General features: G+C 54.3%; 57 protein-coding genes and 2 pseudogenes (2 of these 59 only partly in view). 33 read left to right on the top strand and 26 right to left on the bottom strand.

Annotated features, from left to right (window positions below):
* Positions 1-26: the end of a peptidylprolyl isomerase gene (locus CRO08_RS05955; RefSeq protein WP_097035426.1), read on the top strand. The gene continues 574 nt to the left of window position 1, outside the view; the window shows 26 of its 600 coding nt (coding positions 575-600); its start codon lies off the left edge, out of view; its stop codon occupies positions 24-26.
* On the opposite strand, the gene CRO08_RS05950 is transcribed toward CRO08_RS05955, so the two are convergent.
* The 7 genes from CRO08_RS05950 to CRO08_RS05920 are packed head-to-tail and all read right to left on the bottom strand — an operon-like array spanning position 23 to position 6574.
* Complete coding sequence (locus tag CRO08_RS05950) at positions 23-940, bottom strand: hypothetical protein (RefSeq protein ID WP_141398257.1); 918 nt, start codon at positions 938-940, stop codon at positions 23-25. The genes CRO08_RS05955 and CRO08_RS05950 overlap by 4 nt on opposite strands.
* Positions 941-973: 33 nt before the next feature.
* The gene (locus tag CRO08_RS05945) at positions 974-2152 is read right to left on the bottom strand and encodes a TonB family protein (protein WP_097035424.1); all 1179 of its coding nucleotides are present in this window, start codon (positions 2150-2152) and stop codon (positions 974-976) included.
* 45 nt (positions 2153-2197) lie between these two features.
* Positions 2198-2992: a glycosyltransferase family 2 protein gene (locus CRO08_RS05940; protein ID WP_097035423.1), complete on the bottom strand. Its 795-nt coding sequence runs from the start codon at positions 2990-2992 to the stop codon at positions 2198-2200.
* A 9-nt stretch (positions 2993-3001) separates the two neighbouring features.
* Positions 3002-4195 carry an NAD-dependent epimerase/dehydratase family protein gene (locus tag CRO08_RS17305; protein ID WP_255252252.1) on the bottom strand — a complete coding sequence of 398 codons (1194 nt, stop codon included), beginning with the start codon at positions 4193-4195 and terminating at the stop codon, positions 3002-3004.
* Complete coding sequence (locus CRO08_RS05930; protein ID WP_097035422.1) at positions 4195-4623, bottom strand: hypothetical protein; 429 nt, start codon at positions 4621-4623, stop codon at positions 4195-4197. The genes CRO08_RS17305 and CRO08_RS05930 overlap by 1 nt, the downstream gene beginning before the upstream one ends.
* A gap of 43 nt (positions 4624-4666) precedes the next feature.
* Complete coding sequence (locus tag CRO08_RS05925; RefSeq protein WP_097035421.1) at positions 4667-5212, bottom strand: DJ-1 family glyoxalase III; 546 nt, start codon at positions 5210-5212, stop codon at positions 4667-4669.
* A gap of 48 nt (positions 5213-5260) precedes the next feature.
* Positions 5261-6574 (bottom strand): radical SAM protein, encoded by a 1314-nt coding sequence (locus CRO08_RS05920; protein WP_097035736.1) that lies wholly within the window; start codon positions 6572-6574, stop codon positions 5261-5263.
* Positions 6575-6681: 107 nt separating this feature from the next.
* Here CRO08_RS05920 and CRO08_RS05915 point away from each other — a divergent pair, with 107 nt between their 5' ends.
* Both CRO08_RS05915 and thrH read left to right on the top strand, forming a co-directional pair.
* A complete protein-coding gene (locus CRO08_RS05915; RefSeq protein WP_097035420.1) occupies positions 6682-7557 on the top strand; it encodes an Hsp33 family molecular chaperone HslO in 876 nt (291 codons plus the stop codon).
* Positions 7558-7624: 67 nt separating this feature from the next.
* On the top strand, positions 7625-8242 hold the full coding sequence (gene thrH / locus CRO08_RS05910) for a bifunctional phosphoserine phosphatase/homoserine phosphotransferase ThrH (protein WP_097035735.1): 618 nt from the start codon (positions 7625-7627) through the stop codon (positions 8240-8242).
* Positions 8243-8391: 149 nt separating this feature from the next.
* Here the strand turns inward: thrH and CRO08_RS05905 are convergent, their stop codons facing one another.
* Both CRO08_RS05905 and CRO08_RS05900 read right to left on the bottom strand, forming a co-directional pair.
* On the bottom strand, positions 8392-8688 hold the full coding sequence (locus tag CRO08_RS05905) for a hypothetical protein (protein WP_141398256.1): 297 nt from the start codon (positions 8686-8688) through the stop codon (positions 8392-8394).
* 67 nt (positions 8689-8755) lie between these two features.
* A complete protein-coding gene (locus tag CRO08_RS05900; protein ID WP_255252251.1) occupies positions 8756-10327 on the bottom strand; it encodes a hypothetical protein in 1572 nt (523 codons plus the stop codon).
* Between the two features lie 130 nt (positions 10328-10457).
* On the opposite strand from CRO08_RS05900, the gene CRO08_RS05895 reads away from it, so the two are divergent.
* The 19 genes and pseudogenes from CRO08_RS05895 (at position 10458) to CRO08_RS05810 (ending at position 28643) form a co-directional block, all read left to right on the top strand.
* Positions 10458-11849, top strand: a complete 1392-nt coding sequence (locus tag CRO08_RS05895) for an IS3 family transposase (RefSeq protein WP_097035733.1) — start codon at positions 10458-10460, stop codon at positions 11847-11849.
* Between the two features lie 322 nt (positions 11850-12171).
* Positions 12172-12729, top strand: a complete 558-nt coding sequence (locus tag CRO08_RS05890; protein ID WP_097035418.1) for a hypothetical protein — start codon at positions 12172-12174, stop codon at positions 12727-12729.
* Positions 12730-12746: 17 nt separating this feature from the next.
* Positions 12747-13406 (top strand): hypothetical protein, encoded by a 660-nt coding sequence (locus CRO08_RS05885; protein ID WP_097035417.1) that lies wholly within the window; start codon positions 12747-12749, stop codon positions 13404-13406.
* A 2-nt stretch (positions 13407-13408) separates the two neighbouring features.
* Complete coding sequence (locus CRO08_RS05880) at positions 13409-13885, top strand: hypothetical protein (protein WP_097035416.1); 477 nt, start codon at positions 13409-13411, stop codon at positions 13883-13885.
* A gap of 21 nt (positions 13886-13906) precedes the next feature.
* Positions 13907-14335 carry a hypothetical protein gene (locus CRO08_RS05875; protein ID WP_097035415.1) on the top strand — a complete coding sequence of 143 codons (429 nt, stop codon included), beginning with the start codon at positions 13907-13909 and terminating at the stop codon, positions 14333-14335.
* A gap of 38 nt (positions 14336-14373) precedes the next feature.
* The gene (locus tag CRO08_RS05870) at positions 14374-15450 is read left to right on the top strand and encodes a TIGR04133 family radical SAM/SPASM protein (RefSeq protein WP_097035414.1); all 1077 of its coding nucleotides are present in this window, start codon (positions 14374-14376) and stop codon (positions 15448-15450) included.
* Between the two features lie 184 nt (positions 15451-15634).
* Positions 15635-17776 carry a bifunctional (p)ppGpp synthetase/guanosine-3',5'-bis(diphosphate) 3'-pyrophosphohydrolase gene (locus CRO08_RS05865; protein WP_097035413.1) on the top strand — a complete coding sequence of 714 codons (2142 nt, stop codon included), beginning with the start codon at positions 15635-15637 and terminating at the stop codon, positions 17774-17776.
* On the top strand, positions 17773-18363 hold the full coding sequence (locus tag CRO08_RS05860; RefSeq protein ID WP_097035412.1) for a hypothetical protein: 591 nt from the start codon (positions 17773-17775) through the stop codon (positions 18361-18363). The genes CRO08_RS05865 and CRO08_RS05860 overlap by 4 nt, the downstream gene beginning before the upstream one ends.
* 40 nt (positions 18364-18403) lie before the next feature.
* On the top strand, positions 18404-18784 hold the full coding sequence (locus CRO08_RS05855) for an NADH-quinone oxidoreductase subunit A (RefSeq protein ID WP_097035411.1): 381 nt from the start codon (positions 18404-18406) through the stop codon (positions 18782-18784).
* Positions 18775-19257, top strand: a pseudogene (locus CRO08_RS17580) (NADH-quinone oxidoreductase subunit B); the annotation flags it as partial. The gene CRO08_RS05855 and the pseudogene CRO08_RS17580, both read left to right, overlap by 10 nt.
* A gap of 54 nt (positions 19258-19311) precedes the next feature.
* On the top strand, positions 19312-20034 hold the full coding sequence (locus CRO08_RS17575; RefSeq protein WP_369684797.1) for an NADH-quinone oxidoreductase subunit C: 723 nt from the start codon (positions 19312-19314) through the stop codon (positions 20032-20034).
* A complete protein-coding gene (locus CRO08_RS05845) occupies positions 20034-21170 on the top strand; it encodes an NADH-quinone oxidoreductase subunit D (RefSeq protein ID WP_097035409.1) in 1137 nt (378 codons plus the stop codon). Before CRO08_RS17575 ends, CRO08_RS05845 begins: the two co-directional genes overlap by 1 nt.
* Positions 21171-21173: 3 nt before the next feature.
* Complete coding sequence (locus CRO08_RS05840) at positions 21174-22295, top strand: complex I subunit 1 family protein (RefSeq protein WP_097035408.1); 1122 nt, start codon at positions 21174-21176, stop codon at positions 22293-22295.
* 3 nt (positions 22296-22298) lie between these two features.
* Entirely contained in the window at positions 22299-22775 is a 477-nt protein-coding gene (locus CRO08_RS05835; RefSeq protein ID WP_097035407.1) for a 4Fe-4S binding protein, read from the top strand.
* A complete protein-coding gene (locus CRO08_RS05830) occupies positions 22775-23398 on the top strand; it encodes an NADH-quinone oxidoreductase subunit J (protein ID WP_255252250.1) in 624 nt (207 codons plus the stop codon). Before CRO08_RS05835 ends, CRO08_RS05830 begins: the two co-directional genes overlap by 1 nt.
* A complete protein-coding gene (nuoK, locus tag CRO08_RS05825) occupies positions 23398-23703 on the top strand; it encodes an NADH-quinone oxidoreductase subunit NuoK (protein WP_072812009.1) in 306 nt (101 codons plus the stop codon). Before CRO08_RS05830 ends, nuoK begins: the two co-directional genes overlap by 1 nt.
* Entirely contained in the window at positions 23696-25651 is a 1956-nt protein-coding gene (nuoL, locus tag CRO08_RS05820; protein WP_097035406.1) for an NADH-quinone oxidoreductase subunit L, read from the top strand. The genes nuoK and nuoL overlap by 8 nt, the downstream gene beginning before the upstream one ends.
* Positions 25652-25658: 7 nt before the next feature.
* The gene (locus CRO08_RS05815) at positions 25659-27197 is read left to right on the top strand and encodes a NuoM family protein (protein WP_097035405.1); all 1539 of its coding nucleotides are present in this window, start codon (positions 25659-25661) and stop codon (positions 27195-27197) included.
* A gap of 3 nt (positions 27198-27200) precedes the next feature.
* Positions 27201-28643, top strand: coding sequence for an NADH-quinone oxidoreductase subunit N (locus tag CRO08_RS05810; protein ID WP_097035404.1), 1443 nt, complete (start codon positions 27201-27203; stop codon positions 28641-28643).
* Between the two features lie 17 nt (positions 28644-28660).
* On the opposite strand, the gene CRO08_RS05805 is transcribed toward CRO08_RS05810, so the two are convergent.
* From CRO08_RS05805 to CRO08_RS05785, 5 genes are all read right to left on the bottom strand, one after another.
* On the bottom strand, positions 28661-29035 hold the full coding sequence (locus tag CRO08_RS05805) for a hypothetical protein (RefSeq protein WP_097035403.1): 375 nt from the start codon (positions 29033-29035) through the stop codon (positions 28661-28663).
* Positions 29036-29038: 3 nt separating this feature from the next.
* On the bottom strand, positions 29039-29812 hold the full coding sequence (locus CRO08_RS05800) for an RNA methyltransferase (RefSeq protein ID WP_097035402.1): 774 nt from the start codon (positions 29810-29812) through the stop codon (positions 29039-29041).
* A 69-nt stretch (positions 29813-29881) separates the two neighbouring features.
* Positions 29882-30757, bottom strand: coding sequence for a sugar phosphate nucleotidyltransferase (locus CRO08_RS05795; protein WP_255252249.1), 876 nt, complete (start codon positions 30755-30757; stop codon positions 29882-29884).
* A 28-nt stretch (positions 30758-30785) separates the two neighbouring features.
* Positions 30786-31124 (bottom strand): hypothetical protein, encoded by a 339-nt coding sequence (locus CRO08_RS05790; RefSeq protein WP_097035401.1) that lies wholly within the window; start codon positions 31122-31124, stop codon positions 30786-30788.
* On the bottom strand, positions 31117-31398 hold the full coding sequence (locus CRO08_RS05785) for a toxin (protein WP_097035400.1): 282 nt from the start codon (positions 31396-31398) through the stop codon (positions 31117-31119). Before CRO08_RS05785 ends, CRO08_RS05790 begins: the two co-directional genes overlap by 8 nt.
* A 293-nt stretch (positions 31399-31691) precedes the next feature.
* Between CRO08_RS05785 and CRO08_RS05780 the strand changes: the two genes are divergently transcribed.
* On the top strand, positions 31692-31937 hold the full coding sequence (locus CRO08_RS05780) for a hypothetical protein (RefSeq protein WP_097035399.1): 246 nt from the start codon (positions 31692-31694) through the stop codon (positions 31935-31937).
* A 15-nt stretch (positions 31938-31952) separates the two neighbouring features.
* Positions 31953-32474, top strand: a complete 522-nt coding sequence (locus CRO08_RS05775; protein WP_097035398.1) for a hypothetical protein — start codon at positions 31953-31955, stop codon at positions 32472-32474.
* Between the two features lie 3 nt (positions 32475-32477).
* Here the strand turns inward: CRO08_RS05775 and CRO08_RS05770 are convergent, their stop codons facing one another.
* On the bottom strand, positions 32478-34379 hold the full coding sequence (locus CRO08_RS05770; RefSeq protein WP_097035397.1) for a CBM35 domain-containing protein: 1902 nt from the start codon (positions 34377-34379) through the stop codon (positions 32478-32480).
* 91 nt (positions 34380-34470) lie between these two features.
* Here CRO08_RS05770 and hisS point away from each other — a divergent pair, with 91 nt between their 5' ends.
* From hisS to CRO08_RS05735, 7 genes are all read left to right on the top strand, one after another.
* On the top strand, positions 34471-35796 hold the full coding sequence (hisS, locus tag CRO08_RS05765) for a histidine--tRNA ligase (protein WP_097035396.1): 1326 nt from the start codon (positions 34471-34473) through the stop codon (positions 35794-35796).
* Between the two features lie 61 nt (positions 35797-35857).
* Positions 35858-37462, top strand: a complete 1605-nt coding sequence (locus CRO08_RS05760) for a hypothetical protein (protein WP_097035395.1) — start codon at positions 35858-35860, stop codon at positions 37460-37462.
* Positions 37459-39201: a GDSL-type esterase/lipase family protein gene (locus CRO08_RS17300; RefSeq protein WP_254794604.1), complete on the top strand. Its 1743-nt coding sequence runs from the start codon at positions 37459-37461 to the stop codon at positions 39199-39201. Before CRO08_RS05760 ends, CRO08_RS17300 begins: the two co-directional genes overlap by 4 nt.
* A gap of 84 nt (positions 39202-39285) precedes the next feature.
* The gene (locus tag CRO08_RS05750) at positions 39286-41136 is read left to right on the top strand and encodes an MBOAT family protein (RefSeq protein ID WP_097035394.1); all 1851 of its coding nucleotides are present in this window, start codon (positions 39286-39288) and stop codon (positions 41134-41136) included.
* 99 nt (positions 41137-41235) lie between these two features.
* Positions 41236-41808, top strand: coding sequence for a hypothetical protein (locus tag CRO08_RS05745; protein WP_097035393.1), 573 nt, complete (start codon positions 41236-41238; stop codon positions 41806-41808).
* Positions 41809-41835: 27 nt separating this feature from the next.
* Positions 41836-43281, top strand: a complete 1446-nt coding sequence (locus CRO08_RS05740) for a class I SAM-dependent RNA methyltransferase (protein WP_097035392.1) — start codon at positions 41836-41838, stop codon at positions 43279-43281.
* Positions 43282-43482: 201 nt separating this feature from the next.
* Positions 43483-45114, top strand: coding sequence for a glycosyl hydrolase family 5 (locus CRO08_RS05735; RefSeq protein ID WP_097035391.1), 1632 nt, complete (start codon positions 43483-43485; stop codon positions 45112-45114).
* A 125-nt stretch (positions 45115-45239) separates the two neighbouring features.
* Here the strand turns inward: CRO08_RS05735 and CRO08_RS05730 are convergent, their stop codons facing one another.
* From CRO08_RS05730 to CRO08_RS05695, 9 genes are all read right to left on the bottom strand, one after another.
* Positions 45240-46424, bottom strand: coding sequence for a nucleotidyltransferase family protein (locus tag CRO08_RS05730; RefSeq protein WP_097035390.1), 1185 nt, complete (start codon positions 46422-46424; stop codon positions 45240-45242).
* A gap of 154 nt (positions 46425-46578) precedes the next feature.
* Positions 46579-46707, bottom strand: coding sequence for a hypothetical protein (locus CRO08_RS17295; RefSeq protein WP_255252248.1), 129 nt, complete (start codon positions 46705-46707; stop codon positions 46579-46581).
* Between the two features lie 6 nt (positions 46708-46713).
* Positions 46714-48375 (bottom strand): InlB B-repeat-containing protein, encoded by a 1662-nt coding sequence (locus CRO08_RS05725; RefSeq protein ID WP_097035389.1) that lies wholly within the window; start codon positions 48373-48375, stop codon positions 46714-46716.
* A gap of 56 nt (positions 48376-48431) precedes the next feature.
* On the bottom strand, positions 48432-49280 hold the full coding sequence (locus CRO08_RS05720; protein ID WP_176495013.1) for an IS3 family transposase: 849 nt from the start codon (positions 49278-49280) through the stop codon (positions 48432-48434).
* Between the two features lie 17 nt (positions 49281-49297).
* Positions 49298-49627, bottom strand: coding sequence for a transposase (locus CRO08_RS05715; protein ID WP_097034692.1), 330 nt, complete (start codon positions 49625-49627; stop codon positions 49298-49300).
* Between the two features lie 39 nt (positions 49628-49666).
* The gene (locus tag CRO08_RS05710) at positions 49667-50767 is read right to left on the bottom strand and encodes an InlB B-repeat-containing protein (RefSeq protein ID WP_097035388.1); all 1101 of its coding nucleotides are present in this window, start codon (positions 50765-50767) and stop codon (positions 49667-49669) included.
* 56 nt (positions 50768-50823) lie between these two features.
* On the bottom strand, positions 50824-51672 hold the full coding sequence (locus CRO08_RS05705) for an IS3 family transposase (protein WP_176495016.1): 849 nt from the start codon (positions 51670-51672) through the stop codon (positions 50824-50826).
* Between the two features lie 17 nt (positions 51673-51689).
* On the bottom strand, positions 51690-52019 hold the full coding sequence (locus CRO08_RS05700; protein ID WP_073321178.1) for a transposase: 330 nt from the start codon (positions 52017-52019) through the stop codon (positions 51690-51692).
* Positions 52020-52179: 160 nt separating this feature from the next.
* A complete protein-coding gene (locus tag CRO08_RS05695) occupies positions 52180-53091 on the bottom strand; it encodes a PD-(D/E)XK nuclease family transposase (protein WP_097035387.1) in 912 nt (303 codons plus the stop codon).
* Positions 53092-53323: 232 nt separating this feature from the next.
* Here CRO08_RS05695 and ilvD point away from each other — a divergent pair, with 232 nt between their 5' ends.
* Complete coding sequence (gene ilvD, locus CRO08_RS05690; protein ID WP_097035386.1) at positions 53324-55183, top strand: dihydroxy-acid dehydratase; 1860 nt, start codon at positions 53324-53326, stop codon at positions 55181-55183.
* 72 nt (positions 55184-55255) lie between these two features.
* A pseudogene (gene thiC / locus CRO08_RS05685) lies at positions 55256-56938 on the top strand (phosphomethylpyrimidine synthase ThiC); the annotation flags it as partial.
* A gap of 297 nt (positions 56939-57235) precedes the next feature.
* Here thiC and CRO08_RS05680 read toward each other — a convergent pair.
* Both CRO08_RS05680 and CRO08_RS05675 read right to left on the bottom strand, forming a co-directional pair.
* The gene (locus tag CRO08_RS05680) at positions 57236-57532 is read right to left on the bottom strand and encodes an STAS domain-containing protein (protein WP_072811964.1); all 297 of its coding nucleotides are present in this window, start codon (positions 57530-57532) and stop codon (positions 57236-57238) included.
* A 32-nt stretch (positions 57533-57564) separates the two neighbouring features.
* Positions 57565-57671, bottom strand: partial view of an ATP-binding protein gene (locus tag CRO08_RS05675; protein WP_072811961.1) — the 3' end only. 307 nt of this gene lie beyond the right edge of the window; 107 of the gene's 414 nt are visible here — the last part of the coding sequence; its start codon lies beyond the right edge, outside the window; the stop codon is at positions 57565-57567.

The following is a 57671-nucleotide window of genomic DNA, read 5'->3' as shown; positions in this document are numbered from 1 at the left end:
CCAACCACGACAAGCACCACGGCTAGAAGCAGAATCCAACGACTATACCGGCGGCTCCGATGATGGACAAGGCAATTCCTATACCGAATTGCAGTGTTCCGTCGTCCCCTTTTTTCTTTTTCATTTCCAAGGTGTCGTAGTCCATTTCGTACTCATCTTCCTCGCCCGCAAAAGCAGCAAGGACAAGGCCTGTCGTGAGCAGCACGCTTCCGCCACTAATCAGCCCCCAGCGGATCCATACCCTATTTTGAGTATTTTTCACTGTTGGGACTTCGTTGATGGGCTTGTTCGACCTGGGCATGTCATCGTCATCATCGTCATCAAACTGCACATCCTTAGCGCGAGCGACCTTTACTTTGTCCGCTTCTTCCTCCGCATCTTCATTTGCATCGGGGTCGAGACTGCCCGCATCACCTATACCGCCGGAACCTGACTTGTTGATATCGCCGGAACCTGCATCCCTGTTGGATTTCACCTTGCCGAAGAAATCCGGGGCGTTCTCCTTGATGACCTTCAGGAGAGCCTCCACGTTCTTGCCATTCCCGTTGAAACTCGCCACAAGTTTGTTGCCCGCAGTCTCGTAGATTTCTGCCGAGAGGGCAAGTTTCGAGCCGAAACTGCTCACGCGCGCCTGGCACACGAAATCGGCGGAAATGTTCCGGCCCGTTTCCGCAAGGCAAGTGCCCTCGCAGTCCTCGATGGCCTTCCCCGGCGGGAGCATCTCGCTGATGTTTTCACGCGTCATGATGGTGTAGCCGTCTTCTGCGGGGAGTTGCTTCACCGCTTCCTCGCGCAATACGTTCGTGAGGTACTGCCTGTCGGAGAGCGTCACCTTCTTCTTTACCGCAGGGTCTACGCCCGTTTCAAGCACGGCGACATGCGTCGCAAATGCACCCGAAGCGCATACGAGCAAAAGAAAGATCGTTACCAGAAGTCGCATTTGCGGTTCCTTACGTTGTATGCAAAACGCGTTTTATTCCGAGAAGACAAACGGGATTGTCACCGTGGTGTTGCCGGCATCGGCCTCGCCAAAGTTCCATTCACTGACTTTCTTCTTGATTTCTTCGTCGAACTTGGCGTTGTTTGTCGTAGATGACTTGATGGACATAGAAACGACCTTGCCATCCGGGCCGAACGTGAACTTCAGGACGACTCTGCCCTCGAAACTCGGGTCGTTTTCCCTGTACTTGTTGTAGATGTTTCTGAGCGCCGGAGTGCGATTCTTCACGACCTTCATGATGTCGGCAGCCGAGCGGGGGCCCTTGGCCTTGACTTCATTCTCCTGCGCAGTCGCGTGGCCGCCCACATTCGCGTCACTGATACCTCCGCTGCCGTTCTTCGCGGAACCGCCGAGCTTATCGCCGTCGCCCTTGACCCGACGTCCACCTTTTTTGCCGGAATCGCCAGCAGTGTCCGAGAAATCGAACGGGACAATCAAAGTCTTGTTATTGCTCCCCGGAATCTCGCCAAAGTCCCATTTGCTGACGGCCTCCTTGATCTGCTGGTCAAATTCAAGTTCGCCTGTCGTCGTGCCCTCGATAGAGATGTCGATGATGTTCCCGCTTGCCGCGATGGTGAACTTCAGCATGACACGGCCCTCGAACTTCTTTTTCGTGTCTTTTTTGTACTGCCTGTAGATGTCGTCGAGTTCCTGGTAGTGCTGGTTTATGACTGCATCAAGATCCTTGCTGGAGCGGATGGCGTCATCCTCGTCTTCTTCGAAGTTGCTCTCGAAACCGCCGAACAGGGGCGCCCAGTAGTAGTTGTAAATCTGGTCGACATCCACATAGGGAACTTCGTTGTCGCCCTTCCAGGCCTTGTACTTGGTGACCTTGATGGTGCACTGTTTCTTGTCGCCCGTCACGTCGATGTAATAACGGTGCGATACAGTGCCGACCATCCCGTACCCGGCGTAGAGCATGGCGAGGTGCCTTTCCGTCACGATTCGGCCCGCCATCGGGTCGGCCTTGGTAAGCTCGACTCCCCTGCCCACAAAGGTCCTGATGACCGCGTTGTAGCACACATGGTGAGGCTGGTTGTAGGTCCTGGTGAGGTACTGGTCGTAGAGCGCAGGATCGTTCAGTTGCATGGTCTTTGCGCAGCCGGTGAGGAGAGCAAATATGGCGATAAATCCAAGAAAGGCCTTTTTCATAAATTCTCCTTTTTAGGCGACTTTTGGGATAAATATATACAAATATTAACGTTTGCGCAAACACATCCGGCGCAAAATCTGCCGTAATACGCGCAGGCCGTAGGTTACCACGTTCAGGTTCGACTTTTCGCCGGCATAGCGCGTGGGTATAGGGAGTTCGGCAAGTCGCCACCCGCGGGCATCGGCGATGGAGATGATTTCCAGGTCGATGTCGAAACTCGGGCTGAGTTTCGCGAGGTCAAGCGTCTTCAGGAAACTCGCATTATAGACGATGAAACCGCTATGGCGGTCAGTAAGTTTTTGCCGAAAGGCGATGTTCTCGAGCGCAGTAAGAAATGCGCCGCCGATACGCTTGTGGAGGGGCATGTTGCCGGCACGGGCTGCCCCCGGGATGGCATGGCGGGAACCTTGAACGAGAGCTAAAGCGGGCTGATTGCGCACGGGGGAACTGCCCACGCCCTCGAGATGCGCGAAGAATTCGCCGAGCTGTTCTGCAGGGTACTGCCCGTCGCCATGCAGGCAAGCGATGTATTTTGCGCCGGAGCGAAGCCCCTCGGAAATTCCGCACTTTACAACTGCACCGTACCCGCGATTGAACTCGAAACGGATGTACTGCAGGTGGCCCGCGCCACCAGCCAACCCCGCGACAAACGACTCAAAAGCCCCGTGCGTATCGTCCTTCGAACCGTCGTCTATCACAAGCACCTGCGCGCGTTCCATAACAGCGGGCGAAATACGCCCCAACACGTCCGCGAGAGTCCGCGATACGCTATAGGCCGGAACGAAGATGAAGTAGTCTAGATCCTTCGACTTCGCTTTGCTTCGCTCAGGATGACACATAATACAGTTCTACACAGAATAATGCTTCACGAACCAGGAGAGCGATTCTTCCAGAGCCGTGTCGAGCGGGATGCGCGCCTTGAACCCGAGCAGGCGCTTGGCCTTCGCAACCGAGGGCATGCGACGCATGGAATCGTCGTAACCCGCGCCGTAGTATTCCTCGCCCGAAACGCTTTGCGTTTCCGGCAATGTAGAGACATCGACCCCGCGCACCTTCGCGAAAATCGCGCGCATTTTCTGCGCCAGTTCTGCAATCGAAACCTCGTTCTCAGCATTCCCCACATTGAACGCCTGCGAAAATACACCAGCGCCCGGCGCGGCACCTACCTTCGATACACCCGCATTCGGCGCGGCACCTACCTTCGATACACCCACGGCATCTCGACCCGAGTGACCAGCGCCCGCCGCAGTTTTACAACCAGCATCCGGCGAATCACCGACACCAAAACTCAACGCGCATCCAAGCCCAACATCAAATAGCGCAAACAAGAAATCTATTGCATCATGCACACTCGTAAAGCAGCGCTTCGCCTTCCCGCCGTTCACGAGCTTCAGGGGTTCGCCCCGCAAAAGCGCCGTCGAAAAATTCGCGAGCACCCGCGGGATTCCCTCGCCGTCCACGCCCGGCATAAAGTCCATGTACGGCCCGACAAAATTGAACGGGCGAACCACAGTCCAGCGCAAGCCGGGCAGCCCCGCGATAAACCGTTCCGCCAGGAGCTTCGCCGTCGCATAGCTCCAGCGGCTCGCGGTAACGGGCCCGAACACGGCTGGCGTCGAATCTTCCACCAGTTCGCCGCTCTCCACTGCAGTCTTCCCGTAAATCTCAGACGTGGAAAAATGCACGAGCCAGGCCCCGCTCTTCGCGCAGGCCGAGGCCAAAGCCGCCGGATGGTCGTAGTTGCTCCGGATAACCTCGCACGCCTCCCCCATGTAACGGCTCGGCGTACAAATCGCCGCCAAATTCACCACCAGCGGGAACTGCGCGATGCGCTCCACGACAACAGGGTCAGCCAAATCCGCACACAGGAACTCGCACCGCTCATGGTTCAGACGGTGCTGTAGCCTGTAGAAATCGAGATCCACGCCAAAAACGCGCCAGCGGGTACGTTCCAGCACGGCGTCGAGCAAATGGCTACCGATAAAACCACCGCAGCCCACAATGGCCACGGTGAAACTACTGTCGTCGAAGCGGGGGGTCATTACTCCTTGACCTTGAAGGTCCCGGACTTGCCCGCCTTGGACTGCTTGGAATACGGGTAGACGTAGATGTAGGCGTCGTCTGCCGCAACAATGCCCTCGGCATCCAGCTTGATGCTGTACTCGTTGCAGGTCTTGCCATCGATTACAGCGTCGTCGATGCTTTCTTCGAGCAGGTTCACCTTCTTCGCGCCCTCGTCGAAGCGGAGCTCAACACCGAAGCCGCCGAAATCCATGTCGGAGCCGAACACAACCTTGATGGTCTCGCCCACCTTGAATTCCTCACCGCCCTTCGGGGAAACGACCTTCACACCGTCGGTCACGGAGCAATCCGCAGTATCGTTGTTGCTCGGACCGGTGGAGGATTCATCGTCACCGCAGGCGAAAAATGCGAGCGAACTTGCAAGAATCAAAGCATGAGTAAACTTCATAAATTCCTCGTTTGTTGTTTATGTGAACAATATACAAAAACGCCTAGCGGGCCACGACCTGCTTGCGGATTTTTTCGGACAAATCGCGCCCGCCCAGCTGCGCGATGCACTCGAACGCGAATTCCTCGGCGGTTCCGGCCCCGCGGCTCGTGACGATATTGCCGTCCACCACCACGCGGTCTTCCACGAACTTGCTGCAGACAAGTTCAACTTCGCAACCCGGGAAGCATGTCGCAGTGCGGTCCACGAGAAGTCCGGCCTTGCTCAGCACGAGCGGGGCCGCGCAGATGGCGAAAATCCACTTGTTCTTGTCGTTGAAGTCACACACGACACGTTCCACGTCGGCAGATGCCTTGAGACGCTGCACGCCGGGGCCGCCACCCGGCAGGAGCACGGCATCGAACTTGGCGGTATCGGCACCCGAAAGCGCGAAATCGACCGCAATCTTTAGCCCGTGGGCACCCGTCACGAACGAATCGCCCGAAACACTCGCGAGCGCCACCTCGAAACCCGCCCGCTGCAGGTAGTCGAACGGGGTGACAAACTCGGTTTCTTCAAAGCCATCGGCCATAAGGAAAAGTATCTGCATATTGAACCTCTTTTTTGAGGAAAATAATAAAATCAAGGACTAATCATCTTAGACCGACTTCGCTATTCGTTCTGCAATCGCCCCTATTTTTTCATACGATATCAAATGGCAGAGCATATCGGTAAACTTTCCATACTTCCGGTATAAAAGATTAAATGTAAAGTAGGCAGCTCTTATGCCCTTAGACTCCGGACGACGTCTCCATATATTTTTCAAGCTATATATTTCTTTATAAATCCAATGATACCCTTGATACAGATCCTGCCTAGTCATTCCTCTTGGTTGATAAACCACATGAGCCGTATTGTAAAGGGTCAAGTCATCGGTAAGGATTCTTCCTTCCGATTTCATCCTGTCATAGAGAGCCGTTCCCGGATAAGGCGTCAGAATATGGGATGTGACCGTTTCAATCTTATTTTTCACAATCCAATCTAGAGTCGACTTAAAGACTTCAGGCGTATCGCCATCCAGCCCGAACACGAAACTAGCGTTAATCATGATACCCCTTTCATGAATAGCCCTTATCGCTTTCTCATATTCCTGCGTGTGGTTCTGAACTTTGTGAACCCCGCTTACAGAATCCGGATTGATACTTTCAAAACCGATAAACAGACTTTGACATCCTGATTTTTTCATCAAGTCAAGCAATTCATCATCGAATGCCGCATTGATGGACACGGCCGCCCTCCACTTCAACCGCATCGGCATAATTTCTTTCAGGAACTGTTTTGTCCATATTGGGTTCCCCGCAAAATTATCATCGATAAACATGATGTGTCTCGAATGAACCGCCCTAATATCCGCCAAGACATCCTGAATATTGCGATTTAGGTATTGATGCGCTTTAGCGCTGTTATAGCAAAAATCACACCTAAAAGGACAACCCCTGCTTGTGTGAACGACATGACAGTATAAGTATTCGCCTTTCTTGAGGAAATCGTATGCAGGAGAAACTATGAGGTTCCCCTCTTGCAGTTTTGGACAGCGATAGACAGGCTTCAGATTGTTGTCCAGGAAATCCTTTATAATCTCCGGCCAAGTGCCTTCTGCAGCGCCAATGCAAAGCACATCAAAAGCATCCGTCGGAATCGTATCATGAGCGGTCGTCACATGAATTCCCCCAGCAACAACAATGGAGCCTTTTTCACGAAAACGTCGCGCTATCTCGATGGCCCTCGGCAAAGTGTCAACCGTAACCGATATTCCAACAATGTCAGGCACATCATCATAATGGATTTGCTGAATATTTTCATTTTCCAGTTGTACCCTGTGCTCTTTTCTGACCAGATTCACAATCGTGAGCAGGCCCAAAGGAGGTGCCATGTGCAACTTTATGTCCGTATCCATTGGACGACGATGCATCTTGGGTTGAATCAATTTGATAAATAGCTGTTTTTCCACTGGTACAATTATAACAACACATACCACTCTACTTCCCTCGGGCTATATTTTTTACTACATTTGTGCCCATGAATTTCAAGGACCGCATTATCCGCGCCACGGGCAAAAAGACGCCCTTCCGCCTGATTGTCGTCGACTTGACCGCGACGATGAACGAAATCGGCAAGCAGCACAACGCACAGGGGTTCGCCCTCAAGCTTTTGGCCGAAAACTCCATCGCAAGCATTTTCCTGAGCGCAAGCCTCAAGTACGCGGGCACGGTCTCGCTGACTACGCGCTTCGGCGGCGAAATCACGAAGGTTTCTTCCGACACGACGCCGATGGGGCTCGTGCGCGCGATGATCCCGCAGGCAGAACTCCAGGCCGTGGGCGGTAACGAGCCCGCGCTCATCCCGCAGAGCGTGCAGGTCGTGAAACTGAACGAGCAGGGCAAGCGCGTCCACGAGAGCATCATCGAGGCGCCCGCCGTTTCGATGGGCCAGAACCTCGCCACCTACCTGCTGCAGTCCGAGCAGATCCGCTCCGCCGTGGGCATCGAGGCGGCATTCAACCGCGAAGACCCGAGCAAGCTCGACTACGCCGCGGGGTTCTATATCGAGGCGTTCCCCGACCTCGAGGACAAGGACATCAACCTGATTGAAGTCATCGTGCAGAACCTGCCGAAGTTCAAGGACATGAACACGCCCGAGGGTTTTGACCTGGACGAGCTGCTGGACCAGCTTCGCGGGCCGTACGAAATCGACATCGTCAAAGAAATCGACCCGAAGGCCTACTGCCCCTGCAGCCACGAACGCACGGTGGCGACGCTCGCCACGCTCCCGCTCAAAGACCTGCAGGAACTCGAAGCCGAGGGCAAGGACCTGGAAGTCGTCTGCGACTTCTGCCGCACGCCGTACCAGATTACGGTCGAGGACTTGCGGAACATTATAAACGAAAGGAAATAATCGTTAAAGGAGATGTTCCCGCCGGAGCCTGCCCTGAGCAAGCCAAACAGCGGGGATGACAATCAGTATGTTTACGAAGCAATGTGTCGTTACCCTGGACCTTGAAGGTGTCCTCGCCCCCGAAATCTGGATTGCCGTCGCCGAGAAGACGGGTATCGCAGACCTGCGACTCACCACCCGCGACATCCCCGACTACGACGTGCTCATGAAGGGCCGCATCGCCATCCTCGACCGCGAGGGCATCATGCTCTCGGACATCCAGAACGTCATCGCGAACCTCGGGCTCCTCGACGGCGCGCGCGACTTCATGGACAAGCTCCGCGACGAAACGCAGGTGATTATCCTCTCGGACACGTTCCAGGAATTCGCCTACCCCATCATGAAGAACCTCGGATTCCCGACCATCTTCTGCCACAATCTCGTGGTGGAAAACGACCGCATCAGGGGCTACCACCTGCGCATGAGCGACCAGAAGACGAAGGTCGTGAAGCACCTGCAGGAGCTGAACTTCAAGGTATTCGCGAGCGGCGATTCCTTCAACGACACGGGCATGCTCAAGCAGGCGGACAAGGGGTGCTTCTTCTGCGCGCCGGACTCCATCGTGGCGCAGTTCCCGCAGCTCGAAGCCACCAAGACGTACGACGAGTTGCTCGAGAAGTTCCACCAGTTCCAAGAAATGTTGTAAGACCGCTCGTTCGACGTTTCGGGGGCTGAACCTCCGGTTTCTCACTCTCCCCGCAGGGGGGACCATGCCCACGTAAGCGCTAAGTGGTCAAAGTGCTTTCGGGCCGCATTTTTGCGTTTTGGCAGACCAAATGGCAGCAAAACACTCATTTAGTCTGCTATTTTACATACAAAATAACCAAAAGAAGCCCTTTTTTCTTGAAAATCGGTGAAATCCGGCGCATTCGACGCAAATTTAGCGAAGAAAACATCGAAACAGCACGCTACAACTACAAACAAAGTAATTTTCAGCAGACTAAATCCAACAAAACAATGCGTTTGGTCTGCCATTTCAAGCATTTTTACTATTTGGGCAATCGTTTTGCCGCTTTTCAGCCTTTTTGCCGCATTCCTCCCCGCGGGAGCAAGCGCAGGCCGGCGCAATTTAATACACCAAACGTAGCGCAAGCGGTCAAAAAAAATGCGGGGCCCGCGTTTACGGGTCCCGCTCTGGAGTTAACCAGGAGTTAGGAAATTACCTGAGGGTCGGCGTATCCCAGTCAATCCACTCGGACTTGTTCCACTTGGCGATGCTGCTGAAGGATTCGACCTTGCCCTTTGTCGTTCCGCTCTCGTTCAAGAAGGCGTTGACATAGGCTTTCACCTCATCGTAATGGTCTTGCGGCAGGTCGCAGTGGTTATGACCACCCTTCTGTGCATAGGTGTAATTGTCTTCGATACCGAGGGCCTTGAACACTTCAAGTGAAGCATTGCCGCAGTAGTTCGACGGGACCTCGCCAAGCCAGTCAAAGGACTGGTTGTCAAGCAGGAGGAGTGCACGCGGTGCCACCATGGCCGTCAGCATGTGCTGGTCGAACGGGAGGGTGGTTTCCTTGCCATCGTAATTCTTGAAGCTGCTTTTCATCCAACGGCCTTCAGTACCTGCACTGGCAAGGCCCTGCACGAACTGCGTGCCCTTCTGCTTGTTCACCTGGGCGATAGAACGCCAGAGAGACGCGCCACCGGAACCGGATTCCTGCGGAATCACGAGCGCAATGCGTTCGTCAAATGCACCAGCAATCAGGGAACCCTTGCCATGGCGCGAACACCCGGTAACACCCAGATGGTGCACATCAATGCCCGCCTCGGGGGTCTTTTCAAGAGCGTCGATTACACGGCTAATACCCCATGCCCAAGCAATGGCGGTACCTGCATCGGAGCCATTATAGAGCTGGAAGAAGGAGCCACCGCCGTTTTCGGGAGCGACGTCATCCGGATTGAACGAAATCATGGCGACGCCAAGGCCGTTTGTAGAGGCACCCAGGCTTCCGCAGCCGCCAAAGCTAGCAAAGCCGATGATGCCGGGTTTCGGTTTATCCTTGGTTCCGCCTCCAGAAATGCTGACAGAGAAAGAGATGGATTTGCCCTTGTCGGTCACGGATACCTTGAGTTTGCCACCAGAGTAGGAGCCCTCGACCTTCTCGGGGTTACGCGGCTTTTGGCCGAACATAATCTTTTCGTACATCGCGCCGATTTCTTCGCGGCGGCACTTCCATTCGTCCTTCGTGGAAATGCGCTTGCCGTCGAGACCCTTGAACGGGTCGGGCAGCTTGGCGTTGTTCACGCTCGTCGGGATGTCGCCTATCTGGCATTCGCTGCGGTGGTCTTCCACGAAGTCGTTTGCGGGTGTCGGCGGTACAACCACGACGCTCGAGCTGGAAACGGGCGGCACATCGACAGAGCTGCTGGAACTGTGATGGTGACGATACGAGCTGCTGGACGGTTCCGGCAAAATAAGACTACTGCTGGATACGCAAGCCCACGGCGTTTGCGGGCCACACGCAACCTCTGCTTCGCTACTGCTCGATTCACCCAGTTCTAACTCTTCGCCCGCTTCTTTCGTATCAGGGCGTTCAGCAGAATACACCGTCCAGGACGAAGAACTGCTCCCCCCCTGTGCAGCAAGGATGGAATCTTCCAGGGCCTTGTTTGCGGAGTCCGCGTTGAATTCCCCATATTGATCGATGAGGCACTGTTCGGTGACACATGCTGTGGTAGAATTGTTGTCTTCTCCACAAGCCCACAACCCGAAGGCAGCGACTGCCAACGGAAATATATATTTCCTTTTATTCATAACCAACCCCATGTTCAAGGCCGGGAATTCGACCTTTCCGGGTATTTTTAAAGTATAAAAAGGGGATGCGGACGAATAGTTGGACACAACTAGAGGACGCATCATGCATTTTACCGAAGATCAAATCGCCAAGGCTTTGGAAACATTTCATGATTTAAAGTCGGCAACAAAGGTCGTTCGAAAACTCGGATATCCATCGACAAAACAGTTGTACAAGTGGATAAAAAAGGAAGGCCAACCGCATCAGGAAAGAAAACACCATAGGATTATAAACACTCCAGAACATCCGCCACACGCTCCTTTCAATGTTAAGCTAGAGGCCATCCGCAGATGCTACGAAATGGGCGAACCTATGATTTCTGTCGCCAAAGATATTGGATATACGTACGCAAGTATCTATTATTGGTATCAGGACTATAAAAAATACGGACTTATGGGACTGCAGAACAAACCAAGACCAACGAAGCGGAAACCGGAGAAGGAAAAGGATCTTTCTTCCGAAGACGCGAAGGCGCTGAACGAGAAAATCCGAAGTCTCCAGCTAGAAGTTGACATATTGAAGGAGACGCTGAACATAATAAAAAAAGACCCAGGCGTTGACTTGTCTGCCCTTCGCAACAGGGAAAAAACACAGCTTGTCAACGCCTTACGCAACCGCTACAAATTAAGGGATATCCTACTTGCATTGGGAATGTCCCGAAGCGTCTATTACTACAACGTAAAACACCTGAATGACCGGAACAATAAGGACCTTCAGTTGCTAAAAGAACTTGTCCCAATATTCGACGAGTCCAACAAAACTTACGGCTACAGAAGAATCCACAGCGAACTTTCAAAAACCGGAAAGAAAGTTTCCGAGAAGGTTGTCAGACGCGCAATGAAACTCGGCAACCTCATCGTCTACAAACCCAAAAAACTGAAATATAGTTCGTATAAAGGCGAGATCACACCCGCCGTTCCCAATATTCTCAATCGCAATTTTCACGCCGATGCACCCAATCAAAAATGGCTGACGGACATAACGGAATTTCCTCTACACGACGGCAAAGTGTACCTATCACCGATTATCGACTGCTTCGACGGGGCACCAGTGTGCTGGACAATCGGGGAGTCCCCTAATGCGACCCTTGTCGACGAGATGCTGGACAAGGCCGTCGCGACACTCCACGAGGGCGAAGCCCCGATTATCCATACAGACCGAGGGAGCCATTACAGATGGCCTGGATGGATCGAGAGGATGAAGAAGTACGGCTTGACTCGCTCCATGTCAAGGAAGGGCTACACTCCCGACAATGCCGCCTGCGAGGGCTTTTTCGGTATACTCAAGAACGAGTTCTTCTACAGCAGAAATTGGAGAAAAGTCGACAAGGAAGAGTTCAAGGCCGAGCTTGAAAAATATCTGGAATGGTTTTGCACGAAACGGATAAAGGTCGGGCTCAACGGAATGAGCCCAGCGGATTACCGGAAACTATATTTGGACAAACAATCTGTCTAAATTATTGTCCGCATCCCCAAAAGAGGAACTAAAAGTACCGATTTCGGTAGAAAAACGTTGTTCGCACTTACAACATTACCAAAATGTAAATAAATGCCCTTTACAAGCAAAAAAAAGACGTTATAAGACCGAACGCCATGACTCTAAAATTTTACGTTGTAATAAATTAGAACAAAAATGTTCATTTTTAACATATAGAACGCTGAGTGTGCTATATAGAACGCTTTTTTCTTTTTTTTCAAAAAAAACACTCTTTATTGTGCAATTATGCCAGCCAGACCAAACAAATAAAATATATATTGCTATCATAAAAGGAGGAAACATGTTCTACAAACATTGGAAAAAAATTGCACTTGCGCTGACCGGTTTTTTCTGGGCCGGCTGCGACGACTCGGCATCTTCATCGGAAGTCGTTCTTTACGGCTGTCCCGACGATATTTGCGCTCCAGCCCCAAAAAGCAGCAGCGACGCAAATGATACACAGTCCAGTTCCAGCGCCCCTACGACTAGCTCAGGGACCGAGATTTCTTCAAGCAGTAGCGAGTTCGGAGTCATATCGTCGAGCAGCATGGAAATACCCGTGCCAGCATACGGGGTATTTGGCGCGATGGCCTGTTACGAGGACGCATCCACCAAGGTGACCCAGGGCCAGACCACGAAAACCACCTACAGGTGTGATGATGGCGTGACCTGCCAAGAAAAAGTGAGTGAACGCTGGGTGCCAGAATCTAATTGTGTTGAGGATATTTGCCCCGATTACGGCGTAGTCGCTATCACCGAAAAGACCTACACCTGCGACGACGGGAACACCTACAATTATGCCGAGTTTATTTCCCGCTACAGCAAGGTGGATGCGTCCGAGGAAGCCCAAGGCAAGTAGTTATTGAAGGAGGAAACATGTTCTATAGTCATTGGAAAAAGATTGCGCTCACGTTGACCGCCCTGTTCTGGGCTGGTTGCGAAGATTCGGCCTCATCGGCCGTATGCCTTTATGGTCCCGACCCCAATTACAGTAGCCCTGCCGAGAACCCGGTTTCCAGTTCCAGTGAAACCACCAAGACAAGTTCCAGCAGTGTCGAAGAATCAAGTTCCAGCAGCGTGGACTGGTCCAGCTCCAGCTTCTCCGCGGTCTACGCCCCTCCGACGGTATTTTGCACCCCCATGGATTCCAGTGTATCGTATTTCCCCAACGATTACAGTGCAGACAATGCCAAATTCTGGAAAGAGGAAGCGGCCAAGCACGATGCTGTAGACAAGATTGACTCCATCAAGCAGACCTTGACGGAAACTCCCGTGTGTCTTGAACATTTGCGCATGGAACTAGACAGGTTCGTGGCCCTTTACGGCGCCCCGACCATCATCAATAATGCGGTAGAATCCTGCAGCGACGGTACCACCAGGCCCAGCGAAGAATACGCCAGGTTCCTCAAGATGAAGGAAGAGTGGGAAGCGAACCAGCCTGCCCTGGAAGAAGAACTCAAGAAGGTCTACGAAGACAAGATGAAGGAAATCGAAGAACGGATTAACAAGTGTCTTTCCGGCGAGGGTGACAAGTAATCATGTTCAAGAAACATTGGAAAAAAATTGCACTTGCGCTAGCCGGACTCTTCTGGGCCAGCTGCGGAGACGACGGCTCCAGCGATGAAGTTTCTATGTTTGCTCCCGAATATGGCGTTCAGGTAATGCCATCCGATTCTATAGGGGGTGCAGTTTGCCTTTATGGCGTAGAGGCCCCCGTCAAATGGGCGGCCCTCTGCTACAACGATACTGCCGTGAACGAGTCGGGCAAGGTATTCAAGATTATCGACTGCACCGACGGCAACAAGTACCTGAGGGACCCCTCTGCTGCGGGTGCGGAAGGCGTCGAGCTCCCCGAAGGAGTCCAGGTGTTCGCCCCGAAGGCGGGTAGCGATAAAGCCCCGAACTGCACAGAAAATGGTGACGTCTGCATCGAACGGAACCCGTATATTTCCGAGGAACTGGATTCACTGGCCGGCTGCCACCCCATCATTGATTGCCCCGAAAAGCCGAATTAGTCATTAGAATTAGGAAGAAAAGTGTTCTATAAATTTTTAAAATTCACGTTCTTGTCAAGCCTCACTCTTATTTGGGGTGGATGCGAAAACAAGGATGATGCCGTAGCAGGTTATGGATGTTTTTCAACTCATTGCTATAACGCAACAGCAGTCACAAAGAATGGCAAAGAATTCGACATTATCGAATGCGACAACGACATAAGATATCTTCGGCATCCAAAAATTTATTATGAGGATGCAGATATTCGTAGCGAAATTTCTCACAATAATCTGAATATACAAGCTCCGTATCTTGCAGATTCTGAGTCTGGAAACGGCTGCGGCATCGAGAACTGTAAATATATAGGGCCAGACATTTGCTATGAAGAAACCCTAACAGATTTGGCAACCGGAACCGAAAGAAAAGAAACTATCTGTCGGCCCACCATCGATTGCCCGGAGAAACCCTAATCGCACCTCACACTTCACACTTCACACCTCACATTTTTATGCAACTCTCTCTTAAAAAGAAACTCGCTCTCGAAGCTTACCGCCTTTACCGCCACAACGAAATCAAGGCGCACCCGCTCACGTACTTTTTCTGGGAATGCACGCTCCGCTGCAACCTGCACTGCCTGCACTGCGGTAGCGACTGCGTGAAGGACGCCATCCCAGACATGCCCCGCGAAGACTTCATGGGCGTGCTCGACAAACTTGCCCCGCACATCGACCCGAAGCACTTTATCGTGGTGATTACCGGCGGCGAACCCTTGATGCGCCAGGACCTTGAAGAATGCGGCCAGGAAATCAAGAAGCGCGGCTACCCCTGGGGCATGGTCAGCAACGGCCTTGCGATGACCCCCGAACGCTACACCAAGCTGCTGAACGCCGGGCTGCGCTCGCTCACGATTAGCCTGGACGGCCTCAAGGAAAGCCACAACCATTTCCGCGGCGCCCCCACGAGTTTCGATAACGCACTCCGCGCCATCGACATGGCCGCCCACACGCAAGGCCTCACCTTCGACGTGATGACCTGCGTGAACCGCCAGAACCTCAAGGAGCTCCCGAAGATTCTCGACATCCTCCTGAAAATCGGCGTGAAGCGTTGGCGCATCGCGACGGTATTCCCGAAGGGCCGCGCGAAGGACAATCCGCTGTTCCAGCTCACGAACCAGGAATTCCGCCAGGTGTTCGACTTCATCCGCGAAGTCAAGAAACTGAACGTCATCAACGTGAACTACGGCTGCGAAGGCTTCCTCGGGAGCTACGAGAAGGACGCGCGCAACTACCCGTTCTTCTGCCGTGCCGGCGTGAACGTTTCTTCCGTGCTTTGCGATGGCAGCATTTCTGCCTGCCCGAGCCTGCGCGGCGACTACATCCAGGGAAACATCTACAAGGACGACCTCTGGGACGTATGGCAGAACCGCTACCAGGTGATGCGCGACCGCAGCTGGGCAAAAATTGGCGACTGCAAGACCTGCAAGTACTGGCGCTACTGCGAAGGCTCCAGCCTGCACCTGCGTGACGAGAAAACCAAAGAACTCGCTTACTGCCATGTAAAGCGCTTGGAAGACGCTGGCGCATAAACAAGGCCTGAAGCCTGCCGAACAGGGCCATAATATACTTTTTTCCTAAAAAAACAGCACTGTACGCCCCGCGTATGTAAAAAAAAAGATTATTGACCGCACTCAACGCCCGAAAGTGATTTTTTTTGCGTTTTTTCTAAAAAAAACGCCTTTTCCATCGAAAAGAAATAATAAATTGTAGTTGATGGACAAGGCAATTTTCACACCGAATGAAGAGCACATCATTAAGGTGCTCCTCAAGAAGAACGAGAAGCTCGAAGAAGGGATTCTCCGCAAGGCTATTGCCTTCATTGCCGATGCCCACGACGGTCAGTACCGCAAGAGCGGCATGCCCTACACCGAGCACCCCTTTGAGGTGGCCAAGATTCTCGCCGAACTCCAGCAGGACCAAGCAACCGTACTCGCGGGCCTATTGCACGACGTGGTAGAAGACACCCCGCACACGCTTGCCGAAATCGCGACCGAATTCGGGGAAGACACCGCATTCATGGTCGACGCCGTCACCAAGATTACCGCCGCGCAGGAACAGAACAAGGCGGCGCAGAAGGCGGAGACCTACCGCAAGCTGATTATAGCGATGGCAAAGGACCCGCGGGTCATCATGATTAAAATCGCGGACCGCATCCACAACATGCGCACCATGCGGTACATGAAGCCCGAAAAACGCAGGTCCATCGCCCAGGAAACGCTCGACATATACGTGCCCCTCACCCACAGGTTCGGCCTTTACAAGCTCAAGACCGAACTCGAGGACCTGAGTTTCAAGTACGTAAACCCGGACGAATACCAGAAAATCGTCGACGCGCTTATTGAGAACAAGGAAAAGCGCGAAAAGTACGTGCAGTCCGTGATTGGCCCGCTCCAAATCAAGATGGCGCTCGAGGACTTCGACTGCACCATCCAGGGCCGCACCAAGAACATCTACAGCATCTACAACAAGATGATCAGTCGCGATTGCCAGTTCGAGGACATCTTCGACATATTTGCGATACGCATCATCGTAGAGACCATTCCCGAATGCTACCTCGCGCTTGGCTACGTCCACAACCTGTGGACCCCGATGCAGAGCCGCTTCAAGGACTACATCGCGACCCCCAAGCCGAACCTTTACCAGAGCATCCACACGACGGTCATCGGGCCCGAGAACAAGATGGTGGAAGTCCAGATTCGCACGAAGGACATGGACCTGACCGCCGAGAAGGGATTCGCCGCGCACTGGGCCTACAAGATGGAAACCCAGCACGAGGGCGAGGAACTCGCGTGGCTCAACCACATGGTAAAGCTCCAATCGGAAATTTCCGACTCCAAAGAGTATCTGGACTTCCTGAAGGTGGACCTCAAGCCCGAAGGCATGACGGTATTCACCCCGAAGGGTGCCTCCATTGAACTGCCGGAAGGCTCCACGGTGCTCGACTTCGCGTTTGCCATCCACACGGAACTGGGCCTGCACTGTATCGGTGCCCGCATCAACGAGGAAGTCGTGAGCCTCGACCACGTGGTGACGCACGGGGCAACCATCCAGGTGCTCAAGAGCCCGAGCCAGGAACCGAGCCCCGAGTGGCTCGACATCGTAAAGACGGTGAAGGCCAAGCAGGAACTGCGCCGGTGGATGAAGACCAGCATTATACAGCAGTCGCGTAGCCTGGGCAAGGAAATCTGGACCCGCGAGCTCAGGCTTGCGAAAGTCGAGAAGGACAAGCGCCCCGGCGAGGAAGAAATCCGCAGGTACTTCGGCACCCTCTCGATGGACGACTTCTACGAGCGGATTGGCCAGGGCGAACTGCCCCTGCAGGACATCCACAGGTTCATTACCGGCGGGAGTTCGCTCCCCAAGGAAATGGCGCTCCGGTTCTTCCCCACCTTCGGGAAAGACAAGAAGGGCGACGTGCGCGACGAGATGCCCCTGCAGATTGGCCAGGAAACAAGCCTCGTGATACACTTCGCGGACTGCTGCGCGCCCCTCCCGGGTGACGAGATTGTGGGCGTCCTCCGCCCGCAAATCGGTATCGAGGTCCACAACAAGAACTGCAGTTGCCTCAAGAACCTCCCGGTAGAACAGCAGATTGCGGTCGCCTGGAGCGCCGAGGTCAGCAAGCCGTTCATGACCCACCTCACCATCGATACCGACAACCGCAAGAACATCACGCTCGATATCCTCGAGCAGCTCAAGGGTTCCGACGTGTCGCTCGACCGCATGAGTGTCGCAAGCAAGCAGTCCACTGGCCGCATCCGCATGGAATTCAAGGCGTTCCGCAAGGAGCAGGTCGACGCCATCATCACGAAAATCAAACAGATTTCGGGCGTACGGGAGGTTTCGAAGGCATGATTACTCCGCTCCACCACAGCGACTACACGCTCAAGAACCGCGCGTTCAACTGCCGCATGCGCAACCGCTACTACGAGGAAGTCTACTACGCCTTCAGGGCGATTCTCCCCATGGACAAGAACGGCAACATCGACGGTTCTGCCATGGACCTCCCCTGGTTCAACAACCTCAAGCAAGAAATCAAGAGGCTCGACCGCCTTCTCATGACATGCCTCGAGTATTCGCAGGCTGCGGTCTTCTACGGGAAAGCCGACATCGCCACGCTCTACTCCAAAGACAAGCGCTGGGGTATCCTCCAGGAAGAAATCTTCCTCGTGCACTTCTTGCAGGAACTGCTCTCGACAACGCGCTATATCATCGCGCGTATCGAGACCGACCAGATGCTGCAGCGCTGGAGCGGCTCCATGCAGGACATGAAGGCGAAACCCATGAATTCCGGCTTCGTGAGTTCCATCCAGGAAAAACTGCTCGCCATGAACAACGCTACCATCGAGGAATTCAAGGACCTCTTCAAGCACATCATCGACAGGTTCCAGATAGGCAACACGCTGTTCGGGACCGTGCAGGAACTCCAGAACTTCTACTAATGACTATTGACTAATGACTATTGACCAATAACTAATAACTATGTCTGAATACATCATACTATCAATCTTTCTTTTCCTGGGCGCGTTCATCGCGGCTGCCGCAACAGTCGTGGGCCTGCTCCTCGGCTACCGCACCCGGAACACCAGGAACAAGATGGCCCCGTACGAATGCGGCATGGAGACCATCGGCAACGCGCGCATCCAGTTCAAGGTGGGCTACTACCTCTTTGCGCTGCTGTTCCTCGTGTTCGACATCGAAGCGCTATTCCTGTTCCCCGTCATGATGAACTTCAAGGAAATCATGGCTGGGCACACGGCACTCTCGCCTATCGTCGTTGTTATTGACCTCGTGATATTTATGGCTATCCTTGTATCTGGCCTCGCATACGCCTGGAAAAAAGGAATTCTCAAATGGGAATAATCAATTACGCACCCAAGATTCTGGACCCGATTCCCGGCGGCAAGTACGTCGTGAACGCTATAGACTATGTAGTGAACTGGGCCCGCGCCAATTCCATCTGGCCCCTCACCTACGGCACCAGCTGTTGCGCCATCGAAATGATGTCGAGTTCCATGGCCCGCTACGATATTGCACGCTTTGGCAGTGAAGTGTTCCGCTCGTCCCCGAGACAGGCGGACCTTTTCATTCTGGCGGGCACCATCACGCACCGCATGGCACCTGCCATCCAGATGCTCTGGGAACAGATTCCCGGGCCCAAGTACGTGATTGCGATGGGCGCCTGTACCATCAGCGGCGGCCCGTTTATCTATGACAACTATTCCGTGGTGCGTGGCGCACAGAACCTGATTCCGGTCGACGTGTACGTGCCCGGTTGCCCGCCGCGCCCCGAAGCGCTGTTCCACGGGCTACTCACCCTGCGTGAAAAGATTTTGAAGGAAACCTGCCGTCACCCGTGGCATGTAGGCAGGCCGAAGGATGTTTCTACCATGGACCGCTACCGCGAGGCAGCGAAGACGTGGGCCGCCCTCGAAGAGATGAAGGACGAGGAGATGGCAGAAGCCCGCGCGAAGTTCAAGGAAGAACACCCGGACTACAAGAGCACCTTCAAGCCCATCCGCGTGAAGAAGGAAGACTTCCCCGAAGTGCCCCGCGTGCCGTTCAAGCGGCTCGGGCTCACGCAGTCCGAACTGTTCGCGAAACTGCGCGAGAAATTCCCCGAGGTGACAGTCCACACCCACAGCGAAGACCCCATCGAGGACGTGGTGGCGGCAATACCCGCAGACCGCCCGCTCGAGGTGATGGTGAATCCCGAAGACTACCTCCCGATTGTGGAATACGTGAAGAACTGTCCCGAATTCAAGATGGACTACCTCATCGACGTGACCGCCATCGACTACGACGACCATTTCGACATGGTGACGATGCTACGCAGCCTGGAACACGGCCACAAGCTGTTCCTCTGCGTTCAGCTGAAGAAGGATTTCAGCATTCCCGAAGAAAAACGCGCTACGTCGCTCCTGGCAAGCGTCCCGACGATTAGCCACCTCTACCCCGCCGCGGAATTCAAGGAACGCGAAGTGTACGACATGTTCGGCATCAACTTCGAGGGCCACCCCGACCAGCGGCGCATATTCCTCGACAAGGACTTCGTGGGCTACCCACTGCGCAAGGACTTTACTCACCCGCAAATGATCAGGAGGCCCGTATAATGCCTACACTGCCTCCAGGATTCCGCATCCAGCGCGAAACCAATACCGAAGAATTTTTCATCAACATGGGTCCGCAGCACCCGAGTACACACGGCGCGCTCCGCCTTGCGCTGCGCATGGACGGCGAAACCATCGTTGAACTTGTACCGCATTTCGGTTACATCCACCGCGGCATGGAAAAGCAGGCGGAATCGATGAGCTACCTGCAGTACATTGCCCTGAGCGACCGCCAGGACTACCTCACGGCTATCCAGAACAACCTGGGGGTCGTGATTGCGCTTGAAAAGGGCATGAACGTGGGCGTACCCGAGAAGGGCGAATACATCCGCGTGATGCTCCAGGAACTGGGCCGCATTGCAAGCCACCTGGTGTTCTTCGGCTGCTTCGGCGGCGACCTCGGCGGGCAAACCTGCCTTTTGTTCGGTTTCAAGGAACGCGAGATGATCCACGACATTCTCGAAGAAGTCACCGGCTCGCGCCTTACCACGAACTTCTTCAGGCCCGGTGGAAGCCGCTACGACGTGCCCGAGACGTTTATCCCGCGCGTGAAGGCGTTCCTCGACCACCTGGAAGATTCCATGAGGGACTACGAGAGGTTCCTTTCCAAGAACATCATCGTGCTCGAGAGAAGCATCGGGATTGGCGTACTTTCCAAGGAAGACGCGATTGCCTACGGATGCTCGGGCCCGGTTCTGCGTGCGAGCGGCGTGAACTTCGACGTGCGTCGCGTGAACCCGTACAGCATCTACGACCAGTTCGATTTCGACATACCCGTGTTCCACAACGGCGACTGCTATGACCGTTACAAGATACGCATTGCCGAGATTCACGAATCCATGAAGATTCTGCGGCAGTGTGTAGACAAGTTCCCGAAAGAAGGCCCCTGGCGCAGCAAGGAAAAGCCGGTGCGACTCCCCGAAGGCCGCTACTACAGTGAAATCGAGACGGCGAAGGGCCTGTATGCCACTTACGTGGTGGCAGCAACGACCGGCGAGAAGCCCTACCGTATCCACACGCGCGGGCCAAGCTTCCCGCACATTGCAGCACTCAACAAGATGGCGCAGGGCCACAAGATTTCGGACCTCGTGACCATCATGGCCACCCTCGACCCCGTGATCCCGGAAATTGACAGGTAGCTTATGTTTGTTCCCTCAGTTACACACCCCATCGGCGATTTTGTACGCGACTTGGTCCCGCGGGTAGCGGAATTTTTGCCGGCGAGCCTCCAGAGCGAGACGTTCAACAGCATATCGGCATTCCTCATCAACGCGATTATCTGCGTCGTTGCCGTCTGTGCCGTGAATATCGGGTCTGCCCCGATTCTCATCTACATGGAACGCAAGGTATGTGCCCATATCCAGTGCCGACTCGGCCCCATGCGCCTCGGCTGGCACGGAACCATCCAGACCGTCGCCGACGTTATCAAGATGCTCTTCAAGGAAGTGTACGCCCCGAGCGGTGCAGACAAATTGATGTTCTACCTCGCCCCGCTCATCGTGCTTATCGCCCCCTTCATCGTGTGCGCGCTTATCCCGTTCGGGCGCAACCTCGTCGTTGCAGACGTATCGATGGGCATCCCGCTCATTATCGCGGTGAACGGCTTCGGCGTTTTGGGCATCTTGCTTGGCGGCTGGAGCAGCAACAACAAGTATTCCCTGCTCGGTGCTCTCCGTAGCGGCGCGCAGATGATCAGCTACGAAATCTCGTTCGCGATGATTCTCCTGTTCGTCGTGATGATTTCGGGTTCCACGAACCTGATGAGCATCACCCTCGGGCAAGAGGGAACCATATTCGACTGGTGGATTTTCAAGATTCCCGTACTCGGGATTGTCGCATTCATCCTGTTCTTCATTTCTTCTACCGCCGAAATGAACCGCGCTCCCTTCGACATCGCCGAAGCCGAGCAGGAACTTACGGGCGGCTACCATACGGAATATAACGGCACGCCGTTCGCCATGTTCTACCTGGCCGAATACATCGCGCTCGTGACGAACTCCGCACTTGCCACCACGTGCTTCCTCGGCGGTTTCTTGCCGCCCTGCATCGGGGTCGCCTTCGTGGACAACTACCTCAATATGGTCCCGGGAGTCGTGTGGTTCTTCGCGAAGGTCTACTTCATGATTTGGTGCTACATGATGGTCCGCTGGACGTTCGTGCGCCCGCGTGTGGACCAGCTCATGGATTTCGAATGGAAGTTCCTTTTACCCGTTAACCTCGTGTTGCTCGTTGCCGGTGCGGCGTGGATTGCGATTGGAGGGTAAGGCATGCAGCAAGAAAACATTACATTAGTACAGTATTTCAAGCGCTACCTCAAGCGCTGCATTACCGGACCGTGGAGCCTGATGTGCGGGCTTTCCGTGTCGCTCAAGTATTTCTTTGACCCGAGGCGCATTGTCACGGAGCAGTACCCCGAGAACCGCAAGACCCTCAAGATGCACCCGCGCTACCGCGGCAAGCTCGAGATGATTGAAGATGCGGAAGGCAATAACCACTGCACCGCTTGCGGCATGTGCGAACGCGCCTGCCCGAATGCGAGCATCAACGTGCTTTCGACCAAGAACATTGCTGGCAAGAAGGTACTCGGACGCTACGTGTACCACTTCGCAAGCTGCACCCAGTGCGGGCTCTGCGTAGAGGCGTGCCCGTTCGGTGCAATCCGCATGAACCAGGAATTCGAGGTGGCGACAACCGACCCGAACACGCTCGAAATGATATTGAACAAGAAGGAGGGACAAGGCTAATGTTCCCGAACCTGTCAATTCCGGGGCTCCAGATGCCCGACCTGCCGTTTGCATTCCCCATGGGAGGCATGGATCTCGCGTTCTATGCCGTAGCCATCGTGATGCTCGTTACCGCAGTCTTTACGGTCGCCGTCAAGAACATTTTGCAGAGCGCCGTGTTCCTTATTTTTAGCTTCGTGGCAACCGCCATCCTCTACCTGCTCCTGCACGCCGAATTCATCGCGCTCGCGCAGGTGATGGTCTATGTGGGAGGTGTCGTCATCTTCGTGGTGTTCACGATTCTTTTGACAAGCCACCTGGGTGAAGACGCCTTCACGACAAAGATTCCGCGCGTGTTTGCCGCATTCGCGCTATCCATCGCGTTCGTGTTCGTGATGGTCAAGTGCATCTTGCCCACACCGGGAATCGCGTCGGGCGCAGTGAACGCCCCCGCCGGATACTCCTCCCTTGAAAATTTCGCCCTGCGCCTGCTCGGCTATGACGTGAGCGGGTTCATTATCCCGTTCGAGGTGGTGAGCGTGCTCCTGCTGATGACGCTTATCTGCGCCATCACGGTCGCCCGCCGTAGCAAGGACGAGATGGAGACCGCCGAAAACGCTTCTAAACAAAAGGAGGTCAAGTAATGAACCTTCTTAACTGCCTTATCCTCGCTTTCCTACTGTTCGGTATCGGCGTCTGGGGCCTGATGCGCCGGCGTCACCTCATCGGCATGCTCATTTCCATCGAGCTCATGCTGAACGCAGCGAATATCAACTTCATTAGTTTTGCATACTTTACCGCACACGACGCTACCGCCGGTGCACTGTTCAGCATTTTCGTCATCGCCGTCACGGCCTGCGAAATGGCAATCGCACTTGCCATCATCGTCACCATGTACCGCCGTCACAAGAGCCTTGACGCCGACCAGTTGAGGGACCTCCATGATTAACGATATTACACTCGGATACCTCATTCTGGTTCTGCCGTTCCTCACCTTCGCGATAAACGGGCTTTTCCTCGGCAACAAGAACGCAAAGGCGGCGGCAGGCCTTGCCGTCACATTCAACGGTCTCGCGTTTGTTTCGGCGGCAATTCTCGCGTTCCACTATTTCACCTCGGTAGTCGCCCCGCAGAAGGTCGTGCTTTTCGACCACTCCTTCATCCCGTTCGCAGGCGAGCTTGTCGCACGTATCGGCATGCTAATCGACCCGCTTTCGGTCATGATGCTCGTGGTAGTAACCTTCATCAGCTTCATGGTGAACATCTACAGCATCGGTTACATGCGCGAAGACCGCGCGATGGGGCGCTTCTTCGCACTCCTCTCGCTGTTCAGCTTCAGCATGCTCGGGCTCGTCGTCGCGACAAACCTCTTCCAGATGTTCATCTTCTGGGAACTGGTGGGCGTTTCCAGCTACCTGCTTATCGGTTTCTGGTACCACAAGCCCTCGGCGGTGAGCGCCTCCAAGCAGGCGTTCATCCTCACGCGTTTCGCCGACAGTTTCTTCCTGCTCGGCATCGTGCTCGTGAGCTATGTGGTCGGGAGTTTCGACTTCACGACCATCAATTCGCTTACGATGTTCCCGTTCCGCAACGAGACCATAGACATGGGCATCTGCGTCATGAGCAAGTCCAGCGCGCTTATCCTCGGGTCTATCCTCATATTTACCGGCGGCTGGGGAAAATCCGCCATGTTCCCGATGCATATCTGGCTCCCGAATGCGATGGAAGGCCCCACTCCGGTCAGCTCCATCATCCACAGCGCCACGATGGTGGTCGCGGGCGTGTACCTGGTCGCCCGGCTCTTCCCGTTCTTCGCCGTGTGCGGCGATTCCCTCACGCTCATCATGTGGGTGGGTGCATTCACTATGGTGTTCGCCGCCGTCATCGCCTGCACGCAGAAAGATATCAAGCGAATCCTCGCCTACTCCACGCTCTCGCAGCTCGGGTACATGATGTTCGCGCTCGGTGCCTGCAAGATTGGCCAGGCAATTATCACTACGGGCTGGACCGCAAGCACGTTCCACATCTTCACGCACGCCTTCTTCAAGTGCAGCCTCTTCCTTATCGCGGGTAGCCTCATCCATCAGGTGCATACGAACGACCTCGACGCGATGGGCGGGCTCCGCAAGAAGATGCCCCTCACCTACGCCTGCGCGCTCATCTCGATTCTCGCGATTTCGGGTATCCCGCCGTTCTCCGGTTTCTTCTCGAAGGACGAAATCATACTCGCCGCGTTCCAGGGCCAGCACTATGCGGTATTCGCGCTCGCCCTCCTTACGAGCGGGCTCACCACGTTCTACATGTTCCGCCTGTTCTTCCTCGCATTCCACGGGGAACCGCGCCATGAGGGCGTCAAGGCGGGCCACGTGCACGAAGATTTCTTCATGACCCTCCCGGTCGTGATTCTCGCCATCCCGGCACTCCTCTCGGGTATCCTCGGGAAGGGCCTGTTCGAGCACTTCTTTACCCCCGGCAAGCTGCACGTACCGACCATGCTCAAGTTGGCCCACGCGGAATGGATTCCGTTTGTCGCCATCGGCGTTGCGGTACTGGCCCTGCTTATCGCGTGGTTCCTGTACGCAAGCCCGAAGGCAAAGATCCAGCGCGCTCTGGACGACACGAACCGCAGCGGCATATACAAGATTATCTACCACAAGTTCTACTTCGACGAGATGTACTACACCGTCGTCCGCCAGTTTATTTTCGGCGGTGTCGCCCGCGTATCACGCGCATTCAACGACTACGTGATCGAGGGCCTGCTCGCGTTCAGCATCTGGTTCATCCACAAGCTGGGCGACCTTGTACGTACGGCACAGGCGGGCTACCTGCCCTTCTATCTCGGGACGCTTATCGTAGGCGTCCTCATCTGGCGATTCTTCGGACAACTTCCCCTGTAGGCGCAATATGGATATACTGCTTTTCAACCTCATCTGGGTCATCCCGCTCTTAACGGTACTCGTCTGCATCCCGATTCCCGCCTCGCACGCGAAGTTGCTCCGCGGTCTGCACACTGCATCGGCAAGCGCAGTCCTCCTCATGGTATGCTATCTCGCCTACCGCGTGTTCATGCTTTCGGGTACACCCGCAAGCGATGCGGCCTCCCCGCTCGTGCTGCGATTCCTTACCGACATTCCCTGGCTTACGATGTTCAACGCGCACTACATCGTGGGTGCGGACGGCCTCAACATCCTCCTGCTCGCGCTCACGGCGTTTATCGTGTGGGGCGGCGTTCTGGTAAGCTACAACATCAAGGGCAACCAGAAGGTATTCTTCGCGCTCATCCAGCTGCTCGCCACGAGCGTGTACGGCGTGTACATGAGTTTCGACCTGGTGTTGTTCTTCGTGTTCTACGAGATGGAAGCGCTGTGCATGTACCTGATGATTGCCTGCTACGGCAGCGGACGCAGGGACTACGGCGGCAAGAAACTTACCTTGACGCTCGCGTTCGGCTCCTCGATGATTCTTGCGACCCTGTTCGGGCTCTACTTCGAAAGCGGTGCAAACAGCTGGAACCTCATCGAAATCGCAAAGACGACCATCCCGATGGAATTCCAGATGTGGGCCTTCCCGCTCATGTTCATGGGATTTGCAGTTTCGAGTTCGCTGTTCCCGTTCCACTTCTGGAGCCCGGACGGCCACTCCGCAGCCCCCACCGCGGTCTCGATGCTTGCGGCCGGCGTGATGATGAAGATGGGTGCCTATGGGTGCCTGCGCGTCGCCATGTTCCTGATGCCCGAAGCGGCGAAGGTCTGGCTCCCCTACGTGGTGGCGCTCCTGATATTCAACGTGGTTCTCGGCCCCTTCATTGCGCTTAGGCACAAGGACCTCAAGTACATAACCGCCTACAGTTCCATCAGCCACCTCGGCCTCATATTCCTCGGGCTTGCGGCTATGACCCCGGTCGGCCTGCGCGGTGCTAGTTTGCAGATGATTTCGCACGGGTTCCTGACCGGGCTCTTCTTCGCGACCATCGGCATGATCTACGAACGCACGCATACCCGCGACATCACCGAGATGGGCGGCATCATGCGCAAGATGCCCTTCCTGGGCGTCGGATTCGTGATTGCGGGCTTCGCGGGCCTCGGCCTTCCCGGGTTCAGCGGGTTCATCGCCGAGAGCAACATCTTTATCGGCGCGTTCCAGCAGGAATCGACCCTCACGCGCATCGTGACCATACTTGCCATCCTGAGCATCACGACGACTGCCGTTTACATATTGCAGACGGCGAACCGCATGCTGCACGGGCCGCTCCCGCAAAAGTACGAGGGCCTTACCGACGGCTGCTTACGCGAGAAGCTCGTCATTGTCGTGCTCGTCGCGTGCCTCCTGTTCATAGGCGTTTGCCCCGGTCCGTTCGCCGACCTGCTCGACCAGAGCATCGCACCGATATTTGCAAAGATTTCTGCGGCCACCCAGCCCGTCACCAGCGGGATTGGAGGTTAACACATGTTTGATTTCAATATTCCCGGCTTTATCGTACCCGACATTCTCCTGCTCATTTTCCCGTTCATCGTCATCGGGAGCAGGCTTTTCTGCAGTGCGCAATCCAAGGTGCCCTGGCGCATCGCGAACATCGGGTTCATCGCCATATTCGTACTGTTGAACCTCATCCCGATTGCCACAGGCGAAGGCAGGTTCTTCATTACCAACTGGCGCGTCGATGACTTCGGCGTGCTCATGCGCGAAGTGCTCATGGTTTCGGCAATTCTCGGAATCTGGTTCGCGAAGGACTACTTCGAGCACGGTGCAGACGGCAAGCCGCAAATGCACCAGATTGCAGAATTCATCGGCGCAATCGCGTTCGCGACATTCGGCGGGTTTACGGTCGTTTCGGCCTGCGACATGCTCACGCTCTTCCTCGGGCTCGAAATCGCGACCATCCCGATGTACGCTCTCACCGCATGGAACAAGAAGGACCAGCTCGGGAGCGAAGCCGCTACCAAGTATATATTGATGGGCTCCGTCGCCACGGCGTTCGAACTCTTCGGTTTCAGTTACCTTTACGGTTTTGCCGGTTCGCTCCACTTTACCGAAATCGAGAACGCCGTCGCCGCCGGCACAAGCCCGCTCCTGTGGGTCGCCGTGCTATTCCTCTTCTGCGGAATCGGATTCAAGCTCACGCTGTTCCCGTTCTACACCTGGGCCCCGGACGTTTACGAAGGCGCTCCGACGCCCGTGACGGCAGTACTTTCCGTTACCTCCAAGGCGACCGCCATCGCCTTCCTCGCCGTGCTCGTTTTCGGCCCGCTCCAGCCCGTTATCGACAAGATCAACCCGCTTATCGCGCTCCTTGCCGGCACCACGCTCTTCGTGGGTAACCTCGGCGCACTCAAGCAGAGCAGGCTCCGCAGGTTCATGGCCTACAGTTCCATCGCGCAGGCGGGCTATATCATGGTAGCGCTCCTCGGGCCAGAGGCGACCGCGAAGACGGCCATCATCTACTACCTGTTCGTGTATGCCGTATCGAACTACCTCGCGTTCTTTATCTTCGGCATCATCGGGCACCACCGCGAAGAAACGTTCGCGTCCCTCCGCGGGCTTTCCAAGCAAGACGTGAACCTCGCCATCGCGCTCGCCATCTCGATGTTCAGCCTTGCGGGCATCCCCCCGCTTGCCGGCTTCTTCGGCAAATTCCATCTGTTCTTCTGCGGCGCTTCTACCGGCCACTACATGCTTGTCGCCTTTGCCGTCCTGAACAACGTGCTCGCGCTGTTCTACTACATCCAGCTTATCAAGAGCGCCTGGGTGGACGAACCCGACGGACACCTGACCCCGCTACGCCTCACCAAGAGGCAACGCGGCGTCATCATACTCCTCTCCGTAATGGTGGTGATTCTCGGATTCCTGCCGTTCCTGAGCAACAACGTCTTCGCAGGATTCAACTTCTAGTCTAGGGATTTTCGCGGCTATATGACCGCGTCAATCTTTTCGTTCCAGTGGTCCGTAGTTTCACGGGCCACTTCGTTTCCGCAGTCATAGATACACAGGAAGCAAATTTCGTTCACGACCTCGTAATCGGAACCGCCGTTGAACACGTTCGCGTTGCCGTACTCTTCGCGGTCTTTCCACACGTAGACTTTGCTGGCGTGTTTTTCGGATTCCGCCTTGCAGTAGGCAGCAAGCATGTCTTCGGTAAGGTCAGCGGCAACATTCGCGGCTCCCGAAGTTCCGAAACCGGCACCAACCTTCACGATGGGCGACGCGAGGATTTCGGCAAGCGAGATGATGCGAGTGCCGTCCTTGTCCAGAATTCGCCCGGCAATGTTGAATTCGACTTCCATTTTTTATTTGGATTCCGCAGCAGCTTTGGCGGCCTTTTCTGCCTTCTCGGCGGCATGCTCGAGGCGTGCGGGCCTGCCGGCAAGATTACGCAACAGCCCGAAGAGAGCCGAAAGTTCGTTGCGCGTGGGGTGCAGGCGCTGCACGAGCGTATTGAGGAAATTATCGCGCCACGCCTGGTCGTGGTACTGCCCCGTCAGATAGCGGTCGAGGAACTTCTTGAATCCGTCAATCTGCTGGATTGTCGCGGGAGCCGTCTCGCAGGCACCCTTCGTTCCGCGCTTCGCACGGCCTTCCCCGTTCGCAAGCGCACCGCTGCGGCAGAGTTCATACAGGCCAATGGAAACAGCCTGCCCCAGGTTCAGGCTCATGAGTCCCGGCACCGGGATTTCGCACTGGTACGTACAGGCGTTCACCTCTTCGAGCTCAAGCCCGCAGGATTCTCGCCCGAACACGAGCGCAATCGTCCCGTCTTCGGGAAGCAATTCCGACAGTTTCTGCACCATCGTATGCTTGATGGAACTCGCGAAAATGCGACGGCTGTACGCGACCGCGCAGGAGCAGTCGCCGATGGCGTCTTCAAACCTGTGGACCACATGGGCATTGTCTAGAATATCGTGGCTGTTTGCCGCCGTGTGGTAGGAATTTTCAATCACCTTGTCGCGCTTCGGGTAGACGATATACAGTTCCGGCAACGCATAGCAGTGCATGGCGCGCGCGACAAAGCCCACGTTATGGGGATGTTCCGGTTCAACAAGTACGACTCTAAATTTACGCATAATCAAAACTCTTAAAAATCTTCCTGGATCCTTCGACTACGGGCTGCGCCCTCCGCTCAGGATGACACCTTAGTTAATTTTCCAATTAAAACCTTTCCCGCGAATCTCGTTTTCAATCGTTTCGCCGGGCAGGATTTCCGCGCCGGCATAAATGACGGAATGCCAGATTTTCACGCCTGCGGGCAGTTCCACGCCGGGCACGACGACGGCATCGTTCGGGTCTCGGCCCAGTTCCTTCAGGCGCGCCTCCACCGCATGCATCAAGCCCTCGGGCGACCCCATGTCTATCCAGGTGGCGTTCAGCTGGCTCATATCCACGAAGGGCGCGCGGCCTGCGGCAATTTCCTGCTTCCAGAATTCACGTATATCGAACTCGCCTTCCCGAATGCGCGAGAGGGCCGCGTCGCTGTACCACGACACACCCGAGAACGTCGCGGGCGTGCCTTCCGTAGCGCCGAACCGCCCGGCAATGCCCGCCAAGCGACCGTCAGCGCCCACCCGGAAGGTGTTCACCTGCGGGAAGTCCACCGCAAGGAGCGCTACCTGCGGGCCGTTTTCTAAAGATGCCCGCGACACGGCGCTTTCCACAAACTTCTTCAGGTCAAAACTGCAGTAGGCGTCGCCGTTCATCACGAGCAGGCCACCGCGGTAACCCGCAACATAAATGCGGTGAAGCGGCCCCGCCGTCCCAAGGATTTCGGGCTGTTCCACCCAAACTTTCTCGAATCCGAGAGTCTCGCCCGCCGCGACCACCTGTTCTGCCAGGTAATGCGCGTTCGCATGCAGGCGCACATCGCCAATCGCACGCGCCTTCCGGGCCTGCAAATCGAGAATCGAAGCGTCCACCACGGGCACGAGCGGCTTGGGCACATCGTTCGTGAGCGGGCGAAGCCGCGTCCCGAGCCCCGCCGCCAGAATCAAGACATTCAGGGAACAGTTTTCCATTGCCTCAAATGTAGAAAAACGCCCAATTTTACCTTGGTTTTATTCTTTGAGGTCTTTGTTTTTTCGTAGTCATTTCAGCCACAAGCCTTACTGCAAGTTCTACAAGGGCATCATCCACGAGCGTCTGGTAATGACCTCCTCGGGCGCTTGCATACTCGCGAATTGCATCCACTGCCCCGGAATGCAAACGGAATGTGTACGGTTTTTTCGCTGTCGCCCTAAATTTGGCAGAGCGCACCGTCAGCGACGAATCGAAAAAGGCCTTCGTCTCTTCCCTGGACACAACCTCAAAATCACCGTTTTCCACGGATTCCATGAGAGAACGCTCATCATCATCAAACGGCTTGTTGATAAACTTTCTAGCCATTACCAGACTCCTTTTCCTTGTTAAAAACTCTCGACTTGAATGCCGTCACCAGCCTTGCCCTGTTCTTACCGACCTTCACATATGGGGCGCAAACGGCATAATCGTCAATCCTTACCACGAACATTCTCTGGTCAGGATGGTCCTTCTGGTTCTTGACCTTTACATCAATGAACCTGTCGGCCCTGACTTCGCCTTCAACGTCCTCAAACCTGATACCTCTTTCTGCGAGCACTTTCTCGGCTTTTTTCAAGTCCCACTCGAAATCAATCTCCATTTAACAACCTCTCTTAATATATCAAAATGTAATACATTTGTCAATACATCTTTAGAGGCGCTCCCTTTCATCTAAAATTCAGAAAAAAAAGAACGCACCTTGCCTTTCCATAGCAAGATGCGTTCGGGCATTAATGTACCTAAAAATAAAAAATCTGGCAAGGGGCCCAAGAAATTTTTACATAGCGCTTGCGAACGCACTCAAAAAATGTATATTCAAAAGATAGATATTACAGTTGCTCTTTATGAGCCGAGATAAGTTTTAAATTTCAAAGAAACGCAACGAGGTTTACCATGAACATGGATGAACTAAGAAAAATGGGATCTGGTACTCAGCAGCAGCCCAATCAACCAAGTCAGCCTCCATCTCATTGGTACCAAGAAAAATTCATGCAAAAGGTGATCATCTTTATCTGTGTCTTGATGGCTATTTCTACCATGCTAGGTGTTGCTATTTTCATTCACGAAAAATCAACTACAGACAGAATGGTTGATGTAATGGAAAAACAAGTCAAATCTATGGACAACTTCCTAAAGTAAGTTGTTTATTCAACAATGTTCTGTCCGAACTGTGGTGAACAATACAATTACTACGAGCCCCGCTGCCCTTGGTGCGGAGCGTCAAAGCCTCATAAAGAATCTTCTAACGAAAAAGATGAGCCAGTCGAGATCGACGAAAAAAAACTCCCGCTCAAGACACGACTGTATTCCAAGCGCTATGTCGCAGCGCTTATTTTATTCATAATAGGAATCACAAGCCTTACCGTAATAGCGAGAAATGCATTTATTGCCGAATATCCGGATATAATAAACTTCAATTCCACTTATTTTGTTGCATTCGTTTTTTTAATATGCATTCCCTTTTTAGGGGTCTTGGGATTTATGCACGACAGCGAGCAAAAAAGGAATCCTCGGGATGACACTAAAAACGACCTTGTTTCTATGTTCAAAACGCAGTTGCAATTCTATTATCTGGCACCATTCAAGTACGGCTACCGTTGTATAAAAGAACGAAACTACAAGGGTCTAGTCCTTTTTGCAACATTCATTTCAGCACTTGCATTTTTATTTGTCTAGGGGCTACCGGGCAATATTCACGCGATACACCGCCGAACCTGCGCGCACAAGATACGAGCCGGCCCGTTCCACCTGGAAATCGAGCCCGCGCCGCCCCTGCATATAGCCAGAGTGCAGCACCCTGCCCTGCATATCCATGATAGCGACAGGAGCGCCGTCCGTTCCCGATACGTGAACGTTGCAACCCGACACCTGCACATGGAATTTTGCACCCGCCACAGGCGAAAAGCCCGCAACCCGCGTAGACCCACCAGGCACCTTCACCTCGATATAGTCCACGTCCACATGCCCCCAGTTCTTGATGATGGCGAAGGTATTGGCCCCCGCGTTGAGCGTCACCTGCACGGGCATATCCTCAAAGGCAGCGGCGGCTCCGCCCAAGTTCCCTTCAAGCGTTACCGGGAATTCCTGGGATTTGACCTTCGTCCCGTTTACATGAATATCCTGAGTCTTGGCGTTTGAAGCGGTGTTGCTGAAACGGATTACAACCTCATACTGCCCGGCCGCAGGGACACTGATATTGAACGTGATGTTGCCCGTCGTTTCAGTACGCATGTACTTGCCTCCCGATGCCGCATCATTCGTCTTCTCAGTGCACCCGGTGCAAGTCGCGGCCTCCGCCTCGTAGCGCACGGCCTCATAGGATTCATTCCCCGCCGAAGAACTGGACGGGCTGACCGAGGAACTGGATGGATTAACCGACGCGCTGGACGGCGGCGCAAATCCCGGCAAATATACGATGCTGGACTCCGGAATCTTGAAAAGCTCCTCGCAGTCATTGCGAACTTCCCGTATTTCCTCTACCACGGTGTTTTTGCTCTCTACGCAATCGTTCTTGTCGGTGCCGCTGTCGTCGCACCAGCCTTTCTGTGCGTATTTGTCGACGCTGACCACGTAGCCAACAGCTTTCTCGTATTTTTCAATATTACTCCCAGCCTTATTCCCGTTTGACGGCATCACCACTTCTTCCACAAAATAGTTGAAATGAGGATTGTAATAAGGCAGCCCCTGTTTTTTGGAATTATAGAAGTAGTTTCCGGTAACAGTCCAAGAAGCGCCCTTCATGTCGATATTTGCGTCGTCATAGGACACCTCGCCGTTGTAATCAAGACTGTCCCCAATGAACATATTGCCCTGGACAAATCCCCTGACCGTTCCTTCCTTCACGTCGATGTTCTCGGCCGTAGTCCCGCTGACGATGTTGCATGTGATTTTCGTATCGTTCACGCGCCAGTCATAGCCGCTATAGCGATGTTGTGAGGCGTCAGTCCCCCAAAAGCCAGCATCCCTGTCGGCCTGCTGGGAAGAGGCCCACCCCGTATTGTAGGTTCCGACATAGATGCCTTCACCGTACTTGGCAATTTCATAGCCAGAACCGTGGATAAAGTTGCGGTTCAGTGTCACCTGTTGGCTGGAATCGCGAACATGGACAATCTCGTTTCCCGTGTGGTACACCTCGCAGTCTTCCATCAAAGCACCGACGGAATTGTCGAATACCACGCCCTTGCTGAAGGAATGGATTTTCAGATTTTTTAGGATAACGTAATTTCCCGTTACGTGAATGCCGTAGTTGTGCTTGTAATCGGAACTGAAAATCTCCGGAGGATTCTTTGGATCCGAACCGGCAAGGACAACGGGATTGGCCTTCGTGCCATCGGCACCGAGCCAGATGAGGCCGCAGTCGCGACCAGTCTCGTTCACGAACTTGTCGTTCTTGCAGTTGGATGTGGGCAGTTCATACTTGCCCAGGGCAACCCAGATGGTATCGCCCGCCTTCGCGCCAAGCGTCGCCGAAGTGAGGTCGGCAACGGTAGAAACATTGACCTGGTTGGCAAATACCGCCGTAGAAGAAACAAGCGCAGAAGCGCAAATAATGCGCACAGCCTTAACGAAAGATTTTTCCATAAACACCTTCCTTTCTTTTCAACCTATGAATATACATCCTTGAACGCGCTTGTGCAAATATTTCGCAAAAATTTCTAAATTGTGTGACACTATGAGCATTTCTATCCCCCAGCTGCCCAAGGGCACGCGCGATTTTTACCCGGAAGCCGAGCGCATCCAGAATTACATTTTTGACACCTGGCGTAGCGTCGCCGAATCTTTTGCCTACGAAGAATACGAAGGCCCGATGTTTGAACATCTGGAGCTTTATACAGGCAAGTCCGGCGAAGAAATCGTAAGCCAGCTTTACAACTTTAAAGACAAGGGCGACCGCGAAATCGCACTCCGCCCCGAAATGACTCCGACGCTCGCCCGCCTCGTAATCCAGAAGGCCCGCGAACTCAAGAAGCCTTTCAAGTGGTTCAGCATGCCGCGCCTGTTCCGTTACGAAAAGGCGCAGAAGGGCCGCCTCCGCGAATTCTTCCAGCTGAACATGGATATTATCGGTACCGAAAGCATTTACGCCGAAGCCGACCTGATGGCAGCCATTGCTACCATGCTCCGCAAGTTCGGCCTCAAGGACGGCGAATTTGCGATCGGCGTCTCTAGCCGCAAACTTTTGGCCACCTACCTCGAAGAAATCGGCGCCCCGAATCCGGCGCTCGTTTACCCGGTGCTTGACCGTCGCTTGAAAATCGGGCCCGAAGCATTCGCCAAGGCTCTGGCCGATGCAGGTCTCAGCGAAGACCAGGTGAAAAAGCTCGACGACTTCATGAGCTGCAAGAGCATCGAAGAAGTCAAGGCCAAGGTGCATAGCGAAAACGCGACTGCCGCCCTCGCCGAAATTGAAGACCTGTTCGCAACGCTTACCGCAGCAGGCTACGGCGAATGCGTGAACCTGGACCTCTCCATTGTTCGCGGCCTCGCCTACTACACCGGCATCGTATTCGAAGTGTTTGACAAGGGTAAATCCATGCGCGCTATCGCTGGCGGTGGCCGCTACGACAGCCTCACCGAAAAGCTCGGTGGCGAACGCATTCCAGGCGTTGGCTTTGGCATGGGCGACGTGGTGCTCGCAGACTTGCTCGCCGAACACAACTTGCTCCCGAGCCCGAAGCAAAGCGTAGACTTCTACATCGCAAGCTTTACAAACGACATGAAGAAGGTGTTCGAAACCGCCCAGGTATTCCGCAACGCCGCAGGTAACACGAACGCCAAGCCGTTCTCGGTCGCTCACCCGCTCGCCGCCATGAAGATGGGCAAGCAACTTGACCAGGCCAACTATCAAGGCGCTAAAATCGTCGTGTACGTAGACGGTTCCAAGGCCGCCGAAGATGAATTCGAATACAAGGACATGCGCACCGGCGAAATGTTCGTCGGAAACGTAGACGCCATCGTTGAACGCAGCAAGAAAGTTATCGAATCCAAGAACGCATAAGGAGATCCCCGGTTGATCCTATCGCCACTACGTGGCTCCAGGATGACAGGGGGAAAAATTCATGACGCCTTTCAAAACATTCCTCAGCATTTTAAGCCTGTTCGTCGTGCTAGGCCTCATGGCGTGGCTCTACCCGGCAAGCGGCATCACCATTGCAGACACCACCTTCAGGTTCCCGGCCCTCACGGACATCTTTGAAAAGCAGGACCCCAATGCCGTCGCCGAAGAAGACAACGCCGAGACCGACCCGCAGAAGGCTATAGAGGAAATGATGGCGGCCACGCAGGCGAAGGAACTCGCGGCATTCTCCGACTCGCTAAAATTCTACGAGGACTTCTTCAAGAACGGGCGCAACAGGTTCGACCTGCCGAACAACGACCCCACATGGTTTGACCGCCTGTTCCTGCACCTGGAACTCGCCAAGATCGATTCGAACATCGTGCATATCATGCACTACGGCGACTCGCAGCTCGAAGAAGACCGCATATCCTCCACCATCCGCGAAGACCTGCAGAAGGAATTCGGCGGTGGCGGCCCGGGCATGCTCCCCGCGGTGCTGAACATCCCGTCGCAGACAACAAGCGTATGGAACAACGGCGACCTCACCCGCTTCATCATGTTCGGGACCGAAGAGGACCGCGCCGACCACAACCGCTACGGCCCGCTCGCGCAGGTCAGCAAGTTGCAGGGTAGCGCCGTCATCGGCATCAAGAAACGCGAAGACAAGGATGGCAAGTTCACGCACGTGGGCGGCTACGGCACCATCAAGGTTCTCGCCAGCAGGCGCGGCAACCTAAGGGTTCGCCTCGCCTACGAAGCCACAGTCATCGAAAACGAAGGCACCGACAAGGAAAAGCGCAAGAAGAAATTTGTGGACGCCCCCGCCCCCACGGACGAAAAATTCAACAAGCTCCGCGTGTTCACGTGGAAACTCCCCGACACCACGTCTAACGCGAAGGTGTACCTCTCCGGCAACGCAGAAATCTACTCCGTCTCTGTCGACGGCCCATACGGTGTCGCAGTCGATAACGTCGCCATGCGCGGCAGTTCGGGCACGGTATTCAGCCGCATGGACAAGGAACTCCTCGCCGAATCGTTCAAGGCGATGAACGCCCGCCTCATCATCATGGAATACGGCGGAAACCTCGTCCCGAGCATCAACAAGAGCAACATCGAATACAACAAGAACCTCATCGCGAAGCAAATCCAGACCATCCAGAATGCAAACCCCGATGCAGACATCCTGTTTATCGGCCCCGCCGACATGGCACGCCAGATAGACGGCAAAATGAAGAGCTACCCCGGCCTGTTGCCCACCATCGAGTTCCTCCGCGAAGTAGCACTCGAGAACGGTGCCGCCTACTGGGACATGTACCGCGTGATGGGCGGAGAAGGCTCCATGCGCAAGTGGGTCAAGCAGTCCCCGCCGCTCGCCGGTGCCGACTACATCCACTTCAGCCGCAGGGGTGCCGCCTACATGGGTGAACTCTTCTGCAATGCGCTGCGCATGCATTATGACTACTTCAAGTTCCGCGACAAGCACAAGATTGACGACGCGAAGTTGAAGGATATCCAAAAGCTCAAGGCGGAGACCGCAGAAAGCGCACAGCCCGCAGAACAAGTTCCGGCTGCAGAAACTGCACCCCAGGCGGAGGCCGCTCAATGAAAGGACTTTCGCGCATACTCGGCATCCTGACATTCGCCATCTCGGCAACTGCGCTTTTCGCAGCACCTCCGGTCTCTACGCCCGCAGGCTACATCGTCGACTTTACCAAATACGACTTCATCGATTCTACGCTCAACATCATACAGTTCCCGAGCGGCAAGGAATCGTTCGAGCCGTTCTTCCAGAAGATGGATTCGCTCGTGTTCGAGAACAAGGGCAAGGTCAACATCCTGCACATCGGCGGTTCGCACATCCAAGCCGACGTCATATCGGGCCGTATCCGCGAGCACCTCGTGAAGGAATACCCGGGTGCCTCTGCAGGCCGCGGGTTCGTTTTCCCGTATTCTGCCGCCCGCACCAACACGCCCTCCAGCTACGGCTCGCAGTACAAGGGCATCTGGGACATGAGCAAGAACGTGCTCCGCGAAGTCAAGAAACCGCTCGGGCTCCTCGGGATTGCCGTCAGCACGTCAGACCCGCGCGCCGAATTCACGCTATTGCTCGACAAGTACAACTCCGCTCCGGTCTACGCCGAAACAAAGTTCCGCCTCTTCGGGTACAGCGACAGCAACAACGTCGTCCCCGTACTCGTAGTCGATTCGGTGGATATCAAGGGTGTACGCGATTCCGCCACGCAGAGCTACGTGTTCAAGAGCCCCCGCCCGATAGACACGCTCCATTTTGCCTTCCGCTGGTCCGATACCGCCCTCCAGGCAAAGGTCGCGCAGTATCTCGTCGATTCGCTTGTACAAGATTCCATCTACCGCGCAAGCCTAGACACGCTTAACGCAGATTCTACCGCAGACAGCACCGCAAAAAAGAACGCGCTTCCCGAGAATCAGGAAGCCTCCGCGGATTCCATGTTCCAGGGCAACTGCGACATCTTGGATACGACCTGCCTCGAGAAGGAAGAACCCAAGAACGACCTGCTCGCCGCATGCCGCGTCTTCCTGGATTCCGCCAGGCAGGCCGACTCTACGGCCGCGCGTGACACCGCCGCCCGCGATTCCTCGCTCGCAGGCGACTCCACCCGCACTGCGGATTCTACCGTCATCGCAGACACATTGCAGAAGGCAATCTGCGATTCGCTCGTCGCGCTTTCCGAAACGCTCTCCTTCACGCGCCCGCGCTTCACCATGACGGGCGTCATCTCGGAATCCGACTACCCGGGCATCGTCTACACGAACGTGGGCATCAACGGCGCACGTATTGCGCACTACTTCGAAGAAACCTGCCCGCTGTTCGAGAAGGAACTCGCCTTCCTCAAGCCCGACCTCGTGATATTTGCGATAGGCATCAACGACGCGAACGTCGAGAAATTCGACGACAAGACCTTCCGCAACAACTACGACATCCTTATCGAGCGCATACGGCGCGTGAACCCGAATGCCGCGTTCATTTTCGAGACAAACAACGACATGTACCGCAAGGTGCGCAAGCGCCGCTACGTGCAGCACCCCGTAGGCGAACAGGCCCGCAAGGCGTTCTTCTTGCTTGCCGAAAAGCACAAGGCCGGCGTTTGGGACAAGTTCTCCCTGATGGGGGGCCTCGGTTCCATGGCCAAGTGGGAAAAGGCAAGCCTCGCGAAAAAGGACAAGATTCACTTCAACATGGCGGGCTACCACCTGCTCGGCGACATGTTCTACAAGGCGCTCATCGACGCCTACCAGGAACACATCGCGAACCTCCCTGCCCTCGAACCGACTCCGAAGAAGGAGGAGGAAAAAAAGAAAAAATAAAAGATCCCCGGCCATGGTTCGACCTCGCTCACCACAGGCGCCGGGGATGACAATAAACACTAGGTTTTGCACCCTCTAGAACAAATGCTTGACTACATAATACCTTACCTCACACGCACGTTTGCTTTCGACCCGAACAGCCCGCTACTCTTTACGCAGTTCTACTTCTGGGGTTTCTTCGCAGTCGTATTCGCCGTCTTCTCGCTCGTCCACAGGAAGCTTTTGCTCCGTAACGCATTCCTGTTTGCGACAAGCCTCTTCTTCTACTACAAGACAAGCGGCAGCTACGTCTGCATTCTCCTCTTCTGCGTAGTCGCGAACTTCTTTATCGGCAAGTGGATCGAGAAGGCGCAGGCGCATTGGAAAAAGAAGTTCCTGATGATTATCGTCGTCATCATCGACCTGCTCGTCCTCTGCTACTACAAGTATTCCTACTTCTTCCTCGACGCCCTCTACGACTTTACCGGCATCGAGTTGCATGTATACAACTTCTTTGCCGCCGCAAGCAACAAGCTGTTCAACACGCACTCGCTCGTCGATACCATCATTCTGCCCGTGGGTATCTCGTTCTTCACGTTCCAGGCGATGAGCTACTGCATCGACATCTACCGCGGTAAAATCAAGCCCGTCACGAACATCCTCAACTTCGGTTTCTACCTCTCGTTCTTCCCGCAGCTCGTCGCGGGCCCCATCGTGCGCGCCGACAAGTTCGTCCCGCAGCTCTACAAGCCGTACTTTCTCCCGCGCCGCACCTTCGGCATCGCCGTATTCTGGATTCTGAACGGCCTCGGCAAGAAGATTATCCTGAGCGACTACCTCGCGACAAACTTCGTGGACCGCGTGTTCGACCAGCCGTTACTCTATACGGGCCTCGAGAACCTCATCGCGCTCTTCGCCTACTCCCTGCAGGTTTATGCCGACTTCTCGGGCTATACCGACATCGCCATCGGCGTTGCACTCCTCATGGGCTTCCGCCTGCCGCAGAACTTCAACAGCCCCTACAAGGCTCTCTCCCCCACTGAATTCTGGCGCCGTTGGCACATCTCGCTTTCCAGCTGGTGGCGCGATTACCTGTACATCCCGCTGGGCGGTAACCGCAACGCAACTCTCGGCACGTTCTTCTGGATGGGCTTCCTGAGCCTTGTGGCCATCATGCTTTCGGGCAGCGTGTGGGTAGCCGTCGCCCTCATCGCGCTGTTCCTCTACATTTCCATTTACGCGTATTTCAAGCCCGATTCCCGCAAGTTCATCACCACCAACATGAACGCCATGGCCACGCAAATCGTAGGCGGCTGGTGGCACGGTGCCAGCTGGAACTTCATCATCTGGGGCGGCCTCAATGGTTTCGGCCAGGTGTTCAACAAGATCTGGGTCAAGCGGAGCATCACCTTCCGCGCCTCGGCAGCCCTCCTGCTGTTCGCGGTGAGCGCCATCGTCTACAAGAACTACCACCTGCCCATCTGCGCGATTACAGCCGTGTGGTTCGGCGTGCTGTTCGTCGGCATCTACGCCGTGATGATATTCCGCCTCTTCAGCCAGAAAACCTTCCACTGGCTCTACGTGGCATGGAACGTGACCCTCACCTTCGTGTTCATCACCTTCACGCGACTCTTCTTCCGCGCAGGCTCGAACCTCGACCCCGCCGAAGCGAATGAAGTCGCCTGGAATACGGCAAAGAACATGGTGAACCAGATGGGTTCCGCCTGGAAATGGGATACCATCGGCACCATCGCCTGGCAGCACATCAACATCATCCTCGTGTTCATCGCGGGCATGCTCATCCACTGGATTCCCAAGAAATGGAAAAGCCGATACCGCATCATGTTCGCCTCGCAGCCCATCCCCCTGATGGTGCTTTCCACGGCGTTCATCATCTTCGTCATCTACCAGTTCATGAGCGCGGACAGCTGCCCGTTCATTTATTTCCAATTCTAGCGGCGAAGCCGCAGTGGTTAGTGGTTAGGAAAAATCACAAGAATTTGCATTTTACTCTTTTTTACACTCTTCGTTCATCTCTTAGTTTATATTTAAAGCATGAACAAAAGAGTGCGTAAATTTTTGGGAAAACTCTTCATTTCGTCTACGGCGTTCCTGTGGACCGCTTGTGACAGCGACACCGCCAGCGCCACACAAGACATTTCCGCGTCAAACGAGCCCCGCACTTTCATCGATATCGAGAAGGAGCTTTCAAAGCTGGAAAAGCCCGACACGACCGGATTAAGAGGAACGACCGTATCGGGATATAAGGCTTGCATTGCAGGAATTTTAGCCGCAGGACCTTCGGAATACACCAGTTATATTGGGGACGATGGCGAATTTGAGGCTGGAGGCGTTGTAGATAACAGAATAGAAGAATTTCTGGAAAGTCCCAAAGGCGCAGCCCTTTCCGATAGCATAAGGAACTGCTACAAGTCCGCCAAATACCTGATTTCTGCAGGCGCATTGGACTACGGCGTCATTCCCTGTAGTTCCTATTCCGATGAAGTTATCGTTGACGACCAGTACATCAACAACCTCCTGAAAGCAGACGAGCTCAAGCGCAGTTCATTCAAAAACGCCCTCGAAAGAGTCAATGAATATATTGCCGATTGCGATTCCCTTAAATAGCCGTCCATAAAACCTATATTTGAATCCGTGGACAGCACCCCGGAAAAAAATTCTGCATTTGAAAAGCGATTAAAGCGGCAGGTTATCGGAAAACCTCACCGCTTCTTGGCCGTTGTCCCGCTTGGTTTCGAACAGACGCTTGTCCGCGAGATGCAAAATTCTGTTACTTTCCACGTCGTCGGGGACGGCAAGGTCGAATTCACCGAGAAACTCGTGGAAGCCTGGAAAATAGCGGCCTACAGCCGCATCGCGAACCGCATCCTGATGCACATCGCCGACTTCAAGGCCGAGAACTTCCGCGAGCTCGAGAAAAAGACCGCAGAAGTTCCCTGGGAGCTCTTCCTGGACGACGGCGGAACGGAAAAAGTCGACATCCACGTCACCTGCAAGCATTCGCGGCTCTACCATAGCGATGCCGTCGCGGAACGCATCGGCAAGTTCCTCCCCTCCCCGAGCACCCCGCAATACCTCTACGTCACGCTCATCGACGACCGATGCACCCTCTGGCTCGACCTCGCGGGCGAAGAGCTGTACAAGCGCGGACACGAGCGGTTCGTGAACGACGCCCCACTCAAGGAAACCATCGCCGCCGCGATGCTCTTCGAAGCCATTTCTATCTCCTCCTCCGAGTCATCCAACATTTCACATTCCACATTCCACATCGCCCTCATCGACCCGATGGCAGGCAGCGGCACGTTCAGTCTCGAGGCCGCCTACATGGCAAGCGGGCTCATCCCCGGCAAGTGCCGCGACTTCGCACTCAAGCACCAGCCCGCATTCAAGCCCGCCACCTGGAAGCATATTGTTTCTTCTATGGATTCACTTGCCCCTACGGGGCTGCGGAATGACAACAAGAAAAAACAAGTGCCTACAGACGTCACACCGAAGCGCGATGCCACCATCGTCACACCGAAGCGCGAAGCGCAAGTGTGTCCAATCGCAAAAATCATCACCAGCGACATCTCGGAACACGCCGTAAACATCATCCGTCACAACGTAGAATGCAGCCCCGGCGTGCAAGTCAACCCGCAAGTCCACGATTTCTTCACCTACACCGCGCAAGAAATCGCCGATGCATGCTGTGCCCGAAATAACGCCAGCATCCCCGCGACCAGCGATAAAGATAAACACGCGACCCGCGATAAACACGCCGCCAGCGACAACGATACACAACCCGTCATCGTCCTGAACCCGCCGTACGGCAAGCGCCTCGACTTCGACGCACCCGCACTCTACACCCGCATCGGCAAAAAGCTCGCGGAACTCGCCCGCGAACTCGAACCCTTCGGCAAAAAACTGACCGTCGCCATCCTCGCCCCCAACGACGACCCGCGCCCCGGCAGCAAGTTCACCTGCACCGCGAACCTCCTGCGCGAATGCCCAGCGCTCGACCCGCAGCGCAACCCCTCCGCAAGGCGCATCGCCACAAGCCACGGCGGCCTCGGCCTGGGTGCATTCATCGCCCAAATCTAGGCCATTTTTCGGCCCTCAAGAACTCATTTTCCGATACGAAAATTCCCGCATCCGTTACGAAAAATATACACTCCCGAAATAAGGAACACCTAGGGAACACTTTGTCTTGATAAACATCACTCTAACCAAATTTTTACATCGCAAATCAGCCATATAAATATATTTTTGGCGTGAATGTTTGGGCAAATAACGAGGTAAATTATGAAAGTTCCGTTTTTCAAGTCTTTGATTGTTGCAGGCGCACTGGTGTTTGCGTGGAACTGCACCAACGACGACAATATCAGCACCCCGGTAGTTCAGCCGGGTGCCGACCAGTTTGCTGCCGTCACTATCCCTAGCTGGATTTTCGAAGGCGACCAGACCTACATCATCACGCCGACCGAAGCAGGGTTCTACGTTGCAGACAAGGCCGGGAACCCCGTCGGCTCATACGACCCGGCATCTGGTGTCGTTTACGATGTATCTGCAACACCCATTGCATCCATCCCGGACCTCTCTCAGCTCTCGGTACTTACCCCGGACCAGACGATTATCAACCCCGACGGCACTATTACGGACCTGGCGGGCAACCCCATCGTCACGCCCGTAGAACCAGATCCCGGTTTCCAGGGTGGCGAAGACCCGATTCCGGTCACCCCGGACCCGGTAATTACCAGTTCGGATACTCCGGTCATCCCGGAATCTTCCGCAACGATCAACCCCGAACAGCCGACGTCCTCCGCCGTCCAGCCGCAGCCCAAGTCTTCCTCCTCTGCCAAGCAGGAGCAGCCGAAGTCTTCCGCGACCCCCGCCAACACAAATTGTGACGGACAGTGCCTCGATGCACCGTCGGGCTCATGCGTTGCCTACTACCAAAGCCTCAAGGGTCCGCACGACGAACAGTACGCCTACGACAAGTCTTGCGAACTGAACTGCTATTACGACCCGAACGGTAAGAATTGCAAGGACATGGGCGCAGGCACCGCACCCAAGTCCTCTAACAGCGTAAAGTCCAGCTCCAGCGCAAAATCCTCGAGCAGCGCTAAGTCCAGCTCTAGCGCCAAATCTTCTAGCAGCGCGAAGTCTTCCAGCAGCCAGCAGGTTCAGTCCAGCAGCTCGCAGCAGCCGTTGACCGGCGGATGCCCGAACATCGTTGTCAAGAACGGCGGCAAAACCGGATCCGGCTGGGCCACCCGTTACTGGGACTGCTGCAAGCCCCACTGCTCTGTTCAAGCAAACACCTCTTACTACTCCAGGCAGTGCACAAACAAGGGCAAGACCGAAAGCAAGGACTGGGGTGCAGGAAGTGTTTGCGCAGGCGGTTCGATGATGGCCTGCACAAGCCAGATTCCGTTCACCATTGACGGCTGTTCCGACATGGGCTTCGCATTCGCCGCTGTACCGGCAAGTGACGGCGGTTCCTGCGGCAAGTGCTACCAGCTCACGTTTACCGGCGAAGGCCACTACAACTCCACTAACGCCAACACCAAGGCAATCAAGGGCAAGAAGCTCATCATCATGACAACGAACATCGGCGGTGACGTGGCTCAGGGCCAGTTCGACATCATGATTCCGGGTGGCGGCGTCGGCATATTCAACGGATGCGCCAGCATGGGCTGGGGCGCTCAAGGCGAACAGTACGGCGGCCTCCTCAGCGACTGCGAAAAGGCAAATAACTATAATGCAAGCAAGTACGCAAGTTGCCTTACTGAAAAGTGCAACAGCGTATTCGCGAACGACAGCGAAGCCAAGAAGGGTTGCATGTTCCTCGTAGATTACCTGCATTCGGCAGGCAACCCCGAGCACAACTACGTCGAAGTGGAATGCCCGCAGGTGCTGAAAGACAGGTACTAATCGTAATTACCCCATGTTTAAAAGACCTCGGCTGTGCCGGGGTCTTTTTTTCATTGTCACACCGAAGCCCCGCAGGGGCAAGAGTGTGATACTCTTGTCGTGCTTCGCGCGCCGGCGGTATGACGTTAGAACATATCTCGAATCGAGAACTTCCGCAGTTTGATGCGGATAGGGAGCGTGCGGGCAAAGGTCCGCCAGTAGGCGACCTCCGACCAGAACACCTCCACCGGAGAGAACGGGCTGAACTTGATGGCACGCCAGCGCCTGCCAATCCAGCGCGTAAGGAAATTCCTGTACTTCACGTTGAAATAGAAGCCAAAGTTCCCGCCGGCAAGCACAATCTCGAGCATGCGGCCGCCAAGCCGCTCATCGGGGGCGCACAGCATACGCTCGCGCTCGAGCCCGTAAATTTGCCCCAGCAACCACATCAGGGCCCTGGACACGCGTAGCAGGCCGAACCTGCGGAGGTTCTTCGCGATTTCGAGACGGTCGCTGTCGCCCGCCTGCTGCAAAAGCACGTAGTAGTCGGTAATCTGCTTCAGGCCTATACCACCCGCCATAAAGTGCCGCTGGATATGCGAGAGCTGCATCGTAAGAGCAAACTTGAGCGACGGGACATAGAAACCCTCCGGCACAAGTTCCGTTTTCGAGATCTCGTCATTCAGGAACTTCATCAGCCGCTTGTTCGTAAACGGATTCAGATTCCCGGACGAAGGCAAAAAGTGCGCCTCCACCGTAACCGCAGCAGCATCGTGGGCCAGGTGCACATGATGCCTCGAAACGCTCACGTTAAGTTTCCGCTTCGCCTCGGCGTACTTTTCCTCGTACGTCATCTTGCGGCCAGTAATCGCCTGCGGTTCGGGCTCCATCAGGCCGAGCCTGCCCAGCAAGCCGATAACGGAATCGCGCCCGCCGTCTATCCAGATGTCGATGTCCCCGCACTGCCGCATGAACCTGTCCGGGTACAGGCGCGCATTCGCCGCCCCCTTCAGGATGGCAGTCCGCCTCCCCTCGCCCGCAAACAGCTCCGTAAGCCGCCTAGCCTCGTCATTCACCAGGCGGTTGTGCCCGCGAATCGCCTCCGCCTCGCTCGCCCACTGGAAAGCGAGGTCCAACGGCGGCCGCCGGTCCTTCGGCAGCTTGCAGACACCCGCATACGCGATGCCCACCACCGAGAGCTTGGACGCCAGGGAATACAAAAGAGACCACTCTTCAGCGGTCTCTACGTTGTAATTTGCACATTCCCCCTCGCCTGCACCGAATGCAAGCCGAATGAGGGTGAAGAGATTAAGTGCAAACCGAATACTCACTAAACCAGAGCAGACGAATCACTCGGATTATCTATGCAGCCTAGATTAAGACAATTACTTTCTTTTGAATCGCAAAGTAAATCTGTACGATTTCGAAGAAAGACAACGTCTATCTTTGGCGTTTTATATTCTTTCTTATGACATATATTCATAACTATGGACCAACAGGAACCTCTTCTGGACAGGGTTGACCACCACAACTGTCCTCCAACAGCACAGCTGGATGATATTTCAGTTCCACCACATCCATCTTAGGCGTTTCGTAGTTTTTCTTTCCTTCCATGATTTATTACCTCACAATTATACGCTTACCATTATAGTAATATGTACCCTGGGTCGTGGGCTTGCCATTGAGTTTGCGCCCCCTTAAATCATACCAACGATCCATCTTAAGTTCACCCGTCGTGGTATTCAACACCCCACCTCCAATAGCAAGTCCCTTCTTACCGACAATTTCAACATCGATAAATTCAGGCAGAGAACCAATATTAGCATTGTCGCTTATTCTTGCAGACTTAGCAAGAGACTTATCATATACCAAGTAGGCTCGCATCGGTGCTAAATCTATTTTTTCAAATCCGGTAGATTTGAGTCTTATAAAAGAGCCCTTCGTCACATTTCTTTTCTGTTCACCAGAATAGCCATAAGCATACTTCCATTCAGGATGGTCTTCATTGAAAGAAACTTTTTCATATACGCCTTTGAAGGCCCATCCATTATGGACAGATGGATTCATAATATCGGTACTTAAAGAAACAGAATTACTCAAATTAAACTCTATATTCTTCGATTCTTGATCAGCAATAAAGATATAAGGTTTATTCGCCTTCAATTCATTATCATCCGGTTCCTTGATACGGAACAACCAGCCCGTTTCTGAAGAATATTCCATCGCCATGAACTCCCAGAATTCACCACCACTAACGTCATTCAGGCTTACCGTGAACGGGAACATAACCGTCGACTTTACTCCTCCAGAAAAATCACGATTGAAGACAACCTGATCGACAGAGACATTGTCAGCCGTGGGAATAATCACAGTTTCTTCAGATGTTCCATCAATCACCGCAGTCTTGGTTTTATCTTCATTTTCAAAGATTTGAATACCGCCATATGTAGAGACAAGTACCGGGAACTTAGCCCACTTGGCTGTCAATGTAATATCACCAGTGGAACCCGCAGAGATACTTTCTACAAGTTCATCACTTACATTGAACCAGCCAAGGAACTTGAATCCAGACTTAGCCACCGGCAGGAGCGCAAGGTCATTCTCAAGGACAGTGTAAGATGTCGGATTGGGATTTGCAAGGTCATCAGCACCCACATAGGTAATCGAGTATTCAATCGGAGTCCACTTGGCAAAGAATGCCGTATCACCGATAGAACCCGCAGCAATCGAAGTCACCTTATCACCCGTATATTCATCATTGCTGTACCAGCCATCAAATTCATAGCCATTTCTAGTCGGGGTTGCAAGTTCCGTTGCAGAGGCCGCCGTGTATGTATTCGGCGTCAGTTCAGCGGGTTCGCCATCTATATTGTATGTAATCGTGTACGGAACCGGCACCCACTTAGCGTAGAAGGTTGTGTCACCGGTAGAACCCTTAGCAATACCTGTCACGGCATCGCCTTCGAAGTTTGCGTTAGTAAACCAGCCGCCGAAGGTGTAACCAGCACTGTCTGCAGGATTCCTTAATGTAATAGCATCATCAACAGTATACAAAGTATCACAACGAGGTTTATCCGTTCCTACATAAGTGATCTTGTATATCTTGTTCCATTTACCGTAGAATGTGAAATCGCCCGTAGTTCCTTTAGCAACATTGGGATTCTTATTTCCAGAAAATTCCGCATTCTTAAACCATCCACCAAACTTATATTCAGCAGATATTGAAGCAGGGTCTGGATTTGTAGTTTTTTTAATAGTGGGTTCATGAACAACCATATTCATTACCGGTTAAGTTAAAATATATCCTTTTTTCTTGTTAAGTGGTATACCCTTGTGGTCTAGGCAGCCTGTTTTGACAGCCTATATTCCACCGGTGTCATGTAACCGAGCGAACTATGGAGCCGTTTCCGGTTGTAGAACAGCTCGATGTACCTGAAAACGGCCTCCCGCACGTCTTCGATGTCCTTGAAGTCTCGCCTGTAGGCCATCTCCTTCTTGAAGCTTGCGAAGAAGCTTTCCATGCAGGCGTTGTCGTAGGGGCAGCCCGGGGCGCTCATCGAGGGCGTTATCCCATTCTCCGAGAGCATCGTGCGGTAGCCCATGCTGCTGTACTGCACGCCACGGTCGGAATGGAAGATTAGTCCGTCGTGATGGCCGCGTTGCATGATGGCATTGGACAACGCGCGCTTGACAAGTTCCGTGTCGATGTTCTTGCTCACGGCATAACCCACCGCCTCCTTGTTGCATAGGTCAAGTACCACGGCAAGGTACACCCAGCCAAGCGTAGTCTTGACGTAGGTGATGTCGCCGGCCCAGACGGCGTTCAGACTGTCGGGATCGAACTTCCGCTGCACCAGGTTCTCGCTGTACATGGAGTCACATTTGCCCTTGCGGTAGGGTTTCCATTTCTTGAGCGTGACCGGATAGAGACCGTTCTCGCGCATGATGCGGCGCAGTTTCCACACCTTTACCTCGTCACCCTTGTCATGGAGTGCCGCCTGCATCTTCGGGCAACCGTACACGCGGTGGTTTTCTTCGAAGGTGTCGCGGACCTTCTGGACAAGCCGTTCTTCGCGGGCCTTCTTCTCGGCACGTTTTTCCTGCTGGCGCGACCACTGGTAGTAGGAACACTGCGGTATTCCTAGGGCTCTGCACATCTTCCTGACTGAGTATTTCTTGCGGTTCACGTGTATCGCCTCGCATTTCAGTCGTGTGGTCGCATAAAGATGTGCAGGGATTTTTTTAGGATCTCTACCGTCTCCTTCTCGTCCGCAAGCTCCTTTTCACGCTTCTTCAGGAGTTTTTCCAGTTCCCTGTTCTTGGCGGCGAGTTCCTCGACGGACACCTTGCGGATTCGCCGTTCCTCGCGGTAGCTCGGCAGGTTGTGTTCCTTGCGGTACTCGTTTACCCACCGACCGACTGTATTGGGCCCGATTCCGAGTTCCTTGGCTATTTGGTTTGCTGACTTTTCGCCTTTCAGGACCAGCTTGATGACCTGTTCCCTTGTCTCGGAGCTATAGTTGATTTTTGCCATTGTTTTACCTTTTGGGGGTTGCGCAATGAATATAGTAGCTTATGCTACCCTCTTATTAAACTCCTGCATGGTCCAGTCCTTTATACTAAACTTACTTTCAACGTTGAAACTTTTCGGATATTTTTTATTGTCAGAAACATCACAACCATTACATTCATACGTAATCGTGTAAGAAATAGTATCCCACGTCGGATAAACAATCAAAGGAGCATTAGCGGAATACTCATCACCGAAAGCGTAAGTCAGCCCTTCCTCAGAAACCCATCCACTCTGCAAATAGCCTTTGCGAGTATAAGACGTATCCCTTAGTGTATAGGGCTCATTATGGAATTTCTTTTCAGAAGCAACAAGCCCTGTTCCATAGGCTCCCGCTCTATATGTGATGTCATAAGTGACAGTATCCCATTCTGCATAAAGCGTAATGTCTTCAGTCAAACCCGCAGGAATGCTTGTTTTCTTATCCTTAAATTCAGCATCTGCATACCAGCCCAAGAAACGATGTTTTTCATCCCATTCAGGATTGGAAAGAAGCATTCCATCAACAGTAAACTCGTCTGCATTTGAATTTGTGCATTCATCCGAACAGTTCAATACATAGTTTACCGTATAAGAATTTTTCACCCACTTGGCATAGAGATTTACATCTGTCGTAATAGTCTTTTTAAAATCAAATGATTTTTCCGCACCGCTTTCAAACCAACCTTCGAAAGTATAGCCAGGATGCGGATCCATCTTATCAACGGTCAGTTCAGTGGCCTTCTCGTTTTCATATACAGTACTTACGTACGAAGCCGTAGACGCATCGTTCTCAAAGAAACGAACTGTATAGACCGGCGCAGTAGTCCATACGGCAAGCAAAGTCGTATCCCTTGTTGCAAGGGGAAGATTGTCAAGTCCATCTGCAACTAAAGCAGTTGTAGGACTTTCTGCAAAAGCCCAGCCCATAAAATTATACTTTACATTTTGAGCATCAATAAATGAAGTCGGTCTAGCAAAGCCCTGAACAACAATTCTCTTTCCATCTTCAATCTTTATTGATACCGATTCAGAAGATCCATCTGGGAACGTTCCGAGCAAGTCCCCGTTAACAGGTGGATTTGTAGTTTTTTTAATAGTGGGTTCATGAACAACCATATTCATTACCGGTTAAGTTAAAATATATCCTTTTTTCTTGTTAAGTGGTATACCCTTGTGGTCTAGGCAGCCTGTTTTGACAGCCTATATTCCACCGGTGTCATGTAACCGAGCGAACTATGGAGCCGTTTCCGGTTGTAGAACAGCTCGATGTACCTGAAAACGGCCTCCCGCACGTCTTCGATGTCCTTGAAGTCTCGCCTGTAGGCCATCTCCTTCTTGAAGCTTGCGAAGAAGCTTTCCATGCAGGCGTTGTCGTAGGGGCAGCCCGGGGCGCTCATCGAGGGCGTTATCCCATTCTCCGAGAGCATCGTGCGGTAGCCCATGCTGCTGTACTGCACGCCACGGTCGGAATGGAAGATTAGTCCGTCGTGATGGCCGCGTTGCATGATGGCATTGGACAACGCGCGCTTGACAAGTTCCGTGTCGATGTTCTTGCTCACGGCATAACCCACCGCCTCCTTGTTGCATAGGTCAAGTACCACGGCAAGGTACACCCAGCCAAGCGTAGTCTTGACGTAGGTGATGTCGCCGGCCCAGACGGCGTTCAGACTGTCGGGATCGAACTTCCGCTGCACCAGGTTCTCGCTGTACATGGAGTCACATTTGCCCTTGCGGTAGGGTTTCCATTTCTTGAGCGTGACCGGATAGAGACCGTTCTCGCGCATGATGCGGCGCAGTTTCCACACCTTTACCTCGACACCCTTGTCTTGGAGTGCCGCCAGCATCTTCGGGCAACCGTACACGCGGTGGTTTTCTTCGAAGGTGTCGCGGACCTTCTGGACAAGCCGTTCTTCACGGGCCTTGCGTTCGGCCCTTGCCGTTTCCTGTTTTGACCACTGGTAGTAGGAACACTGCGGTATTCCTAGAGCTCTGCACATCTTCCTGACTGAGTATTTCTTGCGGTTCACGTGTATCGCCTCGCATTTCAGTCGTGTGGTCGCATAAAGATGTGCAGGGATTTTTTTAGGATCTCTACCGTCTCCTTCTCGTCCGCGAGTTCCTTTTCGCGTTTCTTCAGGAGCTTCTCCAGTTCCCTGTTCTTGGCGGCGAGTTCCTCGACGGACACCTTGCGGATGCGCCGTTCCTCGCGATAGCTCGGCAGGTTGTGTTCCTTGCGGTACTCGTTTACCCACCTACCGACCGTATTTGGCCCTATTCCGAGTTCCTTGGCTATCTGATTTGCGGACTTTTCGCCTTTCAGGACCAGTTTGATGACTTGTTCCCTTGTCTCGGAGTTGTAGTTGACTTTTGCCATTGTTTTACCTTTTTGGGGTTGCGCAATGAATATAGTAGCTTATGCTACCCTCTTATTAAACTCCTGCATGGTCCACCCTGCCAAAAATGTGATTTTCGTCAAATTTCGGGGATTTTAGCCCCGCCGAAGCAGGGCACGAGATTATACGACTACCGGGCCACTACAACGAGAGAATAACCTTCTCAGGGAGATTGGTATTTCGCACAATGACATCAAGCGGCACACCATCGCGCAGCAACCCCTTCGCGATTTCCTTGGATTTTTCCAACGCGGCCTCGTACTTCTCCATAGCCCGATCAACGTCGCTCATATCTACAGTCATAAGATACCTCGCACTAAAATTACACATTTTTACGGCATTTTGCAATACCCTGAACACGGGGTCCTGCGAAAACTCGCTGAAACCTGCCTCGCGGTTGAGAGTGTCGATTGCCCTGAGCCATTGCGCGAGGCGACTGTTGTCGTCTGCATAGGCATCGGCATGTTCGAGGAACTTCTTCACCTCGACAATCGTCATGGTCTGCAAGTCGAAATATAGCATGCCCTCCTGATTGCTGAGTTGCACGACATGCCGGTAGTTTTTCGACTTCGGGAAAGCCTCAAAGAACTGGAAACTCACGACATTCAGGTTTTCGAGCAACGGAGGGGCGCCGCGCTTCACCATGTTGCTAGTAATGCGGGATACGTAGAGCACAAGGCGTGCCGGGTAGAGCGTGTTGTTATTGTGCTGCACGTCGATGGAGATGCGGTCGCGGGGTTGTCCCACGCCGCGGTCGTTTACAAGCATAATGTCAGGCTCTACGCTGCTGTTGCCCGTCTCGCCCGGGACGAAGGGATTCACGATTCTCGCGTGACTGATGCAGTCGCACCCGAAGAGGTCGAGACTTGCGTTCACAAGGTCAGTGGTAAGCGCGATGTTCTCCTCGCTTGCGAAAATCTTCTTGAACACCCCATCGTTGTAGATGTAAGCATTCTCGTGCTCGTACGCCTTCATGATAGCGTCAACATCTTCGCCCCTTTCATTTGCTTCCTTGAGCAATTTGATAAACCTAGCAAACTGTTTACGGTCCATTTTACATTCCTTTTTCTGCGGGAACGCCCCCGCAAAGGCGGATAGAGAAGGCCCTATCTATACTATAAAACGGTTTCGCGGACAAAATGAGCCAAAACGACGCTAATTTTTTTCTTCACACCCTTTTTTTTCTACATTTCTCCGCGAAACAAAGGCTCAACCCATTAAAAAAGATCCCCGCCTTCGCGGGGATGACGATGTAAATGGGAACGCCGCATCAAAGAGGATTATTATGCCGAAACTTCGTTCGCTCAAGACTATGGAAGGCCGTGAAATGGCCGGTGCACGCGCCCTGTGGCACGCAACTGGAACCAAGGTGGAAGACTTTGGTAAGCCCGTCATCTGCGTGGTGAACAGCTATACCCAGTTTGTTCCGGGACACGTCCACCTGAAGGACTTGGGCCAGGTTGTCGCCCGCGCGATCGAAGCCGCAGGCGGTGTCGCCAAGGAAATGAACACCATCGCGGTCGATGACGGTATCGCCATGGGCCACGACGGCATGCTCTACAGCTTGCCCAGCCGCGACCTGATTGCAGACTCTACCGAATACATGGCTAACGCCCACCGCGCCGACGCCCTTGTGTGCATCTCCAACTGCGACAAGGTGACTCCGGGTATGCTCATGGCCGCCATGCGCCTCAACATCCCCGCAATCTTCGTCAGCGGCGGCCCCATGGAAGCCGGCCACGTGACCACGAAGGACGGCAAGGACCGCGCCCTCGACCTGATTGACGCCATGATCGATTCCGCCGACAGCACCATCAGCGATGAAGAAGTGGCCGCCATCGAAGCGAACTCCTGCCCCACTTGCGGTTCCTGCTCCGGTATGTTCACCGCAAACTCCATGAACTCCCTGACCGAAGCCTTGGGCCTCAGCTTGCCCGGTAACGGCACCATCGTTGCGACCCACGCCGAACGCAAGAAGCTGTTCGAAGCCGCCGGTAAGCGCATCGTGGAACTCTGCCACCAGTATTACGATTTGAACGACGACAGCATCCTCCCGCGTAGCATCGCCACGAAGGACGCTTTCGAAAACGCCATGCGCCTCGACATTGCCATGGGCGGCTCCTCCAACACCGTTCTTCACTTGCTCGCCGTGGCCCAGGAAGCAGGCGTCGACTTCACCATGAAGGACATCGACCGCCTCTCCCGCAACACGCCGTGCATCTGCAAGGTGGCCCCGACGGTCCACAACATCCACGTGGAAAACGTGAACCGCGCCGGTGGCATCATGGGCATCATGGGCGAACTCGACCGCATGGGCCTCATCCACAAGAATGCAAAGACCGTTCACGCCGCAACCATGGGCGAAGCCCTCGAAGTGAACGACCTCAAGCGTAACCCGACCGCCGAAGCCAAGCAGCGCTACCTCGCCGGCCCGGGCCGCAAGTACAACCTGGTCGCCTTCTCGCAGAACTTCATGTACCCGGATCACGATCTCGACCGCGCTAACGGCGCTATCCGTGATGGCGAACACGCCTACACCAAGGACGGCGGCCTCGCCGTTCTGTACGGTAACCTCGCTGTTGATGGTTGCATCGTGAAGACCGCCGGCGTCGATGAATCCATCTTCAAGTTCACCGGCCCCGCCGTGGTGTTCGAAAGCCAGGAAGATGCCGTGAAGGGCATTCTCGACCCGAACGTGGTGAAGGCTGGCGACGTGGTCGTTATCCGCTACGAAGGCCCGAAGGGTGGCCCCGGCATGCAGGAAATGCTCTACCCGACCAGCTACCTCAAGAGCCGTCACCTCGGCAAGTCCTGCGCCCTCCTTACCGACGGACGCTTCTCCGGCGGTACGAGCGGTCTCTCCATCGGCCACGCTTCTCCGGAAGCCGCCAACAAGGGTAACATCGGCCTCGTGCACACGGGCGACGTCATCGAAATTGACATCCCGAACCGCAGCATCAACGTGCAACTCACCGACGACGAACTCGCCGCACGCCGCAAGGAAATGGAAGCCCGCGGCGCCAAGGCATGGCAGCCGGAACACCGCGACCGCGTTGTGTCCAAGGCCTTGCAGGCATACGCTGCGATGGCATCGTCTGCCGACAAGGGTGCAGTCCGCGATTTGAGCCTCATTGGAGTTAAGTAAGTAAAAAAAGATCCCCGCCTTCGCGGGGATGACAAAACCGGGGAAACCCGGGGATGACATTAAGGAAAAGTAATGGATTCTCTCCTTAAGCCTTTTATGAATTCCCGCAAGGTGTATGTGCCGGGCAAGATGTACCCGGACATCCGCGTGGGAATGCGCGAAATTTTGACAGAAGACCCCGAAACGCCGGTGGTTCCCGTGTACGACACGAGCGGCCCTTACAGCGATGTAGACGCCAAGCTCGACGTGACGAAGGGCATCGAACGTTTCCGCGAATCGTGGATTATGGAACGTGGCGACGCCGAACAGCTGGACGACATGACGTCTGCTTATGGCCGCGCCCGCCGTGCAAACCACGAACTCGACCACCTGCGCTTTAACGCCGAGCATCACCCGCTCCGCGCGAAGGCCGGGCACCACTTGACGCAGCTCGACTACGCCCGCAAGGGAATCGTCACCAAGGAAATGGAATACGTGGCCATCCGTGAAAACCAGCGCCTTGACGAACTGCAGGCCCAGGGTAAAATCAAGATTGAAGGCTCCCCCATTACGCCGGAATTCGTGCGTGACGAAATCGCCGCGGGCCGTGCAATTCTGCCGGGGAACATCAACCACCCGGAATGCGAACCGATGATTATCGGTACGAATTTCTTGACCAAGATCAACAGCAATATCGGAAACTCCGCCATCACTTCTTCTATCGAAGAAGAAGTCGAAAAGATGGCCTGGTCCGTGCGCTGGGGCGCCGACACCGTGATGGACCTTTCCACCGGAAAGCACATCCACGAGACGCGCGAATGGATTATCCGCAACAGTCCTGTACCTATAGGGACTGTGCCTATCTACCAGGCGCTCGAAAAGGTGAACGGCAAGGCCGAAGAACTCACGTGGGAACTGTACCGCGACACGCTTATTGAGCAGGCGGAACAGGGCGTTGACTACTTCACGATTCACGCGGGCCTGTTGCTGGAACACATTCCGCTTACCGCCAAGCGCACCACGGGTATCGTGAGCCGCGGCGGTTCCATCCTTGCCCTCTGGCAGATGCGCCACCACCAGCAGAACTTCTTGTACACGCACTTCCGTGAAATCTGCGAGATTCTCGCCGCCTACGACGTTGCCGTTTCTTTGGGCGATGGTCTGCGTCCGGGAAGCCTCGCCGACGCCAACGACGCGGCCCAGTTCGGAGAACTGGACACGCTTGGCGAGCTCACGAAGATTGCCTGGGAATACGGCGTGCAGGTGATTATCGAAGGCCCGGGTCACGTGCCCATGCACAAGATTCAGGACAACATGGCGCGCCAGCTCGAAAAGTGCCACGGGGCCCCGTTCTACACGCTCGGCCCCCTCACCACCGATATCGCCCCCGGTTACGACCACATCACATCGGCCATCGGCGCAGCACAAATCGGCTGGTACGGCACCGCGATGCTTTGCTACGTGACGCCCAAGGAACACCTCGGGCTCCCCGACCGCGACGACGTGCGCGCAGGTGTGGTCACCTACAAGCTTGCCGCCCATGCGGCCGACCTTGCAAAGGGCCATTTCGCAGCGCAGTTCCGCGACGACGCCCTTTCGCGCGCCCGCTTCGACTTCCGCTGGAACGACCAGTTCGCGCTATCGCTCGACCCCGAGAAGGCGATGGAATTCCACGACAAGACGCTCCCCGGCAGCCAGGCCAAGGCAAGCCACTTCTGCAGCATGTGCGGACCTAATTTCTGCAGCATGCGCATTACGCGTGCGGTGCGGAATTTCGTCAAGACCGGCGAAGTCGGCGACGTATAGGGCCGCACATGCGCCGAGACGAGGCAACAGGTATAAACCTGTTGTCGAGGCGAAGGGCGAGCAAAGACTAACTAACCTAATGGAATCATTTTGTCTTTGCTCGCATTCTTTAAACAGCCCGCGAAAGCGGGCTTATTTTATACATAAAATCTATAACAAAGAAATCCACACCTTGGTGGCCATGCGCACTAAACAACAGGTTGTCAAGTGCGGCCCGCCCGCCTGCGCAGGGATAACAAATTAAATAGTTTATTTGCTTACGAATTCTTACACGATGGTAAGGATATCCGCGAAACCCGTCACATCAAAGATTTCCTTGATTTCGGGGCACACGTTGCGGATAAACATCTTGCCCTGCTTGTTCATGACCTTCTGGGCAGAAAGCAGCACGCGCAGGCCTGCAGAAGAAATGTAAGAGAGCTTGGCGAAATCGAAATTCAATTCGGTAACGCCATCAAGTTTTCCGACGACCTCAGCCTCGAGCTGCGGGGCGGTCATGGTATCCAAGCGCCCTTCCAGGGCAAAGCTCAAAACGTTGTTTTCGAGTTTCTTTTCAATCTGCATATTAACCTCTTTTTTAAAACTTTCCTTGTGGCCTAGCCCAGTTTCTTCGTAATCTTGAGAATGTTCTTCTCGCCATCGCGCTTGTATTCCATCTGGTCCATCGTCTTCTTGACCAGGAAAATGCCAAGCCCGCCAATCT

The organism is Fibrobacter sp. UWT3, from assembly GCF_900230125.1.
Classification (GTDB): domain Bacteria; phylum Fibrobacterota; class Fibrobacteria; order Fibrobacterales; family Fibrobacteraceae; genus Fibrobacter.
The sequence above is the reverse complement of the archived record's forward strand: the minus strand, read 5'-3'. Positions and strand labels throughout refer to the sequence as shown.

Excerpts from the sequence above, each read along its gene's own strand:
- CRO08_RS05950 (WP_141398257.1), bottom strand. The coding sequence starts at position 940 with ATGCGACTTCTGGTAACGATCTTTCTTTTGCTCGTATGCGCTTCGGGT.
- CRO08_RS05945 (WP_097035424.1), bottom strand. The coding sequence starts at position 2,152 with ATGAAAAAGGCCTTTCTTGGATTTATCGCCATATTTGCTCTCCTCACC.
- CRO08_RS05940 (WP_097035423.1), bottom strand. The coding sequence starts at position 2,992 with ATGTGTCATCCTGAGCGAAGCAAAGCGAAGTCGAAGGATCTAGACTAC.
- CRO08_RS17305 (WP_255252252.1), bottom strand. The coding sequence starts at position 4,195 with ATGACCCCCCGCTTCGACGACAGTAGTTTCACCGTGGCCATTGTGGGC.
- CRO08_RS05930 (WP_097035422.1), bottom strand. The coding sequence starts at position 4,623 with ATGAAGTTTACTCATGCTTTGATTCTTGCAAGTTCGCTCGCATTTTTC.
- CRO08_RS05925 (WP_097035421.1), bottom strand. The coding sequence starts at position 5,212 with ATGCAGATACTTTTCCTTATGGCCGATGGCTTTGAAGAAACCGAGTTT.
- CRO08_RS05920 (WP_097035736.1), bottom strand. The coding sequence starts at position 6,574 with ATGCATCGTCGTCCAATGGATACGGACATAAAGTTGCACATGGCACCT.
- CRO08_RS05915 (WP_097035420.1), top strand. The coding sequence starts at position 6,682 with ATGAATTTCAAGGACCGCATTATCCGCGCCACGGGCAAAAAGACGCCC.
- thrH (WP_097035735.1), top strand. The coding sequence starts at position 7,625 with ATGTTTACGAAGCAATGTGTCGTTACCCTGGACCTTGAAGGTGTCCTC.
- CRO08_RS05895 (WP_097035733.1), top strand. The coding sequence starts at position 10,458 with ATGCATTTTACCGAAGATCAAATCGCCAAGGCTTTGGAAACATTTCAT.
- CRO08_RS05890 (WP_097035418.1), top strand. The coding sequence starts at position 12,172 with ATGTTCTACAAACATTGGAAAAAAATTGCACTTGCGCTGACCGGTTTT.
- CRO08_RS05885 (WP_097035417.1), top strand. The coding sequence starts at position 12,747 with ATGTTCTATAGTCATTGGAAAAAGATTGCGCTCACGTTGACCGCCCTG.
- CRO08_RS05880 (WP_097035416.1), top strand. The coding sequence starts at position 13,409 with ATGTTCAAGAAACATTGGAAAAAAATTGCACTTGCGCTAGCCGGACTC.
- CRO08_RS05870 (WP_097035414.1), top strand. The coding sequence starts at position 14,374 with ATGCAACTCTCTCTTAAAAAGAAACTCGCTCTCGAAGCTTACCGCCTT.
- CRO08_RS05865 (WP_097035413.1), top strand. The coding sequence starts at position 15,635 with ATGGACAAGGCAATTTTCACACCGAATGAAGAGCACATCATTAAGGTG.
- CRO08_RS05860 (WP_097035412.1), top strand. The coding sequence starts at position 17,773 with ATGATTACTCCGCTCCACCACAGCGACTACACGCTCAAGAACCGCGCG.
- CRO08_RS05855 (WP_097035411.1), top strand. The coding sequence starts at position 18,404 with ATGTCTGAATACATCATACTATCAATCTTTCTTTTCCTGGGCGCGTTC.
- CRO08_RS17575 (WP_369684797.1), top strand. The coding sequence starts at position 19,312 with ATGGACCGCTACCGCGAGGCAGCGAAGACGTGGGCCGCCCTCGAAGAG.
- CRO08_RS05845 (WP_097035409.1), top strand. The coding sequence starts at position 20,034 with ATGCCTACACTGCCTCCAGGATTCCGCATCCAGCGCGAAACCAATACC.
- CRO08_RS05840 (WP_097035408.1), top strand. The coding sequence starts at position 21,174 with ATGTTTGTTCCCTCAGTTACACACCCCATCGGCGATTTTGTACGCGAC.
- CRO08_RS05835 (WP_097035407.1), top strand. The coding sequence starts at position 22,299 with ATGCAGCAAGAAAACATTACATTAGTACAGTATTTCAAGCGCTACCTC.
- CRO08_RS05830 (WP_255252250.1), top strand. The coding sequence starts at position 22,775 with ATGTTCCCGAACCTGTCAATTCCGGGGCTCCAGATGCCCGACCTGCCG.
- nuoK (WP_072812009.1), top strand. The coding sequence starts at position 23,398 with ATGAACCTTCTTAACTGCCTTATCCTCGCTTTCCTACTGTTCGGTATC.
- nuoL (WP_097035406.1), top strand. The coding sequence starts at position 23,696 with ATGATTAACGATATTACACTCGGATACCTCATTCTGGTTCTGCCGTTC.
- CRO08_RS05815 (WP_097035405.1), top strand. The coding sequence starts at position 25,659 with ATGGATATACTGCTTTTCAACCTCATCTGGGTCATCCCGCTCTTAACG.
- CRO08_RS05810 (WP_097035404.1), top strand. The coding sequence starts at position 27,201 with ATGTTTGATTTCAATATTCCCGGCTTTATCGTACCCGACATTCTCCTG.
- CRO08_RS05805 (WP_097035403.1), bottom strand. The coding sequence starts at position 29,035 with ATGGAAGTCGAATTCAACATTGCCGGGCGAATTCTGGACAAGGACGGC.
- CRO08_RS05800 (WP_097035402.1), bottom strand. The coding sequence starts at position 29,812 with ATGCGTAAATTTAGAGTCGTACTTGTTGAACCGGAACATCCCCATAAC.
- CRO08_RS05795 (WP_255252249.1), bottom strand. The coding sequence starts at position 30,757 with ATGGAAAACTGTTCCCTGAATGTCTTGATTCTGGCGGCGGGGCTCGGG.
- CRO08_RS05790 (WP_097035401.1), bottom strand. The coding sequence starts at position 31,124 with ATGGCTAGAAAGTTTATCAACAAGCCGTTTGATGATGATGAGCGTTCT.
- CRO08_RS05785 (WP_097035400.1), bottom strand. The coding sequence starts at position 31,398 with ATGGAGATTGATTTCGAGTGGGACTTGAAAAAAGCCGAGAAAGTGCTC.
- CRO08_RS05780 (WP_097035399.1), top strand. The coding sequence starts at position 31,692 with ATGAACATGGATGAACTAAGAAAAATGGGATCTGGTACTCAGCAGCAG.
- CRO08_RS05775 (WP_097035398.1), top strand. The coding sequence starts at position 31,953 with ATGTTCTGTCCGAACTGTGGTGAACAATACAATTACTACGAGCCCCGC.
- CRO08_RS05770 (WP_097035397.1), bottom strand. The coding sequence starts at position 34,379 with ATGGAAAAATCTTTCGTTAAGGCTGTGCGCATTATTTGCGCTTCTGCG.
- hisS (WP_097035396.1), top strand. The coding sequence starts at position 34,471 with ATGAGCATTTCTATCCCCCAGCTGCCCAAGGGCACGCGCGATTTTTAC.
- CRO08_RS05760 (WP_097035395.1), top strand. The coding sequence starts at position 35,858 with ATGACGCCTTTCAAAACATTCCTCAGCATTTTAAGCCTGTTCGTCGTG.
- CRO08_RS17300 (WP_254794604.1), top strand. The coding sequence starts at position 37,459 with ATGAAAGGACTTTCGCGCATACTCGGCATCCTGACATTCGCCATCTCG.
- CRO08_RS05750 (WP_097035394.1), top strand. The coding sequence starts at position 39,286 with ATGCTTGACTACATAATACCTTACCTCACACGCACGTTTGCTTTCGAC.
- CRO08_RS05745 (WP_097035393.1), top strand. The coding sequence starts at position 41,236 with ATGAACAAAAGAGTGCGTAAATTTTTGGGAAAACTCTTCATTTCGTCT.
- CRO08_RS05735 (WP_097035391.1), top strand. The coding sequence starts at position 43,483 with ATGAAAGTTCCGTTTTTCAAGTCTTTGATTGTTGCAGGCGCACTGGTG.
- CRO08_RS17295 (WP_255252248.1), bottom strand. The coding sequence starts at position 46,707 with ATGGAAGGAAAGAAAAACTACGAAACGCCTAAGATGGATGTGGTGGAA.
- CRO08_RS05725 (WP_097035389.1), bottom strand. The coding sequence starts at position 48,375 with ATGAATATGGTTGTTCATGAACCCACTATTAAAAAAACTACAAATCCA.
- CRO08_RS05715 (WP_097034692.1), bottom strand. The coding sequence starts at position 49,627 with ATGGCAAAAATCAACTATAGCTCCGAGACAAGGGAACAGGTCATCAAG.
- CRO08_RS05710 (WP_097035388.1), bottom strand. The coding sequence starts at position 50,767 with ATGAATATGGTTGTTCATGAACCCACTATTAAAAAAACTACAAATCCA.
- CRO08_RS05700 (WP_073321178.1), bottom strand. The coding sequence starts at position 52,019 with ATGGCAAAAGTCAACTACAACTCCGAGACAAGGGAACAAGTCATCAAA.
- CRO08_RS05695 (WP_097035387.1), bottom strand. The coding sequence starts at position 53,091 with ATGGACCGTAAACAGTTTGCTAGGTTTATCAAATTGCTCAAGGAAGCA.
- ilvD (WP_097035386.1), top strand. The coding sequence starts at position 53,324 with ATGCCGAAACTTCGTTCGCTCAAGACTATGGAAGGCCGTGAAATGGCC.
- CRO08_RS05680 (WP_072811964.1), bottom strand. The coding sequence starts at position 57,532 with ATGCAGATTGAAAAGAAACTCGAAAACAACGTTTTGAGCTTTGCCCTG.